The following is a 55,173-nucleotide window of genomic DNA, read 5'->3' on the forward strand; positions in this document are numbered from 1 at the left end:
GCCGGACCGTGCAATGCTCTGGAGCAGCTTTGCGCCAAGGCGGATCTGCTGTTGCACTGGTGTTACCGGCTGGACGGCGAAGGAGCCCATCCGATGATGGTGCCGCTGACCCCGACGCCGTCGGACATCGCGCGCATGGCCCGCAAGGCGGAGGTCGGCCGGCTTCTCGTGACCCATTTCCGTATTCACATGGACCAGCCCGACAGGCACGGCGCGGCGGTCGAGGCGATGCGATCGGAATTCGGTGCGGATTGCGCCATCGTCGAGGACCTGGACACCTACGAGGTCTGACGGCCGGGCGCGATGACATTCGCGACAGAATTGGCGGACGGTGACCGATGGCCGGCACCGCCCCCTTGACCCTTGCCGCACAAGCGCGGACCATGCGCGCAGCTTTGAACGGGAAAGGTTCTCACATGTCAGTTTTTTTCCGCCGCACCTGCGGCGCCGCTTTCATCTATGCCATTGCGACGCAGGGCGCCTGGGCCGACCTGACCGCCGACCAGGTCTGGGCGGACTGGCAATCCTACATGGCTGGCATGGGCTACGAAGTCACCGGCCAGCAGAGCAAGTCGGGCGACACCACCACGATCAGCGATATCGCAATGGCAATGGACCTGCCCGAAGAGGATGGGCAGTTCTCGCTGACCTGGCCCGAGATGACGCTGACCGAGAACAGCGACGGCACCGTCACGCTGGGCTTTCCCGAGAACTTTCCGATGGTCATCGCGGGCGAGGCCGAGGGCGAGACCTTTCGCGCCGAACTGGCCTATGACCAACAGGGGCTGAGCATGGTCGTTTCGGGTTCGCCCGAGGACATGACTTATGAGTACTCCGCCGACACGGTCGGGGTGCGGCTGGTCTCGATCGAGGCCGATGGCGAGACGCTGCCGGCCGAGGCCGCCGAGATCGGGTTCAACATGACCGGCATGGAAGGTGTGTCGCGCATGCAGGTGGGCGAGCAGCGCAAGGTCGAACAGACCTTTGCCGCCACGCAGATGGCATATGTGATGGCCATCAACGACCCCGAAGGCGAGGGCGACGTGGACATTCGCGGCACGCTGGACGGGATGGCTTTTGAGGGCGGCGGCATCATCCCGGTCGGAACCACCGCCGGAGATTACCAGAGCATGATCGAGGCCGGTTTCGATTTCTCGGGCGATTTCAGCTTTGCCGCGGGCCAGACGGCGATGTCCGGGGTCAGCACCGAAGACGGGATGGAGTCGAGCTTTGCCCTCAACAGCGCATCGCAGGGCGGCGCGGTTTCGGTCGCGATGAATGGCGAACAGCTTGCCTATGACGTGTCGCAGAACGCCACGCAGATCGCGGTACAAAGCTCGGACCTGCCTTTCCCGGTCGAGATGGCCATGTCGGAATTCGGGCTGGCGCTGGATATTCCCGTGCAGAAGGCCGAAGAGCCGCAGCCCTTCGCGATGTCGATAAACCTGACCGACTTCACCATGTCGGACATGATCTGGCAGATGTTCGACCCCGCGGGTCAGTTGCCGCGTGATCCGGCGACGGTTCTGCTGGACCTGTCGGGCATGGCGACAGTGCTGGTGAACATGTTCGACCCGGCCGTGGCCGAGACGCTGGAGGCGACCGGCGCCGCGCCTGGGCAACTGGATAGCGTGACGATCAACGAGCTTCTCGTCTCGCTGCTTGGCGCGCGGCTGGAAGGCACGGGCGAGTTCGCGTTCGACAACACCAACACCGAAGAGTTCGGCGGCATGCCGGCACCCTCGGGGCAGGCGAACCTGACGCTGGCGGGCGCGAACGCGCTGCTCGACAAGCTGATCGGCATGGGTTTCATGTCTCAGGAAGACGCGATGGGCGCGCGGATGATGATGGGCATGCTGGCCGTGCCGGGCGATGCGCCGGACACGCTGAAATCGACCATCGAGATCACGGCGGATGGACAGATCCTGGCCAATGGCCAGCGGATCAAGTGATCCGTGCCTGGATATTGGAACAGGGGCCGCGCATGTCGCGGCCCCTGTTCGTTTTGCCGATGGCGGGCGCCGTGAACGGGCGCGGGGTTTTTGCCCCCGGCGCACTTGCAGGGCCGGTCCGGCGCGGCTACCTCCTTTTGAACCCAGAGACAACGACTTGACCGAGGCCGCATGACCCGAACGCCCGAAGAGATTTGCCATGCCCTGCTGGATGCTGCCCGCGTCGCAGGGGCCGAGAGCGCCGATGCGATTGCGATCGAGGGTACATCCCTGTCGGTCGAGGTGCGGGCGGGCGCGCTGGAACATGCGGAACGATCCGAGGGTACCGATCTGGGCCTGCGCGTGCTGATGGGCGGGCGGCAGGCGGTGGTGTCAAGCTCGGACGCGCGGGACGAAACCCTGCGCGCCATGGCCGAACGGGCCGTGGCGATGGCACGCGAAGCGCCCGAAGACCCCCATGCCGGGTTGGCCGAGGCCACGGACCTTGCGCAGGATTGGGACCTGGCCGCGCTGGAGCTGGCCGATCCCGGCCCCGAACCCGAAGCCGGGGCGCTGCGCGACGCGGCGCTGGAGGCCGAGGCGGCGGCGCTGGCGGTGGATGGCGTGACGCAGGTGTCGGACGCCGCGGCGACATATGGCCGCCACGCGGTGCACATGGCGGCCAGCAACGGGTTCTCGGGCGGGTACGCGCGGACGGGCCGTTCGGTTTCCTGCGTAGCAATCTCGGGCGAAGGCACGGGAATGGAGCGCGACTATGACGGCGACAGCCGGACCTGGGCCGAAGATCTGCGCTCCCCGACCGAGGTGGGCCGCACGGCGGGGGAACGCGCGGTGGCGATGCAAGGCGCGCGGCGGCCCAAGACCGGCAGCTATCCGGTCCTGTTCGACGAGCGCATCTCGTCCTCGCTGGTCGGGCACCTGCTTGCAGCGGTGAACGGCGCGTCGGTGGCGCGTGGGTCGTCATGGCTCAAGGACGCGATGGGCGAGCAGGTGCTGCCCGCGGCTTTGTCGCTGGTCGAAGATCCGCACCGCCCCCGTGTTTCAGGCTCGCGCCCCTTCGACGCCGAAGGATTGCCGACCCGCAGCCGGACCATCGTGGAAAACGGGGTGCTTACCGGCTGGACACTGGACCTTTCGAGTGCGCGCAAGCTGGGCCTCAGTTCCACTGGGAACGCCGCGCGCAGCGTGTCTGGCCCGCCCTCGCCCAGCAACTGGAACCTTGCCTTGAGCCAAGGCGACAAGAGCCGCGAAGAGCTGTTGCGCGACATGGGCACCGGGCTGCTGGTGACGTCGATGATCGGTTCGACCATCAATCCGAACACGGGAGATTACTCGCGCGGGGCGTCGGGGTTCTGGGTCGAGAACGGCGAGATTGCCTATCCCGTGAACGAGTGCACGATCGCCGGGAACCTGCGCGACATGCTGTTGCGGATGATCCCGGCCAACGATGCGCGGACCTACCTGTCGCGGGTGGTGCCATCGATCCTGATCGAGGGGATGGCGCTTGCAGGCAACTGACCTTGCCCTGCTGATCGACGCCGCACGGGAGGCCGGGCGGATCGCCGGCCGCTATACCGGCCCTACGGCCGAACGCTGGGAAAAGGCGGCCGGCGCGGGCCCTGTGACCGAGGCCGATCTTGCCGTGAACGAAATGCTCGAGGCGCGCCTGCCCGCAGCGCGACCGGGCTATGGATGGCTGAGCGAGGAAAGCGAGGACAGCCCCGAGCGGCTGGAGCGCGAAACGCTGTTCATCATCGACCCGATCGACGGCACGCGCAGCTTTGCCGAGGGGTCGCGCACATGGGCGCATTCGCTGGCCATTGCGCATCGCGGCGAGGTGACGGCGGCCGTCGTCTACCTGCCGCAGCGCGACCTTCTCTATGCCGCCGCAAAGGGCGAGGGCGCGACGCTGAACGATGTTCCGATCCGGGTCAGCGAGGTGCCCGCGCTCGACCGGGCCGAGATCCTGGCCGCGAAACCCAACCTTGAGTCCAAGCACTGGCGGGCAGGCACACCGCCGAATTTCGCGCGCGCCTATCGCCCGTCGCTGGCCTATCGCCTGGCGCTGGTTGCCCAGGGGCGATTCGACGGTATGCTGACCCTGCGGCCAAGCTGGGAGTGGGATATCGCCGCGGGTGCGCTGATCATCACAGAGGCAGGCGGCACCTGCACCGATCGCAGCGGCGCACCGCTTCGGTTCAACACGGCGCGAGCGCGGCTGGATGGTGTGGTGGCGGGCGGACGCGCTGTGCACGACGCCCTTGGCGCGGCGCTGCGCCCCAGCGGTCCGGGCCTTCCCCAGACGCCGCCAGCTTGACCTTGGGGGCGAAACCCGTAGGTTGCCCGCGATCCCCTGCCCCGGATTCCAGACAAGGAGATGTCCCATGGCCCAGCGCCTTCACCTCGTTTTCGGCGGCGAGCTTGTCGACCCCACCAAGAGCGTGTTCAAGGACGTGAACGACATCCATGTCGTCGGCATGTTCCCGGATTATCAGTCGGCCTATGACGCCTGGAAGGCCGAGGCGCAGCGGACAGTGGACAACGCCCATATGCGTTACTTCATCGCCCACATCCATCGCCTGCGCGACGAGGAAACCGAGGCCTCCTCGACCGAAGAACTGGGCTGAGCCCTTGCCGCGCTCGCTGAGCCTTGCCGCCTATCGCGCCCTGTCGTGGCGTGGCGGCGCGGTGGGCGACGTGGCGACCAGTGGGCGACCCGACGGCGAGTTGCTGTGGCTGCACGTGGCTGCGCCCGACAGGCTCTCGGCGGTGAACGACCTGTGCAGGCGGCTCTTGTCGCAGCGCACCGGGCTGAACCTGCTGCTGACCAGCCCCGAGGGCAGCGACAAGGCGGACTGGGGCGGCGCGATCGCACCGCTGATGCCCCTGCCCCCGGACCAGCCGGGCGTGGTGCGCAGCTTTCTCAACCATTGGCGGCCCGATGCGGCCTTGTGGGTCGGGGGCGGGCTACAGCCCCTGCTGTTGAGCCAGGCTGCAGCGCGGGGCATGGCGATGATCCTGACCGACGTGCAAAGCGGCGATCTTGTGCTGCGCAAACGGCGATGGCTGCCCGACCTCGCCCGTGCGACGCTGGACGTGTTCGACCATATCCGCGTAACGGATGAAGAGACCGGGCGCGCGATCCGCCGGACCGGCATACCCGGTTCCAAGGTCGCGCTGACGCCTCTGTTGCAGGTCGGCGCCAGCCCGCAGCCCTGGCCCGAGGACGAGCTGGTGGAAATCACCCGGATCTTTGCCGGGCGGCCTGTCTGGCTGGCTGCGTGGACGCAGCCCAAGGAGTTCATCTCGGTCCTGAGCGCGCATCGTCATGCGTTGCGCCTGCTGCATCGCCTGTTGCTGGTGATCCATGTTGCCGACCCCGCCGAGGCCGCCCCGCTGCGCGACCGGTTGCGCGACATGGACCTTCGCTGCGCCGACTGGGACGCGGGCGAAGAGATCGAGGACAACACCCAAGTCATCCTGTCGGCCCATGGCGAGGATCTGGGCCTGTGGTACCGGGTTTCTCCCCTGACCTTTCTTGGCAGTTCGCTGGAACCGGGCGGCGGCGGCAAAGACCCCCTGACCGCTGCGGCGCTTGGCTCTGCCCTGTTGCACGGGCCGGATACGGGCGAGTATCGCGCGCTTTACCGTCGCCTGACCAAGGCCGGGGCGGCGCGGTGTGTGCGTGACGGCGACGGTCTGGGCCGCGCGGTGGTGGAGTTGCTGGCGCCGGACCGCGCCGCGACGATGGCGCTTGCCGGCTGGCAGGTGGTGACAGAGGGGGCCGAGGCCATGGACAGCCTGATCGACCTTGTCCAGGACCGGCTGGACCGGAGGAAGGCGGACAATGCGCGCACCTGAGTTCTGGAACCGGCCGCCCGAGGCACTGGGCTGGCAGGCGCGTCTGCTGTCGCCGCTGGGCGCACTTTACGCACGGGCCACGGCGCGGCGGGTCGCGGAGCGCGGCTGGCGCGCGGGCGTACCAGTGATCTGTATCGGCAACATCAACGCCGGGGGAACGGGCAAGACGCCCACGGCGATCTGGATGGTCGAGGCGCTGCGCGATGCGGGTCACGAACCGCATGTCGTCTCGCGCGGATATGGCGGGTCGGTCGAGGGGCCACTGCAGGTCGACCCAGCCCGGCACAAGGCATCAAAGGTCGGGGACGAGCCACTATTGCTTGCAGCCTTTGCCGAGGTCTGGGTCGCGCGGGACCGGGCCGCAGGCGTGCGCGCGGCCGAGGCGGCGGGTGCGAGCGTGATCGTGCTGGATGACGGGTTCCAGAACCCCGCGGTGGACAAGGACCTGTCGGTCGTCGTCGTCGACGCGGCGCAGGGCTTCGGCAATGGGCGCTGCATCCCGGCGGGCCCGTTGCGCGAACCGGTCGAAGCGGGCCTGGCGCGGGCCGACCTCGTGCTATCCTTGGGAGATGCGCAGGCGCAGGAGGCATTTGCCGCGCGTTGGGGCAAGCGTCTGGGCGTGCCGCACCTGACCGGCACCGTCGAACCGTTGCAGACAGGCATGGACTGGTCGCAGACATCGGTTCTGGCCTTTGCCGGGATCGGCCACCCCGAGAAGTTTTTCCGGACGCTGCGCGCGCAAGGGGCGCAACTGCTGCGGGCCGAGGCGTTGGACGATCACCAACCCCTGACGCCCGCACTGATGAACCGGCTGGAAGGCGAGGCGAAACTGCTAGGCGCGCAGATGGTCACGACCGAGAAGGATGCCGTGCGCCTGCCGCCCGGCTTCCGCTCCAAGGTCGTCACTCTTCCGGTCCGGCTGAGCATCCATCAGGACGCAGAGATGCGAGAGATGCTGGCCACAGCCGCCCCCGCGCCCTGACGCGTGTCAGTCGTCCTCGCCCAGTTTCGGCGCGGGACGGTGCAGGCTGAGTTCGGCATCGGAGAAGACGAAAGGCGAGCGTACGCCGGGCACGCCGCCCAGCTCGATCTGCATGCCACGCGCGACGACCTGCGGATCGGCCATCACCTCGTCCATGCGGTTGATCGGGCCAGCGGGCACGCCCTCGGCCTCGCAGGCGGCCAGAAGATCGGCCTTGTCCCTTTGCGCGGTGGCCCCGTTCAGCCGGGCGATCATCACGCGGCGATTGGCCAGCCGGTCCTTGTTGCGGGCAAATTCGGGTGCTTCGGCCATCTCGTCCAGCCCAAGTATTCGGCACAGGCGCTGGTACTGCCTGTCATTGCCTGTGGCGATGATGATATGGCCATCGGCGCAGTCGAACACCTGGTAAGGTGCAAGGTTGACATGCGCATTGCCCATCCGCCCCGGAGGGTTGCCGGTGGTGAGGTAGTTCATCGCCTGGTTCGCGGTCACCGATACGGCCACGTCCAGCAGGGACATGTCGATATGCTGACCGCGTCCGGTTTCCTGGCGCTGATGCAGCGCGGCGAGGATCGCGGTGACGGAATAGATGCCGGTGAAGACGTCGGTGATCGCGACACCCGCCTTTTGCGGCTGGCCATCCGGCTCGCCGGTGATCGACATCAGCCCTGACATGCCCTGTATGATGAAGTCATACCCTGCCCGGTGGGCATAGGGGCCGGTCTGGCCAAAGCCGGTGATCGAGCAATAGATGAGCCGTGGATTTATCTCGGCAAGGCTGGCGTAATCCAGCCCGTATTTCTTGAGCCCGCCCAGTTTGAAATTTTCGATCAGGATGTCGGCATCGGCCACCAGCTCGCGCACGCGGGCCTGCCCCTCTTCGGTCGAGAAATCGACAGCGATCGAGGCCTTGCCGCGATTGGCGGAGTGGAAATAGGCGGCCGAGACATCCTCGTCCCGTGTCACGAAAGGCGGGCCCCAGGCGCGGGTATCGTCGCCTGCAGGGCTTTCGACCTTGATGACCTCGGCGCCCAGGTCGGCCAGCGTCTGACCGGCCCAGGGGCCGGCCAGGATGCGCGCCAATTCGACGACCTTCAATCCGGCGAGCGGTGCGGTCATTACTCTTCGAGCTCCGCCTCGATCAGGGCCTTGAGATCGGCATAGGGTTGGTTCTCGACCGGTTCGCCGTTCAGAACGAAGCTGGGCGTAGCCTGTACACCATCGGCCTCGGCGTTTTCCTGGTACCACGCCACCAGCGTCTGGGCCTTTTCGGCATCTTGCAGACAGGCTTCGAGCTGATCGTTCTCCAGACCTGCGAGGCGCCCGATCTTGCGCAGCTCCTCGACGATCTCGCTCGGGCCGCCGGCGCGAGCCCAGTCCTGCTGACCCTTCATGATGAGGTCGGTCATGCCAAAGAACTTATCGGGGCCGGCACAGCGCGCCACCATCGAAGCCCAAAGACCGTAGCGGTCGAAATAGACCTCGCGAAAGACGAACTTTACCTTGCCGGTGTCGATGAAGTCTTCCTTGAGCTGCTTGTAGGGGCCCGCGTGGAAGCTGGCGCAATGCGGGCAGGTGAAGGAGGCGTACTCGATCAGCGTGACCGGCGCGTCCTCGGCGCCCTGTACCATCTCGATGATGGTGGACGTATCGACCTCGGCCTCTTGCGCATGGGCCTGGCCGACCAGCGGGTTGGGCAGGTTCGGGTTGGAACCGGTAAGCCAGTAGGCACCGGCGGCAAGGGCAACGGCCGCGCAGGTCACGGTCAGAAATCGGGTCATATTCGGCCTTTCTCAGCGTTTCTGTCTGGATAGAACGTTGCGGCCCAGACGTTCAAGGGCCGCGCGCAGATCGGGATCGCCCGCGCCTTGGGCTGCGCGGCTGGCCTCGGCCAGAACCTCGGGCGCGGGGGCGGGCTTCTCTGCCGGCTTGTGGCCAAAGCTCGCCTGACCTTCGGCAAACCCGGTGGGCGCGGTCTGCGTGATGCGCACCCGGGAAATGGCGTTGTAGCCGTAGGTCGCGTTGACCTTTTCGCGGATGCGCTCTTTTTGCATTTCGAGCATGGGCGCCTGTGGACCGGTGGTAAGCACCGTGAGCGTCGCGCCAAAGCCGCCCTTGGCGTAACCCACGTTGACAGGCCGCGAAATGGCGGCGATGTCGGCGCCCACGATCTCGGCCCAGTGGGTCAGCACGCGGCTGACGGCAAAACCGCGGCTTTCGCCCGCCTTGCGGATCTGATCGTTGAGCAACGTGGCGGTTCGCTTGAACCCGCGGGTGGTGGAGAATTTGCGCATCGTCTGGTCTTGTACTCCCGTTCACCTATTGTAAGGGGCCGGTGGCCGGGTGCCAGCGAAACCGGCGGGGGTGAAAGGTAAATCTTGCGTGACGATACGGATATGGCGGTAAGCGACGCGCTGCTCAAGTGGTACGATGTACATGCGCGCGAAATGCCGTGGCGCGTGGGGCCTGCGGATCGCGCGGCGGGCGTGCTGCCCGACCCATATCGCGTCTGGCTGTCCGAGGTGATGCTGCAACAGACAACCGTGGCGGCGGTGCGCGACTATTTCCACCGCTTCACGGCGCGCTGGCCGACAGTGCTTGACTTGGCTGCTGCGCCCGATGCCGACGTGATGGGAGAATGGGCCGGGCTGGGATACTACGCCCGCGCACGCAACCTTTTGAAATGCGCGCGGGTCGTGGCATACGAACATGACGGTCGTTTCCCCGACAGTTACGAGGGACTGCTGGAGCTGCCCGGGATCGGCCCCTACACGGCGGCGGCGGTTGCGGCGATTGCGTTTGACCGGGCCGAAACGGTACTGGACGGCAATGTCGAACGGGTGATGGCGCGGCTGCACGACGTGCATGTCCCCCTGCCCGAGGCAAAGCCGATGCTGAAGGACCATGCCGAGCGGCACACGCCCCTGACGCGACCGGGCGATCATGCACAGGCGGTGATGGATCTCGGCGCGACGATCTGCACGCCGCGCTCTCCCGCTTGCGGGATCTGCCCGGTGATCGAACATTGCGCAGCGCGGCGCGCCGGGACCGCGGCGGAACTGCCGAAGAAAAGCCCGAAGAAACCGAAGCCCACCCGCTATGGTCATGCCTATCTGGCGCGGTTGCCGGACGGGTCGCTGGTGCTGGAGCGCAGGGCAGAAAAGGGGCTGTTGGGCGGCATGCTGGGCTGGCCGGGATCGGACTGGTCCGATGCTCCGAGCACGGAGCCGCCCTTTGACGCCGAATGGCGCGAGATCGCTGGCGAGGTGCGTCATACATTCACCCATTTCCACCTGATCCTGCGGCTTTACGGGGCCGAGTTGCCCGAAGAGGCGGCACCCGAAGGCTATGAGATCATCGGCAAACACGCGTTCCGGCCCAGCGATCTGCCGACCGTGATGCGAAAGGCATATGCCTTGTGGCGCGACGCTTAGACGGATGGGCAAGCGGCCGTGACGGCGATAGGGTTTGCCCATCGACGATAGCGGAGACGCCCCGATGATCGCGGCCCAGACCCTTTCGCGCGCGACGAGCGCCCTGCCCTTCTGGCTGTCTTTCCTGCTGATCCCGCTGGCCTGGTTCAGCGCGGTTCAGGGTGGCTGGTGGCTGCTTTTGATCCCGCTGTCGACATGGTGGGTTTTCGCGGTGCTCGACCAGCTGACCGGGCTGAACCTTGAAAACGCCGACCCGACGACCCCCGACGCCGATCTGCGCTGGTATGTCTTGCTGACACAGGCCTGGGTGCCGGTGCAGTTCGTGACGCTGTTCGGGCTGATCTGGTATGCGACCCGCGCCGCGCATCTGGACAGTATCGAGCGCATCGCGCTGTTCTTCGGCGTGGGTGTGATCACCGGGACGATCGGCATCAACTACAGCCACGAGCTGATGCACCAGAAGGACCGGTTCGAGCGCACGTTGGGCGACCTGCTTCTGGCCATGGTGCTTTATTCGCATTTCCGGTCAGAGCATCTGCTGGTGCATCACCGCTATGTCGGCACGCCGCGCGACCCCGTCACCGCGCGGTACAACGAGGGGTTCCACCGGTTTTACCCGCGCGTGCTGATCGGCAGCCTGCGGTCTGCCTTTGGGGCGGAACAGGCCATGCTGGCACGCAAGGGCAAGCCATGGCACGACGCGACCAACCCGTTCTGGCGGTATTGGGCGCTGCAGGGCGCGATGCTGGCACTGGCGCTGATCCTGGGCGGGTGGAGCGGGCTGGGCCTGTTCCTGGTACAGGCGGGCGTTGCGATCTGGCAGTTGGAACTGGTCAATTACGTCGAGCATTATGGCCTGACGCGCAAACATCTTGGTGACGGGAAATACGAGCATGTCCTGCCGCGCCATTCGTGGAATGCGGCGCATAAGGCGTCGAACTGGTTGCTGATTAACCTGCAACGCCATTCCGACCACCATTACAAGCCCGACCGGCGGTTTCCCCTATTGCAGAACCATGACGAAAGGGAAGCGCCGCAACTGCCCTATGGCTACCCGGTCATGACGGTCGCTGCGATGATCCCGCCGTTGTGGCGGCGCGTCATGAACCCGCGTGTTCGGGCGTGGCGGCGGCAGTATTACCCCGAGGTCGAGGACTGGACACCTTACAACAAGGGGCGCAATCCCTTGCCGCGCTGACCCGCGCACCAGACGGTCAACGGCTCATCCACACCGCGAATATGCTGGTCGTCACAGCGGTAGAACGGCTCCAGCAGGATCTGTGCGGCCGAGCCTTCGTCGGTCACGCGGTTGCGGAGCGTGTCGCTGATGATCAGGCAAACCTCATGCTCGCGGGTGAGCGCTTCGAGCCGCGAGGCCACGTTGACAGCGTCGCCGATCACCGCGAATTCCAGCCGGTTGGCGCCGATATCGCCAAGGACGACCTCGCCATAATGCACGCCGATGCCAACCTCGATCGGAGGTTCGCCGGCGCGGCGGCGGTCCGTGTTCCAGCGTTCCATCACGCGCGCCATCGCCAGAGCGCATGACAGCGCGTTGCTCGCGTCACGGTCCCCGGCGGTGGGCGTGCCGAACGTGGCCATCAGCCCGTCGCCCAGGTACTTGTCCAGCGTGCCGTTATGGCGAAACACCTCGGCTTCCATCCGGGCCTGAAAGCCGCGCAGAGCCTCGATCACCTCCCGCGGATCGCGGGCCTTGGAAAACCGGGTGAAGCCGACGATGTCGATGAACAGGACTGCAACGTTCTGGTTTCGCACCTGCTTCAAGGGCTCGTCATTCTGGCTCAACTCGTCGACGACATTGGGTGAGAAGTATCGAGATAGGTTGGCGCGCTCGCGTTCCAGCGTTGCGTTGTTGAGAAGTAGCCGGTTGAACCGGCGCACCGAAATTCCCAGCGTGACCGCGACGAGGACGAACACCACCACCTCCTGCACCCGCATGTGGATCATGAAACTGTTCGGATCCATCATTTCGAGCACGTCGGGATAGGCGGCGAAGGCCTCGTTTGCCGCCTCGGTCAGGCCCGGGATCGGCTCGGACATCCAGCGGGCCAGAACCCAGCCGAGGGTCCACATGCCCGCGGTCCAGGTGCCGATGGCGATGACCGTGCGCCAGGAATAGGCGAGCGTTCCAGAGGCAAGGATCAGGAAGAAATAGAGGAAGTTGTCGAAACGGTACTGGAACGCGACCGGCTGCACATCGTCCGAGAACGGATTCGGAATGACCATGCCCAGCGTCATGACCAGAAGGTCGAGAAAGATCAGCACGAGTTCCGGGCGCGACTGCCCCACCCGGCCCATGCGGCGGATCAGGAAGCCGTTACCGATCAGCAGCGCGAGAATGGCCTGGTAATACAGCACCTCCCACTGCGGATTGAGGAAGGGCAAGAAGGCCGCAACGATCAGAAGCGTGACGACCCGTGCGCGCAGGGCAAGTTCGAGACCCTCTTTCTTGTGTCGTTCGAGCGCCGCGAGAGCATATGGGCTGTGCTCCTCGAGATTGTCGGGTTGGGTGATCCAGATGCTGCGCCGCTGCGGCGCCGGGGCACTTGCCTCGGACATGCCGTCCCTCCTTGTCCACGCCTTGCCACAAGATAGGCAAGAGGCGCCGCCGACGCGAGGGCGACACCGATTTTAGCGGCCGCTGACGTGACAGCCGCAATAAAAATGCCCCGCCAGCAAGGGCGGGGCCAGGTGTGGTGCGCACGTGTCAGGCCACGGGCACCGGCGGTAACCTTGAATCTTGTCGGATGGATCAGCCGTGCAGTTCGGCCCGGATCTGCTGGCGCAGCACGTCGATGGGCACGGTCTTGCCCTCGCGTTTGAAACACCAATAGGTCCAGCCATTGCAGGAGGGCGCGTTTTCGAGATGCGCACCGACCTGGTGGATCGAGCCCTTGATGTTCTGGCCCACCAACGTGCCGTCGGCGCGAATCTTGGCCTTGTGCCGTTGGTTCATCGAGTAAAGCTCTTCGCCCGGTCGCAAGAGCCCGCGTTCGACCAGCTGACCGAAGGGGATGCGCGGCTCCGCCCGTTTGCCTGCGGTGACCTGCAGCGCCTCACGGTCGAACTTTCGCACGGACTTGATGCGCTTCTCGGCGATCTTGCGATAGCTCTCTTCGCGCTCGATCCCGATGAACTCGCGCCCCAGCATCTTGGCCACGGCGCCCGTTGTCCCGGTGCCGAAGAACGGGTCGAGCACGACATCGCCGGGATTGGTCGAGGCCAGCAGGACGCGGTGGAGCAGCGCCTCGGGCTTTTGCGTCGGATGCGCCTTGTCGCCGTTTTCGTCTTTGAGCCGCTCATGCCCGGTGCAGATCGGCAGCACCCAGTCCGAGCGCATCTGCACGCCTTCGTTCAGGGCCTTCAGCGCCTCGTAGTTGAAGGTGTATTTCGCCCCCTCGCGTTTCGAGGCCCAGATCATCGTTTCATGCGCGTTGGTGAATCGCTTGCCGCGGAAGTTCGGCATTGGGTTCGACTTGCGCCAGACCACGTCGTTGAGAATCCAGTACCCCGCGTCCTGAAGGGCCGAGCCGACGCGGAAGATGTTGTGATACGACCCGATCACCCAGATCGCGCCATTCGGCTTGAGCAGGCGATGCGCGGCCTTGAGCCATGCGCGCGTGAACTGGTCATAGGCGGAGAAGCTGGAGAACTGGTCCCAATGATCGTCGACCGCATCGACCTGGCTGTTGTCGGGGCGGTGCAACTGGCCCTTGAGCTGCAGGTTATAGGGCGGATCGGCAAAGATCAGGTCGACGGACGCCTCCGGCAGACTGTTCATCTGTTCGATGCAGTCACCGGACAATATCGTGTTCAATGGGAGCGCCGTGACGCTCTCAGTCCTGCTTAGGGTCATTATCTTGTCTGCCTCGTTCAACGGCGCATTTTGCGCTCATTTGGTTGAGGACAGATTGAGTCAAACCGGATTCGTGGTCAATTTCTTTTTTGAATCAGCAAGTTACGTTTTAGCCTTGATACAAGATATTGTGGACCGGCTTGAACGAACGCCTATGGTGGGGCGTGACACCAAGATTTTGCAGCGCTTCTTTGTGTTGTTTCGACCCATATCCCATGTTGGTTTCCCAACCATAGCCAGGGTGCTGTTGCGCCAAATCCACCATGTGGCGGTCGCGCCATATCTTGGCACAAATCGAAGCGGCTGCGATGGACATCGACCTTGCATCGCCCTTGACGACCGCCTCGCAGGCCACATGCAGATTGGCCGGGATCATGTTCCCGTCGATCAACAGGTAATCCGGCGCGGGATCGAGCATCGCGACCGCGCGCTCCATCGCAAGGTGCGAGGCGCGCAGGATGTTCAGGCGGTCGATCTCTTCGACGCTGGCCTGCGCGACGGCGACCTGCGCGCTTGCTCGGATCTCGAGATCCAGCGCAGCACGGCGTTTCGCAGAAAGCTTCTTGGAGTCGTCAAGCCCGGCGGGCAGCGCCGCGATGTCGAGAATCACCGCCGCGGCCACGACCGGCCCGGCCAGCGGGCCACGCCCCACCTCGTCGACACCGGCGATGCGTACCGCCCCGCGCTTGCGGGCCTGCTCTTCGAACTCGAAACTGCACCGGATATCGCCCAATTCCATATTAAACGGGAAACCGCGAAATCATGCCCTGTGCAAGCAAAAAAAGGGGGCAGCGCACTGCCCCCTTTCCGCCTCCCCTGTCGCGGGGCGGCTCTGCCCGACTTTCAGGATCAGTCGACCACCACCCGGTATCCCTGCTGCCGCAGGCAGCGCGTGTCGTAGGCCCGGCGGAAGCGGTCGCCCATGCGGACGTCAACCTCGCAAGAACGCGGCAACCGGTCAGCCCAGGCATAGTTGCGCTGAAGACAGCGGCTGCCCAAAACCGGGCCGCGGCGGTACGAGTCGACCTGTCGCAGGCATTGCGATGGCAGATCATACTGGCGAACCCGATCAGGCAGTTTCTTGGCCGGAAGGCGCGGCCCCGGCTGGTCGTGGTACGAATGGTTGCGCGTCACCGGGGGCTGATAGCTGCGCGCGCGCTCGCGCTCACGCTTCTTGTCATAATGGTTGATCGCGGCGCCGAGAATGGCCAGCGCGGCCAGTCCGCCAAGTATGTCGTGCGGATCCGCGGCGCGGGCGGGGGCGGCGGACAAACCGGTGATGGCGATGGCGGTCGAGACGACGAGGGCGATGAACTTGCGGTGCATGTGCGATCCTTTCATTGGGCGGTTGGCGCAAGGGCGCCGGTGTGATGCACCCAAGCTGGGCCGGGCCAGCCCGATCAGGCAATAACGCCCCTATGTTATCCGATATCAGCCGCCCCAATCCCCTGCTGTTATTGAATATCCGCCCCCATGAGCGCAGATTGGCCGACATGAAACAGATGCTCTCTCTCCTGACTCTCGCGGCCTGTCTTGCAGCCCCTCCAACCGTGGCGGCGGCAGAGTGTTATGCCGACTACAAGGCCAAACAGGACGCCCCCTTGCGATTGCATTACGGTGTGATGCAGGTACAGGCCTGTTCGACGGCGCAAGCGCAAGCCGAAGTCGCCGACAGGCTGAGCGCGGCGGGTTGGACCCTGCTGAACGTGCTGTCGGTTTTCGGCCCCGAGGGATTGCAGGAAAGGAAGGCCGATGCCGGAGCCTACTACCTCCGTTTCTGACATGCGCCGGTCCGGCGGCCGGATCGTCGGGCTGGGAATTGCGGCCATCGTTGTCATCCTCGGCACCGCGCTGACGTTCCTTCTGCTGACCTTGCCGGATGCCAATGCCTTCAACGCCCGGGTGGAGCGGGTGTTCGTCGAGAACGACCTGACGACACAGGCCGAAATCAAATTGCTGGAGATCCTTGCGCAGTCGGGCACCGCCTTTGCCGATACGCTGGCCAGCTACCGGATGGTGATCTTTGTGCTGTTGGTCTTTGCCGCCGCAATGCTGGTGGCAGCACTGGTGTTTCTGGTCATGCTCGTCGCACTCAACCGCCGGATGGCCCAGATCGAGCGGGTGGGCATCCAGGTGACATCGCTCCTGATCAGCCGAGAGGAAAACACCGTCTACCTCAACAACATGGATTTCAAGCTGACCCCCGCCGCAATCGAGACTCTCTCGGTTCTGGCCGAAGCGCGGCTGGATGACGATGTTCTGTCAGGTGCCGAGATCGAGGCGATGATCTCGGGGCGCGATGCCGCCGATTGCGAGGAAGCAGCCGGCGCCACCCGGATCAAACGTCTGCGCGACACGCTGGGCAACCAGATGGTCAGCGAATTGCTGGTCAAGAACATCGCGCGGCGCGGTTACATGCTGGCGATCGACAAGGACGTGATCCAGATGGTCTGACCCGTCGGCCTTTCACATCTGCGCCAGCGCATAACCACCCTGCGTCCGGGGGCCTTGGCATTTGTCGGCCGCATCCCCAGATTTGTGGTAGTGTAAGTGGCCCAGTCACAGGAAAGCCCGCCATGACCATGCATGACGTGCCGCAGATCCCCGGATATGGAATCCAGATCGAACGGCTGAAGGAACGTGTCGCGTTCTGGCGCGGCGATGTGCTGCTGGCCGAAACCAACCGCGCTGTCGCGATGTACGAAACGCGCCAGCAACCGGTGATCTACATTCCCAAGTCGGACATGCGGGTTGAGTTGAGCCCGCCAACCGAGTTGCAGACATTCTGTCCCTTCCGCGGCACCGCGACCTATTTCGACCTTATCCTTCCGGACGAGCGCGTACCGCAGGCGGCATGGTCCTATGAGGAGGCCCTTGCCGAAAGTCGTGATATCCGCGGTCACATCGCGCTTTTGCCCACCACATTCGATCGCATGGACCTTGGGGAAAATCGTCTGCGTGACGTCCAGAGCGGAAACATGGTCGGCCCGCTGGTCGATTGGTTGATGCGGGAGGCCTCGGGTGAGGCAACGCCCGAGGATTTCACGGTTGCACTGGCCGAGCGGATGCGGTCTGCTGGCATTCCGGTTTCCAGGTTATCCGTGCTTGTCTGGTCCCTCCACCCCCAGATCGCCGGCAAGCATTTCATCTGGGAACAGGATGACGGTCTGACGACATTTGCGCCGACCTACGAGGTTCATGACAACCCCGCGTTTCAGAACAGCCCCCTGCGCCACGTCTCGAACGGCCTGGGCGGGGTCCGGCAGCGGCTTACCGACAACGTCGCGCCCGATCGATATCCGATAATGCGCGACCTGCGAGAAAAAGGCGCGACCGACTACGTGGCGATGCCGATGCCGTTTTCCGATGGTCGGCGCAACGTTCTGACCCTGACAAGCGATGCCCCCGACGGGTTCAGCACTGCGCATCTCGGCCTGATCTATGAATGTGCCAGTGTGATCGGGCGCTATTACGAGGTCTTCGTTCAGCGCGAGAATGCGCAGGCTCTGTTGGAGACATATGTCGGCAAGCGCAGCGGCGCGCGCGTTCTCGGTGGCGAGATTCGCCGCGGCGATGGCGACGAGATCGACGCGGCCATAATGTTCTGCGATTTGCGCGGCTCGACCCGGCTGGAAGAAGAAATGCCGCGAGCCGCGTACCTGGCATTGCTGAACCGGTTTTTCGAAACCGTATCGAACGCGGTCGAAACGAATGATGGCGAAGTTCTGAAGTTCATCGGCGACGCGGTTCTGGCGGTCTTTCCGGCCGGGAGCGACCCCGCCGCCGCGAAACGCGCGGCCCTGCAGGCTTCGATCGAGATCGTTCAGACACTGACCGAACCCGAAGACGCCCAACCCTGCGACTGCGCCATCGGCCTGTCCTATGGGCGCGTCACCTATGGCAATATCGGCTCGCGCGAGCGGCTCGACTTCACCGTCATCGGCCGGGCCGCAAACGTCGCGGCCCGTCTTGGCGATGCGGGTAAGAAGCTGGGGCACCGGATCGTGGTGTCCGAGGATATCAAGCCCGCCTGCAACAGCGTTGTGGCGTTGGGCGATCTGAGCCTGCACAACGTGTCACGCCCGGTGACAAGCTATGCCCTGACGGGTCCGGCCTGCCGCGCCAGGGCATAATTGCGAATAGCTAGCTTTGCAGCAGCATCAGGGCGGTCTTCATGGGCGATGCGGCGGTCGTGATCGCGTTTATCTGGGCCCGGGCCAGGTAGGTGGTGGTCAGCTTTTCCAGCGCCTCCGGATCTGCGAACTGTGCAATGTTCTTTGAGCCCGTGAGCCCAGCAAGCTTGTCTTCGAAGACGGATTTCTGCTGGTCGATATCGATCCGCCCGAAACTCGAAGGAAGGCCCAGCGCCGTTTCCATCATCGTGCGTAGCGGCGGCAGGGACATAACCTTGAACCATCGCGCATTGGCGCTGATCGGCTCTGTCGCAAGGTCGGTCAAACTCCGTTGTGCGTAAAGAGCGATACGCATCGTGTCGTCCTGCTCGCCCACCGCGACCTCGAAGGAGGCGACCCGATGCTGCTGCAGGATTTCGGCCATGGCGGCAGGTTGCGACGTTCGACGAACCTCGCCGGGCCCGAGGCCAAAGGCGCGGGTAAAATCCAAGTATCGCTTGTCGGAGAGCCTGTTGGCCAGACCATCGCGCGATGTGCTTCCGTCTTCGAGAATCTTGCGAACGAAGTAAGTGTTTTGCAGATCGCTTTGCAGGCCGAAGGCACCCAGCGCCACGCCCAGCAGCCGTCGGTCTGCAACGAGTTCGGCCGCGCTGGTCACCTGGCCAATCTTTTCAGTGAAATAGCTCGCTTCGCGTTGACGAGCGGCCGAGGCAGAAAACACGTTCAGCTGGCTGTCATAGGTTTTCTGCAGAAAGCGCCAACCGGTCAGACCGCTGGAAGGAAGGACCGGCTGAAAGCTCATCGCGCAGCCAACGCCATCAGGCGCTCCTCGCGCGGCAAGAGCGTGCGCAACGCCTTGAGGCAGCGATAGTGATGATCTGCAACCACTGCATCGGTCGCTTCGGCCAGGGCGGCACGGCTATCGGGATCCTTGAAGACCTGGCTCAACTCCTCGATCCGCCGCAGGAGGGTCAGCCGCGTTTCCTCTGCGTCGCTGTCGCCTGACAGGACGAGTTGCGCGGCATAGCAGACGCGACGCACCGGGGTTGTCGCCTCCTCGGGGTGGATCGCGTCGCGTAGCCGCAGGATGTTTGCATTTGGCGTGACGATGGACAGACGGCCCCTGCGGTCGCCGTTTTCGATAACCGCGCCATTGATCAGCACCCGCTCCTTGGGGGCCAGTTTCAGAACAAGCCCGCTCATGTCAGACCTCGCCGCTGCGCAACCCGCGCAGGATGGAGGTATTGATGTCGAGAAGCGGTTCCGCACCGGCCTTGCCTGCAAGCACCTTGGGTGTGTGTTGGTGCGTGAATTCCGCGAGATAGAAGAGTTGCGCCCGTAGACCACGTGGCAACTCGTTCGCCTCATCCGCGACCTGCGCGGCCAGAAGACTCCAAAGTCTGTGATTGGCGTGCAAGGCTTCGGCTAGTTCTGCAAAGCCGACCTCCTTGTTTCCGACAACTGCCTGGCGAAGCCTGCTGGTGATACGGGAAATTGCTTCATATTCGGTGTTTCTGGGCGTCCGGATCGGCGCCGCGGCGGCCGCATAGGCCTGTCGAGCGTGGGAAAGCGCGGTCACGTCATGTCCTTAACTTGCGAGAGGGAAGGACCCCGGGCGCGGATCCAAGTGCGCCCGGGGCGAGGGTCGTCAGCGGAACAGCGACAGAAGCGACTGCGGCGCCTGGTTCGCGATCGAAAGCGCCTGCACGCCCAACTGCTGCTGCACCTGCAGAGCCTGAAGACGCGCCGACGCCTCTTCCATGTCGGCATCGACCATCCCGCCGATACCGGCCTTGAGCGAGTCGGTGAGGTTCGAAACGAACGTTTTCTGTGTCTCGATGCGTCCCTGAACGGAACCGAAGGCCGCCGAGGCATCGATTGCCGTATCGATCAGCGACTCGATGGACGCGAGGGCCGAGGTCGCGCCCGCCCCGGTCGATACATCGATGCCCGCCAGCGCGCCCAGACCACCGGACCCTGCGTTGGTGAACTGTCCGCTGACGGTCAGGTCGTCGCCACCGTTATTGGTGAAGTCCAGCGTTCCCGGCGTACCGCTGTCATAGTCCACTTCCAGCCCGGCTATACCCAGGTCGTCGATCTTGGATTTCAGCGCCACGGCGACAAGGTCCGCGGTGGTCGTGGCCGCCGCGTCATCTGCCGTGACGGTATAGGACACCGTCTGGTCGCCCACCGAAATCGAAACCTTGTCGCCAGCCGCGAAGGCCGCGCCGTTCTCGGCGATTTCCACCTGCTCGTTGCCGCCACCATTATCGAGCGCGAATGCCACCGTGTCGCCGTTCCCCGAAGCACCTGTCGAGCTGCCCGAGAAGATGTCGTTCGCGACGTATCCGCCCGTCGACAGATCCTGACCGGCCACGGTGATCGACGACGAGGTGACGTTGCCGCTGCTGTCACGATCGAGCGAGGCGAGGATCGAAGCAGAAGCCGCGGTTCCATCGACGAGGTTGAGGCCGTTGAACTGGGCAGCACCGACCACTGCCGAGATCTGGTCCTTGAGCGCGGTGACGTCGGCATTGATCTTGGCGCGGTCGACATTGTCTTCTTGCGACGCGACGATCTTGCCCTTCATCTGGGTCAAGAGGTCGGTCACGGTTTCGGCGGCGTTTCGGGCAACTGCAACGGTTGACTGCCCCAGCGACAGACTGTCCTGAATGGCCTTGAACCCCTTTACGTCGGATTCCATGACCTTCGAGATCGCCCAGACGGCCGAGTTGTCCTTGGCGGTGGCGACATCCTTGCCGGTCGAAATCGCGCTTTGGGTCTTGGACAGGTCGCTGTTGATGGATTTGAGGGTCTGCAGCGCAACCATTGCGCCATTGTTCGTCAGAATGCTGGACATAGCATGATCCTTTGATGTTTCGGGCGTTTGGCCCTGTTTTCATCCGCCTCTTCAGGCGCCGTTACACGTCTTTCTGACGAGTGCGAAACCCTGTCTTCGGTTCCGCGCCACCTTGTTCCGGGTGCGACCCAACCATTGGCCGGGAGCTCCTAACGGTTTGCTAAGGTGCAAGCGTTTGATCGCGACAATTTGAATCGATCATGCCCGTTTCTCGAGCTCGGCCCGCGCCCGCACCGGGTGGCGATGTTTCTGACCCGACCGGTCGTAGGTTTCCAGGCCCTGGCGAATTCGGCGCAGCTCGGCCATGCGATCGGCGACCGCCCTGATCCCCTCTCGCGCGCTTTCGATCAGATCACGGTTGCGCCCCACCTTTCGTTCGAGAGCTTCGACCTGCCCGCGAGCAAGGTTGCCGAGCTCGTTGATTCGCAAGATCAACGCCTCTTTTTCGGACGTCAGACCGTCGAGCCCGGAAAGATCGCCCGCCAGAAGCGCCGCCTTTTCGCGTTCGAGCAAAGCATCCAGCGCAGCTACCGTTTCGTCGGTCTTTTCATCGGTCATGAGTTTTCTCCATCAATGCGGTGAACAGGGTCTCGGCCAGCCCGATACCGCCGGAGCGCGCGATTTGCTGCGCTTGCTCGCGCACAAGAAACGACGCGAATTGCTCTTCTCCAGAACCGCCACCGAAGGGACCACGAGATTTGCCAAGGCCTGCGGCCTTGAGCATTTCGGCCAGAAAACCGGCCTCCAGTTCCTGGGCGGCAGCGCGCAGTTGCGCAGCGCGGTCGGGTACGGTCATTTGCGGGGGGTGTCCGGCGACAATCATCTGGGCTCCTAGATCAGCTGTTTTTTCGATCTGGAAGCAAAGCGGTTAAAATAATTGTAACCGCTATTGGCACAGTGTTGGCCTGTCCCAAGCCGAATGAGAACCATGCTGCAGCCCGTTTCACACTTGTCACCGCGCGCGCCCCGAACCGATGTTCCTGCAGGCGAACCCCTGCTTGCCGAAGGAGATTTCGCCGCCGCCTTCGAGGCAGCGGCGTTGGTCGCGCCTGAGGCGGAAAAATCAAACGAAAGCGCTCAGACCTCCGCCTTGCCTGACACGCAGCCGGATCAGGTCGCCGAAGCAGATGTCCGTGAATCCGAGGTCAACGCGCCAGACGCGCGCAGGTCGAATTCGGAGCCGGAGACGCATCCGTCACTGTCCTACTCAGCAGGTTCGGAGAGTATCCAAAACGACGTCGATGTCAGCGCGATCTCAGCCGAATCACCGGTCGGAGATATCCCTGCAAGAGCAGGCTCTTCGGCGGTCAATGTCGAAACGCATGCCGCCCGTCCCGACATTCAATCTCAAGACAGGCACGAAGTGTCCATTGTCAATCCTCCGCGCCGGGCGGAGAAATTTGTGTACTCGAGCGACGCGGAAACGGTTCGGATCATGCAGTCTGCAGAACGTTCGACTACCGTGCAAACGCCCGCTGCCCAACGACAGATTGGCTCCGTAGAACGCGTAAATCGACCCCAGGCATCACCGACCAGGAGAGCATCCGATCAACGATCCATGGTGGATTTGCCGGATGGACCTTTGGCAATGCAGAACGACAAACCATTGCCCCCCGAAACTCTCGCAACCAACGAGCGCCAGAGCCACTCCGCCAGACCTTTCTCGCCCCTGCCCTATTCCGGGTCGTTTGCCTCCTCGGGTCGCGACCAATCGTTTGCTCTACCAGCACCGGCTGAAACCCGAAAACCGTCCCACGGCGGTACGGCTTTTTCCGGTGTGCGTTCAGTCATGGATACGGATGCGGTTCGACATTCCATTCCGCAATCGGAGATGGGCCAAACCTCGATAGACGTTCTCGAAACAGCTGCGCACACCGAACCGCCAGCCGTTCAAGAGCGCGCGCAATCCAATTCACCCCTTGCGCCGACGCGCGTTGAAGCCGCGCGCGGTGCAGCCGTTCAAATAAGCAACGCCTTCGGCAGCATCCAAAACGGCGACGCTGTGGATATCGCTCTGAACCCCGAGGAGCTTGGGCGCGTCCGCATGAGCATCGTGACACGCGATGACGCTATCACCTTGCACCTCGGCGCTGAAAGACCTGAAACCCTTGAACTTCTGCGCCGAAACATCGCCGAACTGGCCAGTGCATTCCGCGAGATCGGCTATGGCTCGGTCGACTTCACTTTCGGTGAAAGGACGGAGAGGCACCAGGATAGGGGCAAGCCCGACATCACCGATCAACCGCCCGACATAGCACCGTTGGACGAAGGCAACCGCCGCGACAGCCCACCGATGGCCCTGTCCGGTCTCGACATGAGGATGTGAGCATGACGATGGAAATCACGCAATCGGCGTCAGCGCCACGAAGCAGTACGAGCGCGAAACCGGGCAATCAGGCAGGGCTGTCTTCAGATTTTGAAACCTTCTTGAACATGCTGACAGCACAAGCCCGCTACCAGGACCCTCTGGAGCCGATCGATTCCTCGCAATACGCCGCGCAACTCGCACAGTTTTCGATGGTCGAACAGCAGGTACAAACCAACGACATGCTGACCGCGCTGGTTTCTCGACTCGGCGGGGCATCGATCGCGGAACTGGCGGGATGGGTCGGGATGGAGGCTCGGAGCCTTGCCCCCGCTCACTACCAAGGCACCCCGATAACGGTGATGCCTCAAATCGCCGAGAACGCGCTGACCGCGGCCCTGGTCGTCCGTGATGCCACCGGAACGGTCGTTGATCGTCAACAAGTCGATGTATCCGGAGAGGCTGTGGACTGGATCGGCGGTCCGGACCTTCCCAACGGGCTCTACAGCTTCTCTACAGAAAGCTATCAGGGTGATGAACTGCTCGACGATCTGGCGACACCCAGTTATCGCCGTATTACGGAGGCACGCCTCAAAGACGGCGAGGTACTTCTGGAGCTATCCGGAGGCAGCATCATTCGGTCAGTGGATGTTACGGGTCTGCGCCAAGGAGGTTGATCCGCCCAAGGTTTCAGGGCAAGTCTGCGGCCTGTTGCCATAAGCGCGAAGGGCTCCCTCCTGCACGAAACACCCGATCAACCGCCCCGGAAGGTGAGAAATCACCTGGTCCATATCGGCGCCGTGCCAGTCGCAGCGACCTTCTCGAAGCTGGCCGGAGGGCGCACGAACCGTGTGTGGCGCGTGGATACGGCCGGTGATCCCATCGTTCTGAAACTGTATCGCTCCAACCGCGATAACCCGCTCTTCCGGAACGACCCCGAGGCCGAAGCGCTCTGTCTTGCCGCGTTATCATCCAGCGGCCTTGCCCCGAACCTCCGTGCCCAGGGCGAGATCGACGGGACTCGATGGGTTGTTTACGACTTCTCCGCCGGCACCTGCTGGCGAACCGACCCCGCCCCAGTAGCCCGGATGCTGCATCGCTTGCACCGTCGGCCCGCACTGGGCATCGATCTTCCGCGAGGGCCGGATGGCAGCGCAGACCTTACCGCGCAGACACGGAACCTCATTTCGTTGTGTCGCCCCGATCTGCAACCGGACCTCATGACGCTGGCACCCGGAGGCGATGTCCCCGCCGCCGGTGCAAGCGCGATGATCCATGGCGATCCGGTGCCCGGCAATATCCTGTGCGGAGCCAAAGGTCTTTGCCTGATCGACTGGCAATGCCCGGTCCTTGGTGACCCCGCAGAAGACCTCGCGCTGTTTCTGTCCCCGGCCATGCAGTTCATTTACCGCGGCGCAGCACTGAGCGGGGCTGAACGCACAGCATTTCTTGGCGCTTACCCAGACCGGGAGGTGGTCGAGCGGTATCATTGTCTTCGTCCGTGGTTTACCTGGCGGATGGCGGCTTATTGCCTGTGGCGTTGCCAGCAGGGTGCGGCTGACTATGCTTCTGCCTACGAGTTGGAATGCGCTGAACTGCGCTGTCGCCTTTCAAAGATCGGCTAGTGCCAATGCGGCATAGGCCGGCGGCATGATCGCACGCCGCCACCGCCCGAACGGAAAGCGCCTCGCCAGACATGACATGACATCGGGCAAGCCCGGCTCCTGCCCCAGTGCCAGCCATGCCAGCGCCCGCCCGGAATAGGTGCCCATCGCAACACCATTTCCATGATAGGCAAACCCGGCGAACAGCCCGGGTTGCTTGGGCACAGGCCCGACGAAAGGCACCAGCCGCCGTGACAGGCAGACCATACCGGACCAGCTATGCGTGGTCTCGATCCCGCGCCAAGCCGGAAACATGCGATCGAAATCGCGCCGGACCCTGCGCCTTATCGAGGCCTCGGCGCGAGGCGAGGAGGTCAGGCCACCACGCATCCCGAACAGGAACCTCCGGTCCGGCATCAGGCGGAAGTAATGCAGCATGTTTCGCGTGTCATAAGCCATCTGATCAGAGGTCCAGCCCTGCGCCTCCAACTCTCCGGCACTCATGGGGCGCGTGACCATAACGGTGGATTGGGCCGGCATATAGCGGCTGGCCATCCATGGTGGCACATCCTCGGAGGAATAGCCGTTAGTGCAGATCAGAACGGCGTCGGCGGTGACGCCACCTGTCGGCGTGCTCACATGCCAGCCTTTCCCGTCCCGTCGGATCGACAACGCGGGACTGCGCTGAAACAAGGCCGCCCCGAAATTCTGCGCAGACCGCGCGAGACCAAAGAGATACTTGCTTGGGTTGAGCGCGAACCCGGTCGGATCGGTCAATCCTCCGTAAAAAGCCCCTGCAAGACCAAGGCCCGGCAGGTCCGAGGCCTCGTGCAGAGTCCCCCCTGCCTCGGCCTCGCGGCGCAAGGCCTCCATTGCGCGTGGCGAATGGGCCAGCCGGGTCTCACCCTTGGAATGCGTATCTGCATCAATCCGATGCGTCTCGATCAGGCTGCCGGCAAGCGCGACAGCCTCCACCTCGGCCTTGTGATACGCGGCGGTAGCCGCGGCCCCGTATTGCCGCTCCATGGCTGCGGTGCCGAGTTTGGCCCCGCCCAGACAGCAGAACCCGCCATTGCGTCCAGATGCACCCCAGCCCGGTGTTTCCGCCTCGAGCAGGGCGACCTTCGTCCCCTGCGCCGCGAGGTGGAGTGCGGCGGACATGCCGGTGAACCCGCCGCCGATAATGACGACATCGGCACGGGTTTCCTCGCCCAGGATGGGCCAGTCTGGTGCCGCGACGGTCTCGTCCCACCAGCATCCGTCACGCGGTCCGGGGCCATAGGTCCAGTCGGGAAAGATCCGCCTCATGTGCGGATCGCCGCAAGCTCGTCCTGCTGTTGGCGCACCATCGCGCGTTTCGTCACCAGCGATGCGGTGATGACGCCCACCGTCACGATGGCGATCATGATCGTCGACAGCGCGTTGATCTCGGGGCTGACACCCAGACGCACGGCCGAGAAGATCTTGATCGGCAAAGTCGTCGCCGAAGGACCAGCCGTGAAGGATGCAATCACAAGATCGTCAAGGGACAAGGTAAACGCCAGAAGCCAGCCGGAAATCACGGCGGGTGCAATGATCGGCAGGGTGACAAGGCGGAACGCCTCGGCCTGAGACGCCCCAAGATCCAGCGCGGCCTCCTCCAGAGAGCGGTCGAACGTCACGAGACGCGACGAGACCACGACCGACACGTAGCACATGGAGAAGGTGGTATGGGCCAGTACGATGGTCAGGATACCCCGGTCGAGCCCAATCCCGATGAACAGCAATAGCAGCGAAAGGCCGGTAATCACTTCGGGCATGACAAGCGGCGCATAGATCATCCCCGAAAACAGCGTCCGCCCAAGGAACCGGCCGGCCCGCACCAGAACCAGCGCCGCCATTGTGCCGAGGATTGTCGCCAGCGTCGAGGAAAGGACCGCCACCTTGACCGTAACCCATGCCGCGTCAAGGAAGGCCTCGTTTCGTAGAAGCTCACCGTACCACTTGGTTGAGAAGCCCGCCCAGACGGTGACCAGTTTCGACTCGTTGAAGCTGTAGATCACGAGGATGATCATCGGGATATACAGGAAGGCAAAGCCCAGCGTCAGCGAGACCGTGTTGAACCAACTCAGCCGGGTCATTGGTCGCTCTCCGCCTGTTTCTGCTGATTGCGCTGAAACAGCACGATCGGGATGATGAGGATCAGCAGCAGAACCACCGCCACCGCCGAAGCCACCGGCCAGTCGCGGTTCGAGAAGAACTCTTCCCACAGGACCTTGCCGATCATCAGCGTCTCCGATCCACCAAGGAGCGAGGGGATGACGAATTCACCGATCACGGGGATGAACACCAGGAAGCACCCGGCGATTATGCCGGGCCGCGACAGCGGTATGGTAACCAGCCAGAACGCCTGCGCACGCGAGCATCCCAGATCCTCGGCCGCCTCGATCAGCGACCCGTCCAACCGCTCGAGCGCGGCATAAATCGGCAGGATCATGAAGGGCAGATAAGTGTAAACGATGCCGATATAGACGGCGGTGTTGGTGTTCAGGATGATGAGTGGATCGGAAATGATACCCAGCATCATGAGAAACTGATTGAGAAGACCTTCGTTGCTCAGAATGCCCATCCACGCGTAGACGCGGATGAGGAACGAGGTCCAAAAGGGCAGGATCACCAGCATCATCAGCGTCGGGCGCCATTCCTGTGGCGCGCGGGCCATGCCATAGGCGATCGGGTAGCCGACAAGCAACGTCAGGAGCGTCGCCACCAAGGCGATCCGCACACTGCTTAGATACGCCTTCCAGTACAGGTCATCTTGCGTAAGGAAGACGAAATTCTCGAAGTCGAGCCCGGCAAGGAACTCCTTCAAGCCATCGGTCAAGGTCGGCGTGTAAGGAGGAATCGACAGCGCGATATCCGACAGCGAGATCTTGAACACGATGACGAACGGCACGAGGAACAGCGCCAGCAGCCATGCATAAGGTACCGCGATAAGGAAGAAGCGCCGCATCACTCGGCCAAGAGCACACCGGCAGTGGCTGTCCATGACAGCCAGACGGTGTCTTCCCAGGTAAAGCTGCGCCGCGCAATGCGGCGGGTGTTGGCGGTCTGCGCCTTGACGATGGTGCCGCCGGCGATTTCCACGTGATAGGTGGACAGATTGCCCAAATAGGCGATGTCGAGGATCTTGCCCTGCACCGCGTTGGCGGCTTCCTCCGGGCGCTCAGCCGAAATCGCCACCTTTTCGGGTCGGATCGCCAGGTGGCAGGCTTGGCCGTCGGAAAACGGCCGCGCCGATTTGGCAACCAGCGGTGCGCGGCCCTCGCCCCAATCGACGCCGTAGGTCTCGTCGCCGGTGGCGGTTGCCTTGCCTTCGATGATGTTCACGTCACCGATGAAATCGGCCACGTAGACCGAGTTCGGCGTCTCGTAGATACGGTCAGGTGTGGCGACCTGCATCAGTTTGCCGTCATTCATCACCGCAACCCGGCTGGCGACGGTCATCGCCTCTTCCTGGTCGTGGGTGACGATGACAAAAGTGGTGCCCGTCTTTTCTTGGATGTCCATCAGCTCGAACTGCGTGTCCTGCCGCAGTTTCTTGTCGAGCGCACCGAGCGGTTCATCGAGAAGCAGGAGTTTCGGCGCCTTGGCAAGGCTGCGCGCGAGGGCGACGCGCTGCCGCTGCCCGCCCGAGATCTGGTGCGGTTTGCGACCCGAGAAACGTTCCAGCCGCGTCAGGCGCAACATCTCATGCACCCGCCCTTCGAGATCGGCCTTCGGCATCCGGTCCCGGCGCAGGCCAAAGGCGATGTTTTCATACACGGTCAGATGCGGGAACAACGCATAGGACTGAAACATCATGTTCACCGCCCGTTTGTTGGGCGGGATCGGGTCGATATCCTGCCCGGCCAGCATGATTTGTCCGCTTGTCGGCTTTTCGAACCCCGCCAGCATCCGCATCATCGTCGTCTTGCCACAGCCCGACGGCCCCAGAAGGGCAAAGAACTCGCGCTCGAATATGTCGAGCGTCAGGTCCTCGATGGCAGTGAAATCGCCGAATTTCTTGGTGACGTTCTGGAACTGGATCAACGGCTTGGCGCCGGGGTCGTTCCACGGTTCGAAAACACCGGCATGCGCGGCCGGTTTCGGTTTCATCTTGGGGGCGGTATCGGCCATGCAAGCATCCGGGATATGGAAAGGCCTGCACCGGTTCTGGCGCAGGCCGATAGGGGCGAGCGGGTCAGGTACCCGATTTCACCTTGGTCCAGAGGCGGGTCACCACACGCTGCACCTTGGGGGGATAGGGCGTGGTGGTGAACAGGTTTTCCAGCGTCGCTTCGTCGGGATAGATTGCCGGATCGCCGATCACGTCCTCGACAAGGAATTCCTGGCTCGCGGCGTTGCCGTTGGCGTAATAGACGTAGTTGGACGCCGCCGCCATGTTTTCCGCGTCCATGATGAAGTTCAGGAAAACATGCGCGCCTTCGGGGTTCGGCGCGTCGACTGGGACGGCCATCTGGTCGAACCACATCTGCGCGCCTTCCTTGGCCGCGTGATAGGCGATCTCGATACCATTTTCGGCCTCGACCGCACGATCGCGGGCCTGCAGGACATCACCCGACCAGCCGACCGCGACGCAGATATCGCCATTGGCCAGCGCATTGATGTATTCCGAGCTGTGGAACTTCTGAATATGCGGACGCACTGCCATCAGCACCGGTTCGGTCTTGGCGATCACATCGGGGTCGTGGCTGTCGGGATCCTCGCCAAGATATTGCAGCACCATCGGGATCATTTCCGCCGGCGCATCAAGGAAATGCACACCGCATTGGGCGAGCTTTTCCATGTTCTCGGGCTTCAGCACCAAGTCCAGGCTGTCAATGGGCGCGTCGTCACCCAGCGCTTCCTTGACCTTGCCGACATTCACGCCGATCCCGGTGGTGCCCCACATGTAGTTGATCGAATACTCGTTGGCAGGATCGTATTGCTCGGTCCGGCTGCTGACCACGTCCCACATGTTCTCGATATTGGGCAGCTTCGACTTGTCGAGCTTCTGGAACGCGCCTGCCTGGATCTGACGCTGCAGGAATGTCCCCGACGGGACCACCACGTCATAGCCGGACCCACCCGCAAGCATCTTGGTTTCCAACAACTCGTTGCTATCGAATACGTCATAGACCAGAGTCAGGCCGGTTTCTTCCTCGAACTTGGACAGCAGGTCCTCGTCGATATAGTCCGACCAATTGTAGACCCGCACCTCCTGCGCGGCGGCGACCGACGCGGCCAGCGCAAGCACAGAGGTAAGGGTGAGTGTCTTGAACATCATTGGTGTCTCCCTGAAGGTCACGGGTATATTCCCGTCTCGCCCGGATTTGATCAAGTTTTGCCTTCCACGGCAACAGGGTTTATGTTTCCACGCAAGGTGGCGTCGCGCAAGCAGCGGCGCCTGAATGGGGCAAGGTCCGGATGCAATGAACAAAAAACAGGCTGTGGCACGTGACCTCGACGGGGCGAAACGCCCTGCGCATGAGCAAGTGTACCAGCGCCTGCGTGACATGATCCTGTTCGGAGAATTGGCGCCCGGGCAAGCCGTCACGATTCAGGGCCTGACCGAAACGCTCGACGCGGGCATGACGCCGGTGCGCGAGGCAATCCGGCGGTTGATCTCGGACGGCGCTCTTGTGCATCAGGACAATCGCAGGGTCACGGTGCCGGTCCTGACGGCCACCGACATTGAAGAGCTGAATTTCCTAAGAAAAACAATAGAGCCCGAGTTGGCGGCGCGGGCGGGCGCACGATTGGACGCCCCGGGCATAGACACGCTTGAGGCGATTGATGCCAGCCTTGACGCAGCGATATCCTCTGGCGATGTCGAAGGGTATCTGCGCCACAACCACGCCTTTCATGCGGCCCTCAACGCGTCGGCCGACGCACCGGTCATGTCCGACCTCGTCGACCGGTTGTGGCTGCGATTCGGGCCGTCACTACGGGTCGTCTGCGGCCGGTTCGGCACGCAAAACCTGCCGGACCGGCACAAGGAATTGCTCGCCGCCCTGCGCGCAGATGATTCCGCCGCGATCCGGCAGGCCATGCTGGATGACGTGGAACAAGGCATGATGATGATGGACGGTGTCCTTTCGCAGGCCCCGACATCCAGCGATTCGATTGACACGGAATAATTTGATCATATCCTGACGCGCAATTGACCCGACCCATTCCCTTCCAGGAGGCACGCCCATGTCCGCCATCACCAACCACATGCCGACCGAGGAGCTTCAGCGCCTCGACGCGGCGCACCACATGCATCCGTTCACGGCCAATGGCCCGCTGAGCAAGAAGGGAGCGCGCGTCATCACCCGCGCCAAGGGTGTCTACCTGACCGATAGCGATGGCGAGCAGATACTCGACGCGATGTCCGGCTTGTGGTGCGTCAACATCGGCTATGGCCGCGACGAACTGGCCGAGGCCGCCGCGCGGCAGATGAAGGAACTGCCCTATTACAATACGTTCTTTCAGACCACGCACGTCCCCGCCATCGCGCTGGCCGACAAGCTGGCGCAGCTTGCGCCCGGCGATCTGAACCACGTCTTTTTCGCCGCAGGCGGGTCCGAGGCGAATGACACCAATATCCGCATGGTGCGCACCTATTGGGCAGCCAAGGGCAAACCGGACAAAAAGGTGATCATCAGCCGCAAGAACGCGTATCACGGGTCGTCAATGGGCTCGGCCAGCCTTGGCGGCATGGGATACATGCACGCGCAAGGCGGATTGCCGATCCCCGACATCCATCACATCAATCAGCCCAATTGGTGGGCCGAGGGCGGCGACATGACACCCGAGGAGTTCGGACTTGCCCGCGCCCGCGAGCTTGAAGAGGCGATCCTCGAAATGGGCGAAGATCGCGTTGCAGCCTTCATCGGAGAGCCGATCCAGGGGGCCGGTGGCGTCATCATCCCGCCCGAGACCTACTGGCCCGAAATTCAGCGCATCTGCGACAAGTACGAGATCCTGCTGATCGCGGACGAGGTCATCACCGGCTTCGGGCGCACCGGGAACCTGTTCGGCTCGCAGACTTTCGGCATCCGCCCCGACATCATGACGATCGCCAAAGGCCTGAGTTCGGGCTACGCGCCCATTGGCGGCTCGATCGTGTCCGACGAGGTGGCCGCGGTGATGGCAGAGGTCGAATTCAGCCACGGCTACACCTATTCGGGCCACCCGGTGGCCGCGGCGGTCGCGCTTGAGAACCTGCGCCTGATCGAAGAAGAGAAAATGGTCGAGCATGTGCGCGATACAGCAGCCCCGCTTGTCCGCGAGCACTGGCTCAAACTGACCGAGCACGAAATGGTTGGCGAGGCAGTTATCACCGGCCTCATGGCATCCATCGCGCTGACACCCGACAAATCCACACGTGCCAAGTTCGCATCCGATCCCGGCACCGTCGGCTCGATCTGCCGTGACATCTGCTTTTCGAACAATGTCATCATGCGCCATATTGGCGACCGGCTGGTGATTGCACCGCCGATCACCATCACGCCGCCGGACATCGAAGAGATGTTCACTCGCATCAACCGCTCGCTGGAACAGGCGGCATCGGCCATCAAGGACCAGGGGCTGATGCAGGCGGCATCCTGAAGTTGCATGTTTTTTGCGAACGCCGCCCACAGGGGCGGCGTTTTGCGTTTCTGGCCCGTTTCCCCTAGGGTGCGGCATGTCGCTGCCCGCCGTGAATCGTCGTAATCCGGTTGCAACGCACCAAAACCTGCGTTTAGGCTTCGATATCAAGCGGCAGAGACCGCTGACAAAATTAAATGGGGAGACCGCTTTGGCTGCTACCAACGGCGACGATGCGTTTGTCGAATTCGAACGCGTCCAAAAGAGCTATGATGGCGAAACGCTCGTTGTCAAAGACCTGAACCTCACCATGCCCAAGGGCGAGTTTCTGACCATGCTGGGGCCGTCGGGGTCGGGCAAGACGACCTGCCTGATGATGCTGGCCGGGTTCGAGACGGCGACACATGGCGATATCCGGCTGGACGGTGTCTCGATCAACAACATCCCACCGCACAAGCGCGGAATCGGGATGGTGTTCCAGAACTACGCGCTGTTCCCCCACATGACGATCAGCGAGAACCTCAGTTTTCCGCTCGAGGTTCGCAAGATGGGCAAGTCCGAGCGTGAGGAAAAGGTTAAACGCGCCCTCGACATGGTCGAGATGGGTGCGTTCGGTGGCCGACGCCCCGCGCAGCTTTCCGGCGGTCAGCAGCAGCGCGTCGCCCTTGCACGCGCGCTAGTGTTCGAGCCCGAGCTGGTGTTGATGGACGAACCGCTGGGCGCACTCGACAAGCAGCTGCGCGAAAAGATGCAGTTCGAAATCACCGACCTCGCCCACCGTCTGGGCATCACCGTGGTTTACGTTACGCATGACCAGACAGAGGCGCTGACCATGTCGGACCGCGTCGCCGTTTTCAACGACGGGCGCATCCAGCAGCTCGATCCGCCGGACGTGCTTTATGAGGAGCCGAAAAACAGCTTCGTCGCGCAGTTCATCGGTGAAAACAACACGCTCGAAGGCACGATCAAGGAGGTCAACGGCGACATCGGCCTCATCCAGCTGGACGATGGCGGGCTGATTGACGCCAAGCTGATCAACGTGTCGACACCCGGCGAACGAACCCGTGTGTCGATCCGGCCCGAGCGCGTGGAATTCAACCGCGACCGGCTTCAGCCCGAAGCCCATACGCTCAAGGCCGAAGTTCTGGAATTCATCTACATGGGCGATATCTTTCGCACACGGCTGCGGGTCGCCGGGAACGACGAGTTCATCATCAAGACCCGCAACGCACCCGACCAGGTGCGTCTGCAACCCGGCCAGCAGATCGAGATCGGCTGGCTGCCGCAGGATTGCCGCGCGCTCGACGCCTGATCTGGCGCGCGCAGTACTCCCCGGCTTGCGATCCGGGGCAAGAACCCACTCAAAAATCGCTTCAACAAGGAGAGATCTAAATGAAACTCACGAAACTGACCGCCCTTGCAGTCACGACGGCCCTCGTCGCGCCTGCCGTGTCCGCACAGGACATGGCCGACGAGATGACCATCGTGTCCTGGGGCGGCGCCTACTCGAAGTCGCAGCAGAACGCGTATCACGAGCCCTACATGGAAAAGACGGGCGTCAAGATCATCAACGACGAAAGCTCGGCCGAGGCCGTGGCCAAGCTGCGCGCGATGAACGAGGCGGGCAATGTCACCTGGGACGTGGTTGACGTCGTGGCCGCCGACGCGTTGCGCCTGTGCGACGAAGGCCTGGCAATGGAAATCGACCCCGACGAGCATCTCGCGGCAGCGCCCGATGGCACCTCGGCAGAGGACGATTTCGGTGACTTGCTGGTCGGCGACTGCTTTATCCCGCAGATCGTGTATTCGACCACCTTCGGCTATCGCACCGACATGGTCCCCGAAGGCGTCGAGCCGCCGAGCCAGATCTGCGACGTGTTCGACCTCGAGAAGTATCCGGGCAAACGCGCGCTGGAAAAGCGTCCGATCAACAACATGGAATGGGCCCTGCTCTGCGATGGCGTCGCCAAGGATGACGTCTATGACGTACTCGAAACCGAAGAGGGCCAGGAGCAGGCACTCGCCAAGCTCGACACCATCAAGGACGAAGTGATCTGGTGGTCGGCCGGTGCCGATACACCGCAGCTGCTTGCCGATGGCGAGATCTTCATGGGGTCGACCTATAACGGCCGTCTCTTCTCGGTGATCGAGGAGCAGGACCAGCCGGTCGCGATGATGTGGGACGCGCAGGTCTTTGACCTTGACGGCTGGATCATCCCCACCGGCCTGCCCGAAGACCGCCTGAACCGCGCGCTTGACTACATCATGTTCGCCACCGATACGCAGCGCCTGGCAGATCAGGCCAAATGGATCTCTTACGGTCCTGCGCGCAAGTCCTCGGCACCGCTGGTGGGTCAGCATGCCGAGCTGGGTATCGACATGGCGCCGCACATGCCGACCGATCCCGAGAACGCCAAGAACACGTTCCTCTACAACTACGAGTTCTGGGCCGACTATCGCGACGACATCGACGCGAAGTTCCAGGCATGGCTGGCCCAGTGATCGGCTGAATGCCGACGAAACACCGAAGGGGCCTCAACAGGCCCCTTCACCCCAACGACAATAATCCAAGACCGACGGGGAAAATCATGAGCGACGTGACAGACGCCACAACCGGCAAGCGGGCTCCGACGCCCGACGACGCGCTTCGGACAGCCGAAAGCAAGCAAGGTGGGCCGGTTCTGGCCGCGGATGGCACGCCCCTCAAGCGTAGTCTCGCGCGCGCACTGCGGATGCAGAAACTGCGCGCACTAGCCCTTATCGCGCCGCTTCTGATTTTCGTCCTGTTGACCTTCATCATGCCGATCGCGGACATGTTGTTCCGCTCGGTCGAAAACTCGATCGTGTCGACCACCCTGCCCTACACGACCGAGACGCTGGCCGACTGGGACCCCGATGGCGGCGACGCACCCGGCGAAGAGGTGTTCGAAGCGCTCTACTACGACATGTTCATCGCCGCCGAGGCAAAAGAGCATACGACACTCGGCACGCGTCTGAACTATGAGAACACCGGCATCTCGTCTCTGTTCCGAGGGTCGGGCCGCAAGGTCGATGACGTCGGCGAGGATCAGATCGAACTGCTCGAGGACCAGGGCGATCATTGGGAAGACCCCGCCTTCTGGCACGCGATGATGTCTGGTACGGGCGGGGCCGATGACGGCATCCTTGCCCAGCAGCGCCAGCGTTTGTCCAACCTGACATCCGACAGTTTCAACGGTGAAATCGGATTCTCGCCCGGTGCGGAAATCGCCGGCATCCTGCCACGGACGGTACGCGCCTATACCGCCTTCGCCCTGTTCACCGCCATTGCCGAAGGCGACGTCGTCGCCGAGGAAGAGCCGTGGGAAGCCGTCAAGGTGGCGTTGGTCGAGGATCTGCGCACCGCAGATCTGAGCGGGTACTCCGGCCCGGGAGCGGCGGAGCTGCAGGAAGCGCAGGGCGCATTGTCAGGCGCTGAACCGATCGCCTACCGTGCGGCCTTCGAAGATATTGACGAGGACTGGGCCGATACCGACGTCTGGCGTACGATCAAGATCTATTCGCCAAACTATACCAGCGGGTATTTCCTGAACGCCATCGACATGCAAAAGGGCCCCGATGGCGCTGAGGCGCGACCGGAGAACCAGCAGATCTACATCATGCTGTTCAAGCGCACGCTGTTCATGTCGCTGATGATCACGGGCTCGTGCATCCTGCTGGGCTATCCGGTCGCGTGGATCCTGGCCAACCTTCCAGCCCGCAGTGCGAACATGCTGATGATCCTCGTGCTGCTGCCCTTCTGGACCTCGCTTCTGGTCCGGACCTCGGCATGGAAGGTGATGCTACAACAGCAGGGCGTGATCAACGACACGCTGGTATGGCTGGGCCTTGTGGCCGACGAGGCGCGGCTGGTCATGATCAACAACCAGTTCGGCACAATCGTCGCGATGACGCATATCCTGCTGCCCTTTATGATCCTGCCGATGTATTCGGTGATGCAGACGATCAATCCATCCTATCTGCGCGCCGCGAAATCGTTGGGTGCAACGAACTGGACGGCGTTCTGGCGGGTCTATTTCCCGCAATCGGTGCCCGGGATCGGGGCCGGGTCGATCCTCGTGTTCATCCTTGCCATCGGCTATTATATCACGCCCGAGATCGTCGGCGGCACCACGGGTACCTTCATCTCGAACCGGATCGCCTATCACATCTCGTCCTCGCTCAACTGGGGTCTTGCTGCGGCGCTGGGGACGATCCTGCTTGCGGTCGTGCTGATCCTTTACTGGGCCTATGACAAGATCGTCGGCATCGACAACGTGAAACTGGGGTAAGGCACATGGCATTGACACCTGTAGAAAACCAGACCCCCGGTTTCGTGGCCGCCGTATCGGCTGCGGCAGGGGCGTTTTTCGGTCTCTTCATCGGCACGGCGCAGGGGTCCGGGCTGCTTGGCATCCTGATCGGCGCGGCGCTCTTGGGCGTTATGGGCTTTGTGTTTGCGAGCATGACCGACAAGGAAAAACCGTTACGCTGGGGGATCTTGGCGGTATTCGTGATCGCCGGGTTCCTGACCGGAGGCTTGCCCGGATTGGTTATGGGCATCCTGTTCGGATGGTTCGTCGGCTGGTTCATCTTCTGGCTTGCGACCTCGCGCTACCGGGCGCACCTGGCGCCTTACCTCACACCGGGGCAGGTTTTGTGGCACTACACGTTCCGAGTGATCTGTGGCGCAATATTCGTTTTCCTCATAACGCCGATCCTCGTGGTCATGCCGCTGAGCTTCAATGCCGAGGATTTCTTTACTTTCACGCCTGAGATGCTGAGATTTGACCCCGAAGGCTATTCTCTCAAGCATTACAATGACTTCTTTACCAATGCCGACTGGCAGCAGGCGCTGTGGAACTCGGTCAAGATCGCGCCGATGGCGACGCTTCTGTCGGTGAGCTTTGGCACTTTGGCGGCAATCGGGTTGAGCCAGCCTCATGTTCCGTTCCGCCGCGCGATCATGGCGATCCTGATTTCACCGATGATCGTGCCGCTGATCATCTCGGCCGCGGGGATGTACTTCTTCTACAGCCGGATCGGGCTTCAGGGCACGTATTTCGGTGTCGTCCTTGCCCATGCGGCGCTGGGAATTCCCTTTGTTATCATCACAGTAACGGCAACCCTGGTGGGCTTTGACAACTCGTTGACGCGGGCTGCGGCGAACATGGGGGCCGGCCCGGTAACGACGTTTTTCAGGGTCCAGATGCCGTTGATCCTGCCGGGTGTGATCTCGGGCGGGCTGTTTGCCTTCATCACCTCGTTCGACGAGGTGGTCGTGGTGCTGTTCGTCGGCTCTGCGGGCCAGAAAACCCTTCCTTGGCAGATGTTTACTGGTCTGCGCGAGCAGATTTCGCCAACCATCCTGGCGGTTGCGACGATCCTTGTGGCGATCTCGATCATGTTGCTGGCGACGGTCGAATTGCTGCGGCGGAGGTCCGAGCGGCTGCGCGGCATGTCGCCCACCTGACCTGACAAACGGATCGGGGGTACCACGCCGGGTTCCCCCTGAACCGCGCGAATTGTCCGTTTTGTACATCTCCCGGCAGGGTGATCGACCGTTTTGTACAAAACCCGGAGGGGGGTACCAAAGGGGGTCGGATGGCAATCGAGGTATTATCCGGGCACGTTCAGTCCGACGGCGTTGCCGCCGCCTTTGCCTCCATTCCGGAGGAGAGCCGGGCCGGGTTGCTGAAACTGCGCGCGCTGATCCTTGACACCGCGCAACGGCTGGAACAGCCGGTCGAAGAGACCCTGCGCTGGGGGCAGCCGAGCTATATCGCACCCAAGGGGAGCGCCCTGCGGATCTGGACCCACAAGGCGGCGCGGTTCGCCTTGTTCGTGCATTGCCAGACCCGCCTGATGGAGGAACATCGGACAGCGTTTCCGGGGATGGACCGGATCGATGGGAACCGGGCGATCCTGTTCGACACGACCGACGAGATCGACCCGGACCGGCACGGGATGCTGATCGCGCGGGCGTTGACCTACAAGCAGACGCGTTAGTCGGGACGGTGGCGCGCCGCTTAGCGCGTCTGTCGCCGCTTGCGTTCGACCTTGCGCTTGATCTTGTCCTTCTTGCGCTTGGCCTGCACGGCCTTGCGTTTGGGCGCGGTGCGGCCAGCGCGGCCCCTGCCCCCGCTGCCGCCGCGCGGCATGTCCTGATCCTCGATCGACAGCAATTCCAGTTCGAGCCCGCCGGTGACGGGGGTGGCCTCGGTCAGTTTGACGCTGACGCGCTGGCCGATGGCGATGATCAGCCCGGTATCCGCCCCCATCAGCGTTCCGGCCTCGCGGTCGAAATGAAAGAACTCGCGCCCGAGCGAGCGGACAGGCACAAGCCCGTCAGCGCCGGTTTCGTCCAGCTTGACGAAGGCACCGAACCGCGCGATGCCGCTGATGCGGCCGGTGAATTCGCTGCCGACGCGTTCCGAGAGATAGGCCGCGAGGTAGCGGTCGGTGGTGTCGCGTTCGGCCATCATCGAGCGGCGCTCGGTATCCGAGATATGCTCGGCTGTTTCCTCGAGCCTGTCGATCTCTTCCTGCGAGAGACCGTCATCGCCCCAGCCATGCGCGGTGATGAGCGCGCGGTGCACGATGAGGTCGGAATAGCGCCGGATCGGCGAGGTGAAATGCGCGTAGTTGCGCAGGGCGAGGCCGAAATGGCCGTAATTTTCCGGGCTGTAATAGGCCTGGGCCATGGACCGCAGCGTGGAGAGGTTGATGAGCTCTGCCTCTTCGGTGCCGGCGGCGGCATTCAATAGCGCGTTGAGGTGGCGGGTTTGCAGCACCTGTCCTTTGGCCAGCGTCAACCCGGCGGCCTGCGCGGTTTCGCGGAGCGATTCCAGCTTTTCCGGCGCGGGCTCCTCGTGCACGCGGAAGAGCAGCGGGCGGCGTTTGGCGATCAGTGTCTCGGCGGCGGCGACGTTGGCGAGGATCATGAACTCCTCGATCAGCTTGTGCGCATCGAGCCGGTCGCGGAAGGCCACCGAGGTCACGTTGCCGTTGTCATCCAGCACGATGCGGCGTTCGGGCAGGTCCAGATCAAGCGGCTGGCGGCGCTCGCGGGCATCGCGCAGGGCGTGATACGCGGCATAGAGCGGTTTGATGACCTCGTCGAGCAGCGGGCCGGTCTTGTCGTTGGGCGCGCCGTCGATGGCCTTTTGCACGTCTTCGTAGGCGAGCGAGGCGGCAGAGCGCATCAGGCCCCGGTGAAAGCTGTGGTCGATCTTGTTGCCGTCGGCGTCGATCCGCATGCGCACGGCCATGGTGGCGCGCGGCACACCCTCGTGCAGGGAGCACAGATCGCCCGAGAGCCGGTCGGGCAGCATCGGCACGACCCGGTCGGGGAAATAGGTGGAATTACCACGCTTGCGCGCCTCGCGGTCGAGCGCGGAGCCCGGCGTGACGTAATGGGCGACATCTGCGATGGCGACCCAGATCACGTGCCCGCCGGGGTTCTTGGGGTCGTCATCGGCGTGGGCATAACACGCGTCGTCATGGTCGCGCGCATCCGAGGGGTCGATGGTGACGAGCGGCAGGTCACGCATGTCCTCACGCCCCGAAAGGCCAGCGGGCTTGGCGCGGTCGGCCTCGGCGATGACCTTGTCGGGGAAATCGTCGGGGATGCCATGCTGGTGGATGGCGATCAGCGAGACGGCCTTGGGCGCCGACGGGTCGCCAAGCCGTTCCACGATGCGCGCGCGCGGCAGGCCCATGCGTTTCGGTCCGGCCTGCTCGGCCTCGACCAGCTCGCCGTCGCGGGCGCTGAGCGTGGCGCTATCGGCCACGGACCATTCGTTCTGCCCGGCCTTGTCGATCGGCACGATGCGCCCGCCCTCGGCCGTCTTGCGGAAGATGCCGACGATCTTGCGGGGGTTGGCGCCGATCTTGCGGATGAGCCGCGCCTCGTAATTGTGGTCTTCCTCGTGCACCACGGTCAGGCGGGCGAGGATGCGGTCGCCCTCGCCCAGCGCGGGGTCGGAGGCGCGGGGCAGGACGAGCACGATGGGCTCCACCCCTTCGCCGTGCCATTCGAGTGGACGGGCAAACAGGTCGCCATCGGCGTTGGGTGCCTTGACCTGCAACACGCTGACCGGGGGCAGGCGGTCGGGGTCACGATAGCTGCGCTTGCGCTTTTCGAGATGGCCCTCGGCCTCGAGCTCGCGCAGGACGCGCTTGAGGTCGATGCGGTCGGCCCCCTTGATCCCGAACGCCTTGGCGATGTCGCGCTTGGAGGTCAGGGTGGGGTTGGCGGAGATCCAGTCGAGGACCTCCTGCTTGGTGGGGATGCGTGTCATGACCGGGACGTATCACGCGCCGGGTGCGCGGTCATCCGGGAAAACGCGCGGTGTGGCGCGGTGGGCCGCGAGATCGGCGGCGGTGTCGATATCGGCCAGCGTGTCGGTCAGCGCGACGCGCGCGGCCGGGGCGCTGGCGATTGTGTCCGCGAGCGCATGATGTGTGGACCAGCGGACATTGGCGAAGAGCCCGCGCGGCAGACGCTGCGGATGACCGCCGACAAGCCAGTAGCCGCCATCATGCGCCGGGCCGAAGACGAGGTCATGTGTGCCCAGAGCCGCGAAGGCGCGGGCGATATGGGCGCGGGTGATTCCCGGGATGTCGGCCCCGATCACGCAGGCCCGTCCCGGCGCGGCGGCGCGCAGCTGGCGGGCCATGCGCGTGCCGAGATCGCCTTGCCCCTGCGCGCGGCGCGGCAGGCCGGCAGGCCATGCGCGACTTGCGAGCCCGGCCCGGTCGGGCGCGACGGCCAAAACGATCTGCCAGCGCGGGTCACGCAGGCGGCGTAGCAGGGCGCGGGTCTGGTGCCGGAACCACCACGCGGCGGCGGTCGTGCCGATGTCACGCGCCAGCCGCGTCTTGACGCGACCGGGGCGCGGTTCCTTGACCATGACGATCAGGGTCTGGCGCATGTCAGGCGAAGTAGTCGCGCAGGATCCGGGAATAGATCGATTTCAACTGGTGGATCTGCTCGACCGGCACGTTCTCGTCGACCTGGTGCATGGTCTTGCCGACAAGGCCGAATTCAACGACGGGGCAATGATCCTTGACGAAGCGCGCGTCCGAGGTGCCGCCGGTGGTCGACAGTTCCGGCGTGATCCCGGTTTCGGCGGCAACGGCGCGGGAGACGAGATCGGACAGTTCGCCCGGCGGCGTGAGAAAGCTCTCGCCCGAGATCTTGATCTTCATCTCGACGGTGACGCCGAATTCTTCGGCCACGCGGTCGCCCTCGGCCCGCAGCCAGTCGCTGAGCGAAGCGCCGCTATGGGTGTCGTTGAACCGGATGTTGACCGCGCCCGTGCACGCGGCGGGGATGACGTTGTTGGCCGGGTTCCCGGTGTCGATGGTGACGACGGCGAGCGTCGAGGGGTCGAAATGGTCGGTGCCCTGATCCAGCTCGTGACTGGCGAGGCGGTCCATCAGCCGCGCCATCGCGGGGAGCGGATTTTTCGCGCGATGCGGATAGGCGGAATGGCCCTGTTTGCCGGTGACGGTGATCCAAGCTGTCATCGAGCCACGGCGACCGATCTTGATCATGTCGCCCATGTTCTCCGGGCAGGTCGGCTCTCCGACGAGGCAGACGGACATCTGCTCGCCCTGATCGGCCATCCAGTCCAGAAGCGCGGTTGTGCCGTCGGTGGCGTCGCCCTCTTCGTCGCCGGTGATGGCAAGGATCACTGCACCGTCGGGGGGCGTGTCGCGCACGAAATCGACGGCAGCGGCGGCAAAGGCCGCGACGCCCGACTTCATGTCGGTGGCGCCCCGGCCATAGAGAATGCCGCCCTGTTCCTCGGCGCCGAAGGGGTCATGCGTCCACGCGGCGGCGTCGCCCACCGGCACCACGTCGGTATGCCCGTTGAAGCCGAAGCTGCGGGCATGGCCCTTGTCACCCCAGCGGGCATAGAGGTTGGCGATGCCACCACGATCGACCCGCGTGCAGGTGAACCCGGCGCCGGACAGGAGCCTCTCGAGCAGGGGCAACGCGCCGCCGTCTTCGGGCGTGACCGAGGGACAGCGAATGAGATCGGCGGTGAGTTTGGCGGGGTCGGTCGCGGACATGGGGCCCTCTTTGTGGTGTTGCGGTGACAGGTTTGTGTCGAAAACGCCCCTTTCACAACCCGTTTCGCGCAAACCCGCTTAACAGAGCGGCACCGCGCCGGTAACATTCAAGCAATAACAAGGACCTGAGGCAGGTCACCCGAGCATCATCCGGCAAAGACCGGAGATTTCGAAACAGCGCCCGACCGCAGAGCCCGCCAAGGGCCGTCGTGCGCCATGTCTGTTCCGTGGACGGGAGGTGGTAGCCCCGTGCCGGCGCGGTCTCCTGCCCGTGGTCCACATGAGGGGCAAGGGCGAGATGGCGACGGGGGCGGAGCTCAATTACCAGGTCAATGCCAGCGCGACGGCGATGGCGCAGGAGATTTTCGGCGACGGGGTAAGCATCGTCGACGCATCCTATTCGGGTGACCGGAACTCTTCTGCGATCTATTCCAACGGGGACGCGCTGGCACCGGGGGCCACGCCCGGAGACAGCGGCGTGATCCTGTCCACCGGTCGGGCGACCAATTTCACCCGTTCCGGCGGCGATCCGAACCGGGCGACCAACACATCGACCAACACGCGCGGCGAGAACGGCAACGACGATTTCGACGAGGCTGCCGGTACGCGGACATATGACGCGTCTTATCTGGACGTGACGTTCATCCCGACCGAGGACAAGATGACGATGCAGTTCGTCTTTTCCTCGGAGGAATATCCCGAGTTCCAGAATTCGGTGTACCAGGATTTCGTCGGCGTCTGGATCAACGGACAGCAGGTCGATCTGGCTGTGGGAAATGGCGACACCGATCCGGGCAACATCAATTCCGTGTCGAACGAGAACCTGTTCCTCGACAATACGGGGGACGATTACAACACCGAGATGGACGGGCTGACCGTCACCATGACGCTGACGATGGATGTCATCGCCGGGGCCGAGAACACGATCCGGATCGGTGTGGCGGACGTGTCCGACAGCAACTACGATTCCAACCTGCTGATCGCGGCGGACAGCATCCAGACCGATTTCGTTGCGATCACGGACGAGACCACGCTCTATCCCGATGGCAGCGTGACCCTCGATGTGCTGGCCAATGACGAGAGCGCCTCGGGCGGGGTGCTGACGATCACCCACATCAACAATGTCGCGGTGAACGCGGGCGATATCGTCACGCTGAATACCGGGCAGACGGTGCAGCTGAACGCCGATGGGACGATCACCGTTTTTGGCGACGGCGACACCGAGGATTTCAACTTTACCTACTCGGCCACCAACGGGACCAATGACGATACCGGGTTCGTCAAGGTAAGCCAGGTGCCCTGTTTCGTGGCCGGGACGCTGATCCGGACCGCGCGCGGCGAGCGGCCGGTCGAGGCGCTGCGGCTGGGTGAGATGGTCGAAACGCGCGATCACGGCCCGCAACCGCTGCGCTGGATCGGGCGGCGGCGCGTGGCCGCCGAGGGAGAGTTCGCGCCGATCCACATCCGCGCGGGCACCTTTGGGCGGCATGGTGACGTGATGGTGTCGCCGCAGCACCGCATCCTGGTGCGGGACAGCCTGGCCGAGTTGCTGTTCGGCGAGGCCGAGGTTCTGGTCGCCGCGCGCGACCTGGTCAATGACCGCTCGGTCACCCGGCGGCCGGGCGGAGCGGTGACCTATGTGCACATGATGTTCGACGCGCATGAGGTCGTCTGGGCCTCGGGGCTGGAGACCGAGAGTTTCCTGCCCGGCCCGCAGACCACGAGCGTGTTCGAACAGCCGGTGATCGACGAGATCTGCCGGATCTTTCCCGAACTCGACCCGCAGACCGGGCTGGGATACGGGCCCGCCGCGCGGCGGACGTTGCGCAGCTACGAGGCGGGATTGTTGTTTGCAGACAGGAGGGTCGCGTGATGGGGTGGATCGCGCTTTGGGATAGTGAAACGGAGCTGTTCGCGCCGCGGGGGTTGCGGGCGGGACCGGATGCGCCGGACCTGATCGGCAGCGGTGAGGACGACCTTGTCACTCGCGGGACGCTGGTCATCGAGACGCGGATGCCGAGCGCAAGCCGGCCCCGCGCCCTGTTGCATTACGAGCGCACGGGCAGCTGGCCCTTTCACCTGTCGGTTCAGGCGATCCCCGGCGGCGGGCTGATCTTTGTCCTGAACCAGGGCGGCTGCGTCATTCACCATGCCATCGATTCCACCGATACCGGCCGGCAGGAGGTGCTGCGGCTGAGCTATAGCTGGGATGCTCCGGCCCGGCGCGGGCGGATCGCGCTGGAACAGAACAACAGCGAGGTGGTGCACCTGATCGACCTTGCCGCGCCGCCGCCGCTGCGCGCGGGCGATCTGCGCGCCTTGTTCCGTGAGGGTCCGCGCCGTTTCGTTGCGCCCGATATCGCGTTCCTTGCGCTGTCGTCGCGGATCGAGGCGGTGGGGCCGATGCCGGCGTTGGTGCCCGACACGCCGATCGCGACGCCGCAGGGCTATCGCCCGCTGCGCGAGATCCGTCGCGGCGACCTGGTGGTGACACCCGAGGGCGATGCGGTTCCGGTTCTGGCGCGGGTCAGCCGTTCGGTGGTGGCCCGTGGCATGACACGGCCGCTTTACCTGCGCGCGCCCTATTTCGGGCTGGGGCAAGACATCTTTGCCGCGCCGTCGCAGCGGCTGGTGCTGAGCGGGTCGGACGTGGAATACCTGTTCGGGCACGAGGCCGTGCTGGCCCCCGCCGCCGCGCTGACGGGTGGGCATTCCGTGCTGGAGGCGCGATCGGGCCCGGTCATCACCTATGCGCAGCTGTTGTTGCCCAAGCACGAGCCGATCCTTGCCGCGGGCGCCGTGGTCGAGAGCCTTTACATCGGGCGGCTGCATCGCAAGCCCGGCTTGCTGGCGGCGAGCGTTCTGGCCGGCTATGACCGGTCTCGCCTGCCCGATCACGGAAGGGCGCGTCTGCCGGTGCTGCGCGGGTTCGAGGCGCGTGTTCTGGCCGAGCGCCGTGCGGCATAATACCCGGACCTTGCGCTTGCCGGGGGCCGCGCATAGGGGTATGGGGCGGAGAACATCGTAAGAGTGTCATGTTCCGCCGCCTTTCCTGCCTTGTCCTGATCCTGTTGTCACTCGCCTCTGCCGCCGCCGCGCAGAGCCTGAACGTGTCGACCGTGACCCGCCCGCCTTTTTCGATGGTCGAGGACGGGGTCGATACCGGCTTTTCAATGGAATTGCTGGCCGCGTTGGCGCAGACGCTGGAATGGGATTACGACATCGTCAGGCACGAGGCCTTTGCCGACATGCTGACGGCCGCGCAGAGCGGCGCGTCGGACCTTGCCATCGCCAATATCTCGATCACTGCCGCGCGCGAGTCCGCCATGGATTTCAGCCAGCCTATATTCGAGGCAGGGCTACAGATCATGGTGCCTTATGGGCAGGCGGGCAGCCCGTCCTTGCTGCGGGCGCTGATGTCGATGGACCTGTTCATCGCCATTGGCGTGGCCTTTGTCATCCTGCTGACCGGCGGCATGCTGATGTGGTATTTCGAACGCCGCGCGCAGCCCTATTTCGACCGCAAGCTGAACGAGGCGTGGTTCCCGTCCTTCTGGTGGGCACTGAACCTCGTCGTCAATGGCGGGTTCGAGGAACGGGTGCCGCGCACCGCCTTTGGCCGGGTGTTCGGCGTGATCCTCGTGATCTCTTCGCTGTTCATCGTGTCGGTCTTCACCGCCAAGATCACCTCGGTTATGACGGTGAACGCGATCACCGGCACGATCAACACGGTGAACGACCTCTACGGGCAACGGGTGGCGACCATCTCGGGCTCGACGGCGGCCGGGTTCCTTGAACGGCGCGAGATCGACTATGCCGCTTATGACGGGCTGGAGCCGATGATCGCCGATTTCGAGGATGGGGCGCTGGATGCCGTGGTGTTCGACGCGCCGATCCTGTCCTATTACGCCACGCATGAGGGCCGCGAAACGGCAAGCATGGCCGGCCCGGTCTTTCTGCGCGAGAATTACGGCATCCTGTTTCCAACCGGTTCGGCCCTGCGGGAGGATGTGAACCGCGCGCTATTGCAGCTGCGCGAGGACGGCACCTATGACCGGATCTATCGCAAGTGGTTCGGCAACCGCGACTGACGGTCAGTGGGCCGGGCCGTCCCCGAAGAACGGCGTCATCTGCGCGACGATCACCGCGTTTTCATCAAGCGCGCGCTGCATGAGGGCGCGTTCGTCCTCGTCGATCTCGTGCCCTTCGGCCTCGCGCTCGGCCAGCGTACCATAGCCGGTCACGTCGAGCGGCGCGGTATCGGCCTGTTTCAGGATGGCGACGGTTTCGCGCACGGCCTCGGCCTCGTCCACGCCGGAGGCGTAGCACATCAGGGCGGCCCCGGTCGCGCCTTCGGGCAGGCCGTCGCCCTCCTTGCGCCCGATCTGGACGAGAAGCGTGTAGACCTGCTGGCGGGAGGGCTTTTTCGGCTGTGTCATGCGCGCCGCAATAGCCTTGGGCCGGGCAGCGGTCAATGGGCATGCGGATCGGTACAATTCATGGCGAATTGCAGGGATTTGCGCGCATCGCGTAAGCGAAACGGCAAGACTTGCCGCGCTAGGCACGGTTCCGGACCAGACAACCGGAAGACCACCCATGCCCAGCGCACAGGAATTGCCCATCGATACAACGGCCTCGGCCGAAGCCATGGCCGAGGAGATGTTCGGGACCGGCATCGACATCGTTTCGGCCAGCTACACCGGCGCCTCGGCGGCGTCGGGGATCTATACCGACGGCGACGCGGTGGCACCAGGGATCACGCCGGCCGACAGTGGCGTGATCCTGTCCACCGGGCGGGCCAGCGACGTCACCAACAGCGCGGGCGATGCGAATGACAGCTCCGGAACCTCGACCCGGTTCGGCCGCGCGGGCGATGACGACCTTGACGAGATCGCGGGCGCAAGCACCTTCGACGCGGCGATTTTCGAAGCGGAGTTCGTGCCGGAGGGGTCGGTCCTGTCCATGCAGGTCGTGTTTTCGTCCGAGGAATACCTGGAATATGTCGGCTCGGGCTTCAACGACGCGGTGGGGATCTGGGTCAATGGCGAAAAGGCCGAACTGACCGTCGGCGACGGCGATATCACCATCAACAACATCAATGACGAGAGCAATTCCAACCTCTATGTCGACAATCCGGCCAGCGCCGAAAGCTTCAACACCGAGATGGACGGGTTCACCGTCACCCTGACGCTGAAGGCCCCGGTGACGCCCGGCGAGGTCAACACCATCAAGATCGGCATCGCCGATGGCGGCGACGGGCATTACGATTCGAACCTGTTGATCGCGGGCAACTCGGTCCAGACGGCGCTGATCGCGCAGGACGATGCGGTCGAGATCACCGGCGGCAACGAGGAGGTGGTGCAGGTTCTGTCCAATGACAGCTCGACCGCGGCGCCGGGCAGCCTGACGATCACCCATATCAACGGCCAGCCCGTGAGCACGGGCGATACGGTGACGCTGTCGACCGGCGAGGAGATCACGCTGAACGGTGACGGGAGTTTCACCATCGATTCCGACGGGTCGGAAGAGGCGTCGAACACTTTTTCCTACCAGGTGGCGGATGCGGCGGGAAATACCGATACCGGCTTTGTCACCATCGACACGACGCCCTGTTTCGTGGCCGGAACACGTATCGACACGCTGCGCGGCAAGGTGGCGGTGGAGGCGCTGCGCGTGGGCGACATGGTGCTGACGCGCGACCGCGGGCCGCAACCGGTGCGCTGGATCGGGATCAGCGAACGACTGGCCGAAGGGCCGGATGCGCCGGTCCTGATCCGGCGCGGCGCGCTGGGGGATCACGACGCGCTGGCCGTGTCGCCGCAGCATCGCATTCTGCTCGGCTCGGGCCGGGCGCAGCTGCTGTTCGGCACGGATGAGGTGCTGGTCGCCGCGAAACACCTGGTCGACGGGCGCGCGATCCGGGTCTGCGCCGATGGCGCGCCGGTGACCTATGTGCACCTGCTGTTCGACCGGCACGAGATCCTGCGCGGCAACGGGCTGGAAAGCGAAAGCTATCATCCCGGGGACATGACGCTGGGCGCGTTCGATCCGCGCCTGCGCGACGAGGTGCTGCGGCTGATGCCCGACCTCGCCGCGCGCGACCTGGGCTATGGCCCTGCCGCGCGCCCGGCCCTGCGCGGGTTCGAGGCGCGCGCGCTGATCCGGGCTTGAGTGCGAAGTCAGTAGGGGTTGCGCGCGGCGCGCTTGTCCGAGAGCGAGCCCTGTCGCCGTTCGACAAGACGCTCGATCGCATCGGCAAGATGGACACGGTCGATATGGCCGTCGCCCTTGGCGACGCGGATCCTGTGCGCCTCGATCATCACGTCGGCGTGGCGGCACCCCTCGGGTGGTTCGAACCGGTAGCTGGCCAGTTCGATCCGCAGGCCCAGCGGGTCGCGGAAATAGATCGAATCCATGAAGCCCCGGTCGACCGGGCCGGAATGCGACACGCCACGCGCGTCGAGCCGGTCGGCCACCTGCCAGAACGTCGCCTGGCTGACATTGAGGGCGAGGTGATGGAGCGAGCCGACCGCCTCGGGCACGGGGGTGGCGTCGGGCTTGCGATCCTCGCTGGTGAAGATGGTGATCAGGCGGCCATCGCCGGGATCGAAATAGAGGTGGCCCTGGTCCGGGTCATCAAGGTTGGGCTGATCGAAAATGAAGGGCATGCCGAGCACCCCTTCCCAGAAATCGATGGATGTCTGGCGGTCGGCACCAATGATCGTGATGTGATGCACGCCCTGGGTCTGGATTTTTCTGAGTTCGCCGCTTTCGGACATGGACACCTATCCTTTGTCAGGGGTCCGGCGCAGGGTCGCGCGCCGGTTCGATGTCACGGTAGCGCGGCGGGCGCGCGAGACAAAGCCACGCGCGCCTTGCCGGGGCGTCAATCGCGCAGCAGCTCGTTGATGCCGGTCTTGGCGCGGGTCTTTTCATCGACGCGCTTGACGATGACGGCACAGTAGAGGTTGAGGTTGTTCTTGGTCGGCATGGAGCCGGAGACGACCACGGAATAGGGCGGCACCTCGCCCATGAAGACCTCGCCCGTCTCGCGGTCGACGATCTTGGTGGACTGACCGATATAGACGCCCATGCCCAGCACCGAGCCCTCGCGTACGATCACGCCTTCGACGACCTCGGAGCGGGCGCCGATGAAGCAGTTGTCCTCGATGATGGTGGGGCCGGCCTGCATCGGCTCCAGCACGCCGCCGATACCGACGCCGCCCGACAGGTGCACGCCCTTGCCGATCTGAGCGCAGGAGCCGACCGTGGCCCAAGTATCGACCATCGTACCCTCGTCGACATAGGCACCGAGATTCACAAAGGACGGCATCAGAACGACGCCGGGCGCGACATAGGCCGATTTGCGCACGATGCAGTTGGGCACCGCGCGAAAGCCCGCGGCGCGCCATTCGGCATCGCCCCAGCCCTTGAACTTGCTGTCGACCTTGTCCCACCAGTGGCCGCCCTGCGGGCCGCCATCCTGCTGTTCCATGTCCTTGAGACGGAAGCCGAGCAGCACGGCCTTTTTCGCCCACTGGTTCACGTGCCAGTCATTGCCGCGCTTCTCGGCCACGCGCAGCTGGCCGGAATCGAGCGCCTCGAGCGTGGACTCGATCGCTTCGCGGGTCTCGCCGCCGGTCGAGGGGGTGATCGTGTCGCGCTGTTCCCAGGCGGCTTCGATGGCGGTTTCGAGCTGTGCGTTGGACATCTGCGGTGTCTCCCCTGCGTGCGTGTCACGGTTTCAATGCGCTATACTGCGGCGGTCCGCATGGCACAATGCGGCATTCAGGGAAACGGGTCCGGCGCGATGTTGCCGCCGCAGACCAGAACGGCCACACGTTCACCCGGCGCGGGACGGTAGGCGCCCGACATGAGCGCGGCCAGCGCGGTGGCCCCCGCCGGCTCGACCAGCAGTCGACGTTCGCGCCAGAGCGCCTGTTGTGCCTGCGTGATGGCGGCGTCCGGGACCACGACGCTTTGCATGCCCCGCGCTAGGCCGAAGCAGATCGAACCGATCCGGCGCGCGCCGAGCGCGTTGGCGGCAACGCCCGAGACCGTGACATCGACCGGTTCGCCCGCCTCGAGCGCTGCGTTGAGCGCGCGGGAGGTTTCGGGCTCGACCGCGACGACCTTGCGACGACCCGCGAACCACGCAAGCGCACCCGCGATCAGCCCGCCGCCGCCAACGGCGACGAGCACCGTGTCAGCCTCGAGGCCTTGCGCCTCCCACTCGGCAAAGCAGGTGCCCTGCCCGGCCACGGTGGCGGGCGCGTCATAGGCGTGGATCTGCATCGCGCCGGTTCTGGCCGCGTGCTCTTGCGCCTGCTGGGCGGCATTCGCGTATTCGCCCGGCACCACGGAGAGCTTTGCACCCGTCCGTTCGATCAGGGCGATCTTGGCGGGTCCGGCCATTTCGGGGACGAAGATTTGCGCCTGATGTCCCAGCGTCCGTGCGGCATAGGCGGCGGCAGCCCCGTGATTGCCGCCCGAGGCCGCGACGATGCCGGCGGGCGGTACATCGGACGACAGCAGCGTGTTGAACGCCCCGCGCGCCTTGAAGCTGCCGGTATGCTGGAGCTGCTCGAGCTTCATCTCGACCGGGTGGTCGAGACCGAAGCCCGTGGTCGTCATGACCGGGGTGCGCTGCACGTGACCCGCGATCCGCTCTTGCGCCGCGCTGATTTCGGCCGTCCAGTCCATCTGAGCCCTCCCGGTTACTGGCGTTGCGGTCGCGGACCCTATACGGGTGGGACGAACAGGAAAAGCGGGGATATCCCAGACATGACCGACGAGCGCCACAGCACCTTTCGCGATGCCTCTCTCGACCGCAGCACGGCCCGTGACGTGCCGGACACGCCGCAGACACGCTCGCCCTCGTACACGCTGGCCTTTGCCGACGAGGAATTCCTGTGCCGCGAGGCGCTGCGCCCGGTGCGGTTGCAGCTGGAACTGCTGAAGCCCGAGTTGCTGCTGGAAGAACGCAACATCACCTCGACCGTGGTGATGTTCGGAGGCGCGCGCATTCCCGAACCCGCCAAGAAGCACGTGGCGCGGACCCGTACGCTGGCCGAGCTGTCGCATTACTACGACGAGGCGCGGGAATTCGCGCGGCTGATGACGCTGAAATCGAACGAGACGGATTGCCGCGAGAACGTGATCGTCACCGGGGGTGGACCGGGCGTGATGGAAGCCGGCAATCGCGGCGCGCATGACGCGGGCGGCTGTTCCATCGGGTTGAGCATCGTGCTGCCGCACGAGCAGGCGCCGAACGCCTATGTCACGCCCGAGTTGAGCTTCAACTTTCACTATTTCGCGATCCGCAAGATGCATTTCCTGATGCGCGCGCGGGCGATCACCATCTTTCCCGGCGGATTCGGGACGATGGACGAGCTGTTCGAATCGCTGACGCTGATCCAGACCGGACGGATGGAACGCGTGCCGTTCCTGCTGTTCGGGCGCGACTTCTGGGAGCGGGTCATCAACTGGGAGGCGCTGGCCGATGCCGGCACGATTGCCCCACAGGACCTGGACCTGTTCCGTTATGTCGAAACCGCACAGGAGGCAGTCGAAATCATCGACAACTGGGACCCTGCCCCGCCGCGGTCCGAGATTCCTGGCCGCGAAGCACCCAAGGCGCGGCGCGCGGATGGCTTGGGCGGCTGAGGTTCAAGCGAATTGCGGGGGCAGCATGCCCAGTTCGGTGCCTTGGGGCAGCTTGGTCACGATGCGTGCGCCATGCACTTCCTTGATGCCGTAGCCGAAGCCCGCGATGCGGAATTTCCACTCGCGCGCGCTGAGCGCCTTTTCGCGTTCGCGGGTCAGAACGTCGAGGATGCCTGCCTCGATCATCGTGCCGCCGATATCTGCCTGTGCCATGGTTTTCGTCCCTCCTGGATTTGTTCCCAAGATGGAAACTGACTGTTGAAGAGGGCCGAAATTTACCGGGATTGAGGAAAAATCGGGGCAGGCCGCCCTGCCCCGTTGCGCGGCGGTCACTTTGCCTTGGTTTTCTTTTCGCGCAGTTCCTTGAACAGGAAAATCGGGATCAGCACGGCTGCGATCAACGCGCCAAGCCAGACCAGCAGCGTTGCGGCGAGCAGGTTGGCAACCCCGCCGATCGTCAGGCCGGTGGTGATGACATCGGTGAGCAGCAGGCCCACGAAGGTCACGACAAGCGCGATGCCGCCCTTCATCGCGGGAACCTGGCGGTCGCTGACACGGCTGAGCAGCGGTTCGGCGATGACCTGCACGAGGGTGAAGATCGCGACAACGACGATGAAGGAGAGCGGCGCGATCGTGAAGCCTTCGAGCAGGAGCGAGGCGAGAAGCAAGCCCACGGCATTGCCGATCAGCAGGGCCGCGGCAGAAAGTAGCCTGCGGGACATTCGGGAAACTCCGTTCAGGTTCAATCGGCCCGAGCCTAGGACGGGCCGGACGGAATTGCCAATGATTCCGTGGCTTGGCGTCTTGGTTTGCGTCCGTGCCGTGCCCATGTTTACATTTTGGCGGCGGAATGTGTCCGCCCTGAACCAGACGAGCGCGTGATGAGCAAAGACCCCTATTCCGTCCTTGGCGTCGCCAGGACGGCCAGCCAGGACGAGATCAAGAAAGCCTATCGCCGGATCGCCAAGGAGTGCCATCCGGACCTGAAGCCCGGTGACGAGGTGGCAGAGGCACGGTTCAAGGCGGCGGCGGCGGCCTATGACCTGCTCAAGGATCCCGAAACGCGGGCGCGGTTCGACCGGGGAGAGATCGACGCTTCGGGGCAGGAGACGGCGCAGCAACAGTATTACCGGCAGTATTCCGAGGCCGCGGGCAACCCCTATCGCCGGGCGCAGGCCGCGGGGGCCGGACAGGATGCCGGGTTTGAGGACATGTCCGACATCTTTGCCGAGTTCATGCGGCGACAGGCGGGAGGCGGGTTCGGCGGTGGCCAAGGCACGCGGCGCGAATACGAGTTTCATGCTCCGGGGCATGACCGGCGTTACGCGATGGAGATCTCGTTCCTTGACGCTGTGTTCGGGGCGGTGAAGCCGATCACCCTGCCCTCGGGCGACAAGCTGGAGGTGCGCATCCCGGCCGGTATCGCGGACGGCCAGACGGTTCGGCTGCGCGGCAAGGGCGATCCGGGGCATGGCGGCGGTGCGCCGGGAGACGCGCTGGTGACGATCAGCGTCGCCGCGCATCCGGTGTTTCGCCGCGAGGGCGACGATATCCATATCCGCCTTCCGGTGAGCCTGGACGAGGCGGTGCTGGGCGGCAAGGTAGCGGCCCCCACGATCGACGGGCGGGTATCTGTGACCATCCCCGAGGGCACCAGCAGCGGCAGGACACTGCGCCTGAACGGCAAGGGCGTGCAGCGGCGTGGCAAGGACGGTCGCGGCGACCAGTTCATCGAGATCGCCATCGTGATGCCCGACAAGGTGGATGACGGGCTGCGCCGCTTCATGGAAGACTGGCGGCAGGAGAACGGATACGACCCAAGGAAGGACATGCCGGCATGACACGTCTGTATTCCGAGGAAGAGGTGATCGCGCGGGTTTCAGCCCTGACGCCGGGGCGGCTGGTGGCCTATCGCGAGGCACGGATCGTGGTGCCGATGACGGCCGAGCGCGGCGAGGTCTACGAGGGGCTGGACCTGGCACGGCTGGAGTTGGCCTGTGAGTTGAACGACCATTACGAGGCCGAGGCCGAGGCGATCGGGCTGATGATATCGCTGATCGACCAGCTACACGGCGTCCGCGCGGAGTTGCGTGCGTTGATGCACGCGCTGGAGCACCAACCGGAGGACGTCCGCAGGCGGGTCGCGGACGTCATTCGCAAGGCCCGGTTCGGAGGATGACGGGTCGGATCGCTGACGCGATCCGATCAGCGGGGGGCTCTGCCCCCCGCACCCCCCGGGATATTTCCGGCAAGAGGAAGAAGCGGGGTGGCGCTTAGCCGGACAGGCCGGCCTCGGCTTCGATCTGCTTGCGGGATTTGCGGGCCCGTTCGGTCGCAGATTTGAGCTGGCCGCAGGCTGCCATGATATCCTCGCCGCGCGGAGTGCGGATGGGCGAGGCGTAGCCGGCCTGGTAGATGATGTTGGCGAAGGCGCGGATGCGGTTGTTGGAGCTGCGCTTGTAGGGCGCGCCGGGCCATTCGTTGAAGGGGATCAGGTTGATCTTGGCGGGGATGTTGTGTCGCTTGATGTGGTCGATCAGGCGGTGGGCATCCTCGTCGCTGTCGTTCACGCCTTGCAGCATGACATACTCGAAGGTGATGCGTTCCGAGTTCGACGCCTTGGGATAGGCGGCAAGCGCGGTCAGCAATTCCTCGATGTTCCAGCGCTTGTTGATCGGCACCAGCTTGTCGCGGGTCTCGTCCGTCGTGGCGTGAAAGGAGATGGCGAGCAGGCAGCCGATTTCATCGGCGGTGCGCGCGATTTCGGGCACGACACCGGAGGTCGAGAGCGTGATGCGGCGG

At 63.9% G+C, this 55,173-nt stretch carries 57 protein-coding genes (2 of these 57 running past the window's edge); 29 read left to right on the forward strand and 28 right to left on the reverse strand.

What is annotated here, in order from left to right:
• The 7 genes from ACFORG_RS00265 to lpxK all read left to right on the forward strand — a co-directional run.
• Nucleotides 1–291 carry the 3' end of an MBL fold metallo-hydrolase gene (locus tag ACFORG_RS00265; RefSeq protein ID WP_386733368.1) on the forward strand. The gene continues 558 nt to the left of window position 1, outside the view, so 291 of the gene's 849 nt are visible here — the last part of the coding sequence; its start codon lies beyond the left edge, outside the window; the stop codon is at nt 289–291.
• A 125-nt stretch (nt 292–416) separates the two neighbouring features.
• The gene (locus ACFORG_RS00270; protein ID WP_386733369.1) at nt 417–1,952 is read left to right on the forward strand and encodes a DUF2125 domain-containing protein; all 1,536 of its coding nucleotides are present in this window, start codon (nt 417–419) and stop codon (nt 1,950–1,952) included.
• A gap of 171 nt (nt 1,953–2,123) precedes the next feature.
• A complete protein-coding gene (locus tag ACFORG_RS00275; RefSeq protein ID WP_386733370.1) occupies nt 2,124–3,470 on the forward strand; it encodes a TldD/PmbA family protein in 1,347 nt (448 codons plus the stop codon).
• On the forward strand, nt 3,457–4,269 hold the full coding sequence (locus ACFORG_RS00280) for an inositol monophosphatase family protein (protein WP_386733371.1): 813 nt from the start codon (nt 3,457–3,459) through the stop codon (nt 4,267–4,269). Before ACFORG_RS00275 ends, ACFORG_RS00280 begins: the two co-directional genes overlap by 14 nt.
• Before the next feature lie 67 nt (nt 4,270–4,336).
• Nucleotides 4,337–4,579 carry a DUF4170 domain-containing protein gene (locus ACFORG_RS00285; RefSeq protein WP_386733372.1) on the forward strand — a complete coding sequence of 81 codons (243 nt, stop codon included), beginning with the start codon at nt 4,337–4,339 and terminating at the stop codon, nt 4,577–4,579.
• Nucleotides 4,580–4,583: 4 nt separating this feature from the next.
• On the forward strand, nt 4,584–5,813 hold the full coding sequence (locus ACFORG_RS00290; protein ID WP_386733373.1) for a 3-deoxy-D-manno-octulosonic acid transferase: 1,230 nt from the start codon (nt 4,584–4,586) through the stop codon (nt 5,811–5,813).
• Complete coding sequence (gene lpxK, locus ACFORG_RS00295) at nt 5,800–6,795, forward strand: tetraacyldisaccharide 4'-kinase (RefSeq protein WP_386733374.1); 996 nt, start codon at nt 5,800–5,802, stop codon at nt 6,793–6,795. The genes ACFORG_RS00290 and lpxK overlap by 14 nt, the downstream gene beginning before the upstream one ends.
• Nucleotides 6,796–6,801: 6 nt before the next feature.
• Here lpxK and ACFORG_RS00300 read toward each other — a convergent pair whose 3' ends face one another.
• Genes ACFORG_RS00300 through ACFORG_RS00310 form a run of 3 tightly spaced genes read right to left on the reverse strand, consistent with a single transcriptional unit; the run spans nt 6,802 to nt 9,089 of the window.
• A complete protein-coding gene (locus tag ACFORG_RS00300) occupies nt 6,802–7,914 on the reverse strand; it encodes a CaiB/BaiF CoA transferase family protein (protein WP_386733375.1) in 1,113 nt (370 codons plus the stop codon).
• On the reverse strand, nt 7,914–8,576 hold the full coding sequence (locus ACFORG_RS00305) for a DsbA family protein (RefSeq protein ID WP_386733376.1): 663 nt from the start codon (nt 8,574–8,576) through the stop codon (nt 7,914–7,916). Before ACFORG_RS00305 ends, ACFORG_RS00300 begins: the two co-directional genes overlap by 1 nt.
• Before the next feature lie 12 nt (nt 8,577–8,588).
• Nucleotides 8,589–9,089, reverse strand: a complete 501-nt coding sequence (locus ACFORG_RS00310; protein ID WP_386733377.1) for a DUF721 domain-containing protein — start codon at nt 9,087–9,089, stop codon at nt 8,589–8,591.
• 102 nt (nt 9,090–9,191) lie between these two features.
• Between ACFORG_RS00310 and mutY the strand changes: the two genes are divergently transcribed.
• Together mutY and ACFORG_RS00320 are read left to right on the forward strand one after the other, a co-directional pair.
• Nucleotides 9,192–10,229, forward strand: a complete 1,038-nt coding sequence (mutY, locus tag ACFORG_RS00315) for an A/G-specific adenine glycosylase (protein WP_386733378.1) — start codon at nt 9,192–9,194, stop codon at nt 10,227–10,229.
• A gap of 64 nt (nt 10,230–10,293) precedes the next feature.
• Entirely contained in the window at nt 10,294–11,427 is a 1,134-nt protein-coding gene (locus ACFORG_RS00320) for an alkane 1-monooxygenase (protein WP_386733379.1), read from the forward strand.
• On the opposite strand, the gene ACFORG_RS00325 is transcribed toward ACFORG_RS00320, so the two are convergent.
• The 4 genes from ACFORG_RS00325 to ACFORG_RS00340 form a co-directional block, all read right to left on the reverse strand.
• Nucleotides 11,394–12,809 carry an adenylate/guanylate cyclase domain-containing protein gene (locus tag ACFORG_RS00325; protein ID WP_386733380.1) on the reverse strand — a complete coding sequence of 472 codons (1,416 nt, stop codon included), beginning with the start codon at nt 12,807–12,809 and terminating at the stop codon, nt 11,394–11,396. The genes ACFORG_RS00320 and ACFORG_RS00325 overlap by 34 nt on opposite strands.
• A gap of 193 nt (nt 12,810–13,002) precedes the next feature.
• Nucleotides 13,003–14,106 carry a site-specific DNA-methyltransferase gene (locus ACFORG_RS00330; protein ID WP_386733381.1) on the reverse strand — a complete coding sequence of 368 codons (1,104 nt, stop codon included), beginning with the start codon at nt 14,104–14,106 and terminating at the stop codon, nt 13,003–13,005.
• A gap of 109 nt (nt 14,107–14,215) precedes the next feature.
• Nucleotides 14,216–14,845 (reverse strand): ribonuclease HII, encoded by a 630-nt coding sequence (locus tag ACFORG_RS00335; RefSeq protein ID WP_386733382.1) that lies wholly within the window; start codon nt 14,843–14,845, stop codon nt 14,216–14,218.
• 110 nt (nt 14,846–14,955) lie between these two features.
• On the reverse strand, nt 14,956–15,432 hold the full coding sequence (locus ACFORG_RS00340) for a hypothetical protein (RefSeq protein WP_386733383.1): 477 nt from the start codon (nt 15,430–15,432) through the stop codon (nt 14,956–14,958).
• A 167-nt stretch (nt 15,433–15,599) separates the two neighbouring features.
• Here ACFORG_RS00340 and ACFORG_RS00345 point away from each other — a divergent pair, with 167 nt between their 5' ends.
• From ACFORG_RS00345 to ACFORG_RS00355, 3 genes are all read left to right on the forward strand, one after another.
• Entirely contained in the window at nt 15,600–15,887 is a 288-nt protein-coding gene (locus ACFORG_RS00345) for a hypothetical protein (RefSeq protein WP_386733884.1), read from the forward strand.
• A complete protein-coding gene (locus ACFORG_RS00350) occupies nt 15,859–16,560 on the forward strand; it encodes a winged helix-turn-helix domain-containing protein (protein WP_386733384.1) in 702 nt (233 codons plus the stop codon). The genes ACFORG_RS00345 and ACFORG_RS00350 overlap by 29 nt, the downstream gene beginning before the upstream one ends.
• Before the next feature lie 122 nt (nt 16,561–16,682).
• A complete protein-coding gene (locus ACFORG_RS00355) occupies nt 16,683–18,239 on the forward strand; it encodes a DUF427 domain-containing protein (RefSeq protein WP_386733385.1) in 1,557 nt (518 codons plus the stop codon).
• 10 nt (nt 18,240–18,249) lie between these two features.
• Here ACFORG_RS00355 and ACFORG_RS00360 read toward each other — a convergent pair whose 3' ends face one another.
• The 6 genes from ACFORG_RS00360 to ACFORG_RS00385 form a co-directional block, all read right to left on the reverse strand.
• A complete protein-coding gene (locus ACFORG_RS00360; RefSeq protein ID WP_386733386.1) occupies nt 18,250–19,041 on the reverse strand; it encodes a DUF1217 domain-containing protein in 792 nt (263 codons plus the stop codon).
• A complete protein-coding gene (gene flbT, locus ACFORG_RS00365; protein ID WP_386733387.1) occupies nt 19,038–19,442 on the reverse strand; it encodes a flagellar biosynthesis repressor FlbT in 405 nt (134 codons plus the stop codon). The genes ACFORG_RS00360 and flbT overlap by 4 nt, the downstream gene beginning before the upstream one ends.
• Before the next feature lies 1 nt (nt 19,443).
• A complete protein-coding gene (flaF, locus tag ACFORG_RS00370; protein WP_386733388.1) occupies nt 19,444–19,818 on the reverse strand; it encodes a flagellar biosynthesis regulator FlaF in 375 nt (124 codons plus the stop codon).
• A gap of 69 nt (nt 19,819–19,887) precedes the next feature.
• Nucleotides 19,888–21,099 carry a flagellin N-terminal helical domain-containing protein gene (locus tag ACFORG_RS00375; protein ID WP_386733389.1) on the reverse strand — a complete coding sequence of 404 codons (1,212 nt, stop codon included), beginning with the start codon at nt 21,097–21,099 and terminating at the stop codon, nt 19,888–19,890.
• Nucleotides 21,100–21,297: 198 nt separating this feature from the next.
• Complete coding sequence (locus tag ACFORG_RS00380) at nt 21,298–21,657, reverse strand: flagellar biosynthesis protein FlgN (RefSeq protein ID WP_386733390.1); 360 nt, start codon at nt 21,655–21,657, stop codon at nt 21,298–21,300.
• Nucleotides 21,647–21,895, reverse strand: a complete 249-nt coding sequence (locus ACFORG_RS00385; RefSeq protein ID WP_386733391.1) for a rod-binding protein — start codon at nt 21,893–21,895, stop codon at nt 21,647–21,649. The genes ACFORG_RS00380 and ACFORG_RS00385 overlap by 11 nt, the downstream gene beginning before the upstream one ends.
• A gap of 1,206 nt (nt 21,896–23,101) precedes the next feature.
• Between ACFORG_RS00385 and fliK the strand changes: the two genes are divergently transcribed.
• From fliK to ACFORG_RS00400, 3 genes are all read left to right on the forward strand, one after another.
• Entirely contained in the window at nt 23,102–23,425 is a 324-nt protein-coding gene (fliK, locus tag ACFORG_RS00390; protein WP_386733392.1) for a flagellar hook-length control protein FliK, read from the forward strand.
• 2 nt (nt 23,426–23,427) lie between these two features.
• Complete coding sequence (locus ACFORG_RS00395) at nt 23,428–24,081, forward strand: flagellar hook capping FlgD N-terminal domain-containing protein (protein WP_386733393.1); 654 nt, start codon at nt 23,428–23,430, stop codon at nt 24,079–24,081.
• 93 nt (nt 24,082–24,174) lie between these two features.
• Entirely contained in the window at nt 24,175–25,029 is an 855-nt protein-coding gene (locus ACFORG_RS00400; RefSeq protein ID WP_386733394.1) for a phosphotransferase family protein, read from the forward strand.
• Here the strand turns inward: ACFORG_RS00400 and ACFORG_RS00405 are convergent.
• The 5 genes from ACFORG_RS00405 to ACFORG_RS00425 form a co-directional block, all read right to left on the reverse strand.
• A complete protein-coding gene (locus ACFORG_RS00405; protein ID WP_386733395.1) occupies nt 25,015–26,316 on the reverse strand; it encodes an NAD(P)/FAD-dependent oxidoreductase in 1,302 nt (433 codons plus the stop codon). The two genes, ACFORG_RS00400 and ACFORG_RS00405, sit on opposite strands and share 15 nt — an antisense overlap.
• Nucleotides 26,313–27,128 (reverse strand): ABC transporter permease, encoded by an 816-nt coding sequence (locus tag ACFORG_RS00410; protein WP_386733396.1) that lies wholly within the window; start codon nt 27,126–27,128, stop codon nt 26,313–26,315. The genes ACFORG_RS00405 and ACFORG_RS00410 overlap by 4 nt, the downstream gene beginning before the upstream one ends.
• On the reverse strand, nt 27,125–28,000 hold the full coding sequence (locus ACFORG_RS00415) for an ABC transporter permease subunit (protein WP_386733397.1): 876 nt from the start codon (nt 27,998–28,000) through the stop codon (nt 27,125–27,127). Before ACFORG_RS00415 ends, ACFORG_RS00410 begins: the two co-directional genes overlap by 4 nt.
• Nucleotides 28,000–29,166: an ABC transporter ATP-binding protein gene (locus ACFORG_RS00420; RefSeq protein WP_386733398.1), complete on the reverse strand. Its 1,167-nt coding sequence runs from the start codon at nt 29,164–29,166 to the stop codon at nt 28,000–28,002. The genes ACFORG_RS00415 and ACFORG_RS00420 overlap by 1 nt, the downstream gene beginning before the upstream one ends.
• Before the next feature lie 64 nt (nt 29,167–29,230).
• Nucleotides 29,231–30,316, reverse strand: a complete 1,086-nt coding sequence (locus ACFORG_RS00425) for a polyamine ABC transporter substrate-binding protein (protein ID WP_386733399.1) — start codon at nt 30,314–30,316, stop codon at nt 29,231–29,233.
• A 145-nt stretch (nt 30,317–30,461) separates the two neighbouring features.
• On the opposite strand from ACFORG_RS00425, the gene ACFORG_RS00430 reads away from it, so the two are divergent.
• The 7 genes from ACFORG_RS00430 (at nt 30,462) to ACFORG_RS00460 (ending at nt 38,631) form a co-directional block, all read left to right on the forward strand.
• Complete coding sequence (locus ACFORG_RS00430; RefSeq protein WP_386733400.1) at nt 30,462–31,169, forward strand: GntR family transcriptional regulator; 708 nt, start codon at nt 30,462–30,464, stop codon at nt 31,167–31,169.
• A gap of 58 nt (nt 31,170–31,227) precedes the next feature.
• Entirely contained in the window at nt 31,228–32,625 is a 1,398-nt protein-coding gene (locus ACFORG_RS00435; protein WP_386733401.1) for an aspartate aminotransferase family protein, read from the forward strand.
• 190 nt (nt 32,626–32,815) lie between these two features.
• Nucleotides 32,816–33,916, forward strand: a complete 1,101-nt coding sequence (locus tag ACFORG_RS00440; RefSeq protein WP_386733402.1) for an ABC transporter ATP-binding protein — start codon at nt 32,816–32,818, stop codon at nt 33,914–33,916.
• 80 nt (nt 33,917–33,996) lie between these two features.
• A complete protein-coding gene (locus ACFORG_RS00445) occupies nt 33,997–35,106 on the forward strand; it encodes an extracellular solute-binding protein (protein ID WP_386733403.1) in 1,110 nt (369 codons plus the stop codon).
• Between the two features lie 86 nt (nt 35,107–35,192).
• A complete protein-coding gene (locus ACFORG_RS00450) occupies nt 35,193–36,914 on the forward strand; it encodes an ABC transporter permease (RefSeq protein WP_386733404.1) in 1,722 nt (573 codons plus the stop codon).
• Between the two features lie 5 nt (nt 36,915–36,919).
• Nucleotides 36,920–38,095, forward strand: a complete 1,176-nt coding sequence (locus ACFORG_RS00455; RefSeq protein ID WP_386733405.1) for an ABC transporter permease — start codon at nt 36,920–36,922, stop codon at nt 38,093–38,095.
• A 131-nt stretch (nt 38,096–38,226) separates the two neighbouring features.
• A complete protein-coding gene (locus ACFORG_RS00460; protein WP_386733406.1) occupies nt 38,227–38,631 on the forward strand; it encodes a DUF1801 domain-containing protein in 405 nt (134 codons plus the stop codon).
• Nucleotides 38,632–38,651: 20 nt separating this feature from the next.
• Here the strand turns inward: ACFORG_RS00460 and rnr are convergent, their stop codons facing one another.
• The 3 genes from rnr to dapE are packed head-to-tail and all read right to left on the reverse strand — an operon-like array spanning nt 38,652 to nt 42,705.
• Nucleotides 38,652–40,925, reverse strand: a complete 2,274-nt coding sequence (gene rnr / locus ACFORG_RS00465) for a ribonuclease R (protein WP_386733407.1) — start codon at nt 40,923–40,925, stop codon at nt 38,652–38,654.
• A gap of 12 nt (nt 40,926–40,937) precedes the next feature.
• Nucleotides 40,938–41,558 carry a TIGR04282 family arsenosugar biosynthesis glycosyltransferase gene (locus tag ACFORG_RS00470; protein WP_386733408.1) on the reverse strand — a complete coding sequence of 207 codons (621 nt, stop codon included), beginning with the start codon at nt 41,556–41,558 and terminating at the stop codon, nt 40,938–40,940.
• Between the two features lies 1 nt (nt 41,559).
• The gene (gene dapE / locus ACFORG_RS00475) at nt 41,560–42,705 is read right to left on the reverse strand and encodes a succinyl-diaminopimelate desuccinylase (RefSeq protein ID WP_386733409.1); all 1,146 of its coding nucleotides are present in this window, start codon (nt 42,703–42,705) and stop codon (nt 41,560–41,562) included.
• 298 nt (nt 42,706–43,003) lie between these two features.
• Here dapE and ACFORG_RS00480 point away from each other — a divergent pair, with 298 nt between their 5' ends.
• The 3 genes from ACFORG_RS00480 to ACFORG_RS00490 all read left to right on the forward strand — a co-directional run bounded on the left by ACFORG_RS00480 (nt 43,004) and on the right by ACFORG_RS00490 (nt 46,796).
• Nucleotides 43,004–44,578, forward strand: coding sequence for a Hint domain-containing protein (locus tag ACFORG_RS00480; RefSeq protein WP_386733410.1), 1,575 nt, complete (start codon nt 43,004–43,006; stop codon nt 44,576–44,578).
• The gene (locus ACFORG_RS00485) at nt 44,578–45,672 is read left to right on the forward strand and encodes a Hint domain-containing protein (protein ID WP_386733885.1); all 1,095 of its coding nucleotides are present in this window, start codon (nt 44,578–44,580) and stop codon (nt 45,670–45,672) included. Before ACFORG_RS00480 ends, ACFORG_RS00485 begins: the two co-directional genes overlap by 1 nt.
• Before the next feature lie 68 nt (nt 45,673–45,740).
• On the forward strand, nt 45,741–46,796 hold the full coding sequence (locus ACFORG_RS00490) for a transporter substrate-binding domain-containing protein (protein ID WP_386733411.1): 1,056 nt from the start codon (nt 45,741–45,743) through the stop codon (nt 46,794–46,796).
• A 3-nt stretch (nt 46,797–46,799) separates the two neighbouring features.
• Here ACFORG_RS00490 and ACFORG_RS00495 read toward each other — a convergent pair whose 3' ends face one another.
• Nucleotides 46,800–47,144 (reverse strand): hypothetical protein, encoded by a 345-nt coding sequence (locus tag ACFORG_RS00495; protein ID WP_386733412.1) that lies wholly within the window; start codon nt 47,142–47,144, stop codon nt 46,800–46,802.
• Nucleotides 47,145–47,301: 157 nt separating this feature from the next.
• Between ACFORG_RS00495 and ACFORG_RS00500 the strand changes: the two genes are divergently transcribed.
• The gene (locus tag ACFORG_RS00500) at nt 47,302–48,876 is read left to right on the forward strand and encodes a choice-of-anchor L domain-containing protein (protein WP_386733413.1); all 1,575 of its coding nucleotides are present in this window, start codon (nt 47,302–47,304) and stop codon (nt 48,874–48,876) included.
• 8 nt (nt 48,877–48,884) lie between these two features.
• Here the strand turns inward: ACFORG_RS00500 and ACFORG_RS00505 are convergent, their stop codons facing one another.
• The 3 genes from ACFORG_RS00505 to ACFORG_RS00515 form a co-directional block, all read right to left on the reverse strand.
• Complete coding sequence (locus tag ACFORG_RS00505) at nt 48,885–49,484, reverse strand: VOC family protein (RefSeq protein ID WP_386733414.1); 600 nt, start codon at nt 49,482–49,484, stop codon at nt 48,885–48,887.
• Nucleotides 49,485–49,591: 107 nt separating this feature from the next.
• Entirely contained in the window at nt 49,592–50,416 is an 825-nt protein-coding gene (gene dapD, locus ACFORG_RS00510) for a 2,3,4,5-tetrahydropyridine-2,6-dicarboxylate N-succinyltransferase (protein ID WP_386733415.1), read from the reverse strand.
• Nucleotides 50,417–50,493: 77 nt separating this feature from the next.
• A complete protein-coding gene (locus ACFORG_RS00515; RefSeq protein ID WP_386733416.1) occupies nt 50,494–51,408 on the reverse strand; it encodes a threonine/serine dehydratase in 915 nt (304 codons plus the stop codon).
• Between the two features lie 81 nt (nt 51,409–51,489).
• Between ACFORG_RS00515 and ACFORG_RS00520 the strand changes: the two genes are divergently transcribed.
• The gene (locus tag ACFORG_RS00520) at nt 51,490–52,371 is read left to right on the forward strand and encodes an LOG family protein (RefSeq protein WP_386733417.1); all 882 of its coding nucleotides are present in this window, start codon (nt 51,490–51,492) and stop codon (nt 52,369–52,371) included.
• Between the two features lie 3 nt (nt 52,372–52,374).
• Here ACFORG_RS00520 and ACFORG_RS00525 read toward each other — a convergent pair whose 3' ends face one another.
• Nucleotides 52,375–52,584 (reverse strand): hypothetical protein, encoded by a 210-nt coding sequence (locus ACFORG_RS00525; RefSeq protein ID WP_386733418.1) that lies wholly within the window; start codon nt 52,582–52,584, stop codon nt 52,375–52,377.
• Between the two features lie 116 nt (nt 52,585–52,700).
• Nucleotides 52,701–53,093, reverse strand: a complete 393-nt coding sequence (locus ACFORG_RS00530; RefSeq protein ID WP_386733419.1) for a hypothetical protein — start codon at nt 53,091–53,093, stop codon at nt 52,701–52,703.
• 159 nt (nt 53,094–53,252) lie between these two features.
• Here ACFORG_RS00530 and ACFORG_RS00535 point away from each other — a divergent pair, with 159 nt between their 5' ends.
• Both ACFORG_RS00535 and ACFORG_RS00540 read left to right on the forward strand, forming a co-directional pair.
• A complete protein-coding gene (locus tag ACFORG_RS00535; protein WP_386733420.1) occupies nt 53,253–54,212 on the forward strand; it encodes a DnaJ C-terminal domain-containing protein in 960 nt (319 codons plus the stop codon).
• Nucleotides 54,209–54,550 (forward strand): hypothetical protein, encoded by a 342-nt coding sequence (locus tag ACFORG_RS00540; RefSeq protein ID WP_386733421.1) that lies wholly within the window; start codon nt 54,209–54,211, stop codon nt 54,548–54,550. Before ACFORG_RS00535 ends, ACFORG_RS00540 begins: the two co-directional genes overlap by 4 nt.
• 94 nt (nt 54,551–54,644) lie before the next feature.
• Here the strand turns inward: ACFORG_RS00540 and rlmN are convergent, their stop codons facing one another.
• Nucleotides 54,645–55,173: the final stretch of a 23S rRNA (adenine(2503)-C(2))-methyltransferase RlmN gene (gene rlmN / locus ACFORG_RS00545; RefSeq protein WP_386733422.1), read on the reverse strand. 662 nt of this gene lie beyond the right edge of the window; the window shows 529 of its 1,191 coding nt (coding positions 663–1,191); its start codon lies off the right edge, out of view — the gene reads right to left on this strand; its stop codon occupies nt 54,645–54,647.

Origin of the sequence: Lutimaribacter marinistellae, from assembly GCF_042648365.1 — a bacterium.
Lineage (GTDB): Bacteria > Pseudomonadota > Alphaproteobacteria > Rhodobacterales > Rhodobacteraceae > Lutimaribacter_A > Lutimaribacter_A marinistellae.

Excerpts from the sequence above, each read along its gene's own strand:
- ACFORG_RS00270 (WP_386733369.1), top strand. The coding sequence starts at position 417 with ATGTCAGTTTTTTTCCGCCGCACCTGCGGCGCCGCTTTCATCTATGCC.
- ACFORG_RS00275 (WP_386733370.1), top strand. The coding sequence starts at position 2,124 with ATGACCCGAACGCCCGAAGAGATTTGCCATGCCCTGCTGGATGCTGCC.
- ACFORG_RS00285 (WP_386733372.1), top strand. The coding sequence starts at position 4,337 with ATGGCCCAGCGCCTTCACCTCGTTTTCGGCGGCGAGCTTGTCGACCCC.
- lpxK (WP_386733374.1), top strand. The coding sequence starts at position 5,800 with ATGCGCGCACCTGAGTTCTGGAACCGGCCGCCCGAGGCACTGGGCTGG.
- ACFORG_RS00300 (WP_386733375.1), bottom strand. The coding sequence starts at position 7,914 with ATGACCGCACCGCTCGCCGGATTGAAGGTCGTCGAATTGGCGCGCATC.
- ACFORG_RS00305 (WP_386733376.1), bottom strand. The coding sequence starts at position 8,576 with ATGACCCGATTTCTGACCGTGACCTGCGCGGCCGTTGCCCTTGCCGCC.
- ACFORG_RS00310 (WP_386733377.1), bottom strand. The coding sequence starts at position 9,089 with ATGCGCAAATTCTCCACCACCCGCGGGTTCAAGCGAACCGCCACGTTG.
- mutY (WP_386733378.1), top strand. The coding sequence starts at position 9,192 with ATGGCGGTAAGCGACGCGCTGCTCAAGTGGTACGATGTACATGCGCGC.
- ACFORG_RS00320 (WP_386733379.1), top strand. The coding sequence starts at position 10,294 with ATGATCGCGGCCCAGACCCTTTCGCGCGCGACGAGCGCCCTGCCCTTC.
- ACFORG_RS00325 (WP_386733380.1), bottom strand. The coding sequence starts at position 12,809 with ATGTCCGAGGCAAGTGCCCCGGCGCCGCAGCGGCGCAGCATCTGGATC.
- ACFORG_RS00330 (WP_386733381.1), bottom strand. The coding sequence starts at position 14,106 with ATGACCCTAAGCAGGACTGAGAGCGTCACGGCGCTCCCATTGAACACG.
- ACFORG_RS00335 (WP_386733382.1), bottom strand. The coding sequence starts at position 14,845 with ATGGAATTGGGCGATATCCGGTGCAGTTTCGAGTTCGAAGAGCAGGCC.
- ACFORG_RS00340 (WP_386733383.1), bottom strand. The coding sequence starts at position 15,432 with ATGCACCGCAAGTTCATCGCCCTCGTCGTCTCGACCGCCATCGCCATC.
- ACFORG_RS00345 (WP_386733884.1), top strand. The coding sequence starts at position 15,600 with ATGAAACAGATGCTCTCTCTCCTGACTCTCGCGGCCTGTCTTGCAGCC.
- ACFORG_RS00350 (WP_386733384.1), top strand. The coding sequence starts at position 15,859 with ATGCCGGAGCCTACTACCTCCGTTTCTGACATGCGCCGGTCCGGCGGC.
- ACFORG_RS00355 (WP_386733385.1), top strand. The coding sequence starts at position 16,683 with ATGACCATGCATGACGTGCCGCAGATCCCCGGATATGGAATCCAGATC.
- ACFORG_RS00360 (WP_386733386.1), bottom strand. The coding sequence starts at position 19,041 with ATGAGCTTTCAGCCGGTCCTTCCTTCCAGCGGTCTGACCGGTTGGCGC.
- flbT (WP_386733387.1), bottom strand. The coding sequence starts at position 19,442 with ATGAGCGGGCTTGTTCTGAAACTGGCCCCCAAGGAGCGGGTGCTGATC.
- ACFORG_RS00375 (WP_386733389.1), bottom strand. The coding sequence starts at position 21,099 with ATGTCCAGCATTCTGACGAACAATGGCGCAATGGTTGCGCTGCAGACC.
- ACFORG_RS00380 (WP_386733390.1), bottom strand. The coding sequence starts at position 21,657 with ATGACCGATGAAAAGACCGACGAAACGGTAGCTGCGCTGGATGCTTTG.
- ACFORG_RS00385 (WP_386733391.1), bottom strand. The coding sequence starts at position 21,895 with ATGACCGTACCCGACCGCGCTGCGCAACTGCGCGCTGCCGCCCAGGAA.
- ACFORG_RS00395 (WP_386733393.1), top strand. The coding sequence starts at position 23,428 with ATGACGATGGAAATCACGCAATCGGCGTCAGCGCCACGAAGCAGTACG.
- ACFORG_RS00405 (WP_386733395.1), bottom strand. The coding sequence starts at position 26,316 with ATGAGGCGGATCTTTCCCGACTGGACCTATGGCCCCGGACCGCGTGAC.
- ACFORG_RS00410 (WP_386733396.1), bottom strand. The coding sequence starts at position 27,128 with ATGACCCGGCTGAGTTGGTTCAACACGGTCTCGCTGACGCTGGGCTTT.
- ACFORG_RS00415 (WP_386733397.1), bottom strand. The coding sequence starts at position 28,000 with ATGCGGCGCTTCTTCCTTATCGCGGTACCTTATGCATGGCTGCTGGCG.
- ACFORG_RS00420 (WP_386733398.1), bottom strand. The coding sequence starts at position 29,166 with ATGGCCGATACCGCCCCCAAGATGAAACCGAAACCGGCCGCGCATGCC.
- ACFORG_RS00425 (WP_386733399.1), bottom strand. The coding sequence starts at position 30,316 with ATGATGTTCAAGACACTCACCCTTACCTCTGTGCTTGCGCTGGCCGCG.
- ACFORG_RS00430 (WP_386733400.1), top strand. The coding sequence starts at position 30,462 with ATGAACAAAAAACAGGCTGTGGCACGTGACCTCGACGGGGCGAAACGC.
- ACFORG_RS00435 (WP_386733401.1), top strand. The coding sequence starts at position 31,228 with ATGTCCGCCATCACCAACCACATGCCGACCGAGGAGCTTCAGCGCCTC.
- ACFORG_RS00445 (WP_386733403.1), top strand. The coding sequence starts at position 33,997 with ATGAAACTCACGAAACTGACCGCCCTTGCAGTCACGACGGCCCTCGTC.
- ACFORG_RS00450 (WP_386733404.1), top strand. The coding sequence starts at position 35,193 with ATGAGCGACGTGACAGACGCCACAACCGGCAAGCGGGCTCCGACGCCC.
- ACFORG_RS00455 (WP_386733405.1), top strand. The coding sequence starts at position 36,920 with ATGGCATTGACACCTGTAGAAAACCAGACCCCCGGTTTCGTGGCCGCC.
- ACFORG_RS00460 (WP_386733406.1), top strand. The coding sequence starts at position 38,227 with ATGGCAATCGAGGTATTATCCGGGCACGTTCAGTCCGACGGCGTTGCC.
- rnr (WP_386733407.1), bottom strand. The coding sequence starts at position 40,925 with ATGACACGCATCCCCACCAAGCAGGAGGTCCTCGACTGGATCTCCGCC.
- ACFORG_RS00470 (WP_386733408.1), bottom strand. The coding sequence starts at position 41,558 with ATGCGCCAGACCCTGATCGTCATGGTCAAGGAACCGCGCCCCGGTCGC.
- dapE (WP_386733409.1), bottom strand. The coding sequence starts at position 42,705 with ATGTCCGCGACCGACCCCGCCAAACTCACCGCCGATCTCATTCGCTGT.
- ACFORG_RS00480 (WP_386733410.1), top strand. The coding sequence starts at position 43,004 with ATGGCGACGGGGGCGGAGCTCAATTACCAGGTCAATGCCAGCGCGACG.
- ACFORG_RS00485 (WP_386733885.1), top strand. The coding sequence starts at position 44,578 with ATGGGGTGGATCGCGCTTTGGGATAGTGAAACGGAGCTGTTCGCGCCG.
- ACFORG_RS00490 (WP_386733411.1), top strand. The coding sequence starts at position 45,741 with ATGTTCCGCCGCCTTTCCTGCCTTGTCCTGATCCTGTTGTCACTCGCC.
- ACFORG_RS00495 (WP_386733412.1), bottom strand. The coding sequence starts at position 47,144 with ATGACACAGCCGAAAAAGCCCTCCCGCCAGCAGGTCTACACGCTTCTC.
- ACFORG_RS00500 (WP_386733413.1), top strand. The coding sequence starts at position 47,302 with ATGCCCAGCGCACAGGAATTGCCCATCGATACAACGGCCTCGGCCGAA.
- ACFORG_RS00505 (WP_386733414.1), bottom strand. The coding sequence starts at position 49,484 with ATGTCCGAAAGCGGCGAACTCAGAAAAATCCAGACCCAGGGCGTGCAT.
- dapD (WP_386733415.1), bottom strand. The coding sequence starts at position 50,416 with ATGTCCAACGCACAGCTCGAAACCGCCATCGAAGCCGCCTGGGAACAG.
- ACFORG_RS00515 (WP_386733416.1), bottom strand. The coding sequence starts at position 51,408 with ATGGACTGGACGGCCGAAATCAGCGCGGCGCAAGAGCGGATCGCGGGT.
- ACFORG_RS00520 (WP_386733417.1), top strand. The coding sequence starts at position 51,490 with ATGACCGACGAGCGCCACAGCACCTTTCGCGATGCCTCTCTCGACCGC.
- ACFORG_RS00525 (WP_386733418.1), bottom strand. The coding sequence starts at position 52,584 with ATGGCACAGGCAGATATCGGCGGCACGATGATCGAGGCAGGCATCCTC.
- ACFORG_RS00530 (WP_386733419.1), bottom strand. The coding sequence starts at position 53,093 with ATGTCCCGCAGGCTACTTTCTGCCGCGGCCCTGCTGATCGGCAATGCC.
- ACFORG_RS00535 (WP_386733420.1), top strand. The coding sequence starts at position 53,253 with ATGAGCAAAGACCCCTATTCCGTCCTTGGCGTCGCCAGGACGGCCAGC.
- ACFORG_RS00540 (WP_386733421.1), top strand. The coding sequence starts at position 54,209 with ATGACACGTCTGTATTCCGAGGAAGAGGTGATCGCGCGGGTTTCAGCC.